The 56,262-nt window shown below is 67.1% G+C and carries 53 protein-coding genes, 1 tRNA gene and 1 pseudogene (1 of these 55 cut by a window edge); 22 read left to right on the top strand and 33 right to left on the bottom strand.

Annotation, left to right across the window (positions count from 1 at the left end; all coding sequences use genetic code 11):
• Window positions 1-34 precede the first annotated feature (34 nt).
• Entirely contained in the window at window positions 35-523 is a 489-nt protein-coding gene (ybaK, locus tag EGM46_RS01915) for a Cys-tRNA(Pro) deacylase (protein WP_125098478.1), read from the bottom strand.
• Between the two features lie 39 nt (window positions 524-562).
• Window positions 563-2,374: a DEAD/DEAH box helicase gene (locus EGM46_RS01910; protein ID WP_125098477.1), complete on the bottom strand. Its 1,812-nt coding sequence runs from the start codon at window positions 2,372-2,374 to the stop codon at window positions 563-565.
• Between the two features lie 70 nt (window positions 2,375-2,444).
• Here EGM46_RS01910 and EGM46_RS01905 point away from each other — a divergent pair, with 70 nt between their 5' ends.
• Window positions 2,445-3,272, top strand: a complete 828-nt coding sequence (locus EGM46_RS01905; RefSeq protein ID WP_125098476.1) for an SGNH/GDSL hydrolase family protein — start codon at window positions 2,445-2,447, stop codon at window positions 3,270-3,272.
• Window positions 3,273-3,281: 9 nt separating this feature from the next.
• Window positions 3,282-3,644, top strand: a complete 363-nt coding sequence (locus EGM46_RS01900) for a spore germination protein GerW family protein (protein ID WP_125098475.1) — start codon at window positions 3,282-3,284, stop codon at window positions 3,642-3,644.
• Here the strand turns inward: EGM46_RS01900 and gluQRS are convergent.
• Entirely contained in the window at window positions 3,641-4,594 is a 954-nt protein-coding gene (gene gluQRS / locus EGM46_RS01895) for a tRNA glutamyl-Q(34) synthetase GluQRS (RefSeq protein ID WP_125098474.1), read from the bottom strand. The genes EGM46_RS01900 and gluQRS overlap by 4 nt on opposite strands.
• A 130-nt stretch (window positions 4,595-4,724) precedes the next feature.
• Between gluQRS and EGM46_RS01890 the strand changes: the two genes are divergently transcribed.
• A complete protein-coding gene (locus EGM46_RS01890) occupies window positions 4,725-6,071 on the top strand; it encodes an FAD-binding oxidoreductase (protein WP_125098473.1) in 1,347 nt (448 codons plus the stop codon).
• A gap of 121 nt (window positions 6,072-6,192) precedes the next feature.
• Here the strand turns inward: EGM46_RS01890 and EGM46_RS01885 are convergent, their stop codons facing one another.
• From EGM46_RS01885 to EGM46_RS01850, 8 genes are all read right to left on the bottom strand, one after another.
• On the bottom strand, window positions 6,193-6,645 hold the full coding sequence (locus tag EGM46_RS01885) for an Ig-like domain-containing protein (protein ID WP_125098472.1): 453 nt from the start codon (window positions 6,643-6,645) through the stop codon (window positions 6,193-6,195).
• Window positions 6,642-8,543 carry a hypothetical protein gene (locus EGM46_RS01880; RefSeq protein WP_125098471.1) on the bottom strand — a complete coding sequence of 634 codons (1,902 nt, stop codon included), beginning with the start codon at window positions 8,541-8,543 and terminating at the stop codon, window positions 6,642-6,644. Before EGM46_RS01880 ends, EGM46_RS01885 begins: the two co-directional genes overlap by 4 nt.
• 39 nt (window positions 8,544-8,582) lie before the next feature.
• Complete coding sequence (locus EGM46_RS01875; RefSeq protein ID WP_125098470.1) at window positions 8,583-10,067, bottom strand: RCC1 domain-containing protein; 1,485 nt, start codon at window positions 10,065-10,067, stop codon at window positions 8,583-8,585.
• The gene (locus EGM46_RS01870) at window positions 10,060-10,776 is read right to left on the bottom strand and encodes a signal peptidase I (RefSeq protein WP_125098469.1); all 717 of its coding nucleotides are present in this window, start codon (window positions 10,774-10,776) and stop codon (window positions 10,060-10,062) included. Before EGM46_RS01870 ends, EGM46_RS01875 begins: the two co-directional genes overlap by 8 nt.
• Window positions 10,773-11,393 (bottom strand): hypothetical protein, encoded by a 621-nt coding sequence (locus EGM46_RS01865; protein WP_125098468.1) that lies wholly within the window; start codon window positions 11,391-11,393, stop codon window positions 10,773-10,775. Before EGM46_RS01865 ends, EGM46_RS01870 begins: the two co-directional genes overlap by 4 nt.
• A 50-nt stretch (window positions 11,394-11,443) precedes the next feature.
• A complete protein-coding gene (locus EGM46_RS01860; protein ID WP_125098467.1) occupies window positions 11,444-12,055 on the bottom strand; it encodes a hypothetical protein in 612 nt (203 codons plus the stop codon).
• 104 nt (window positions 12,056-12,159) lie between these two features.
• Window positions 12,160-12,831 carry a hypothetical protein gene (locus EGM46_RS01855; RefSeq protein WP_125098466.1) on the bottom strand — a complete coding sequence of 224 codons (672 nt, stop codon included), beginning with the start codon at window positions 12,829-12,831 and terminating at the stop codon, window positions 12,160-12,162.
• Window positions 12,832-12,994: 163 nt separating this feature from the next.
• Window positions 12,995-14,254, bottom strand: coding sequence for an RICIN domain-containing protein (locus tag EGM46_RS01850; protein WP_206427468.1), 1,260 nt, complete (start codon window positions 14,252-14,254; stop codon window positions 12,995-12,997).
• A gap of 591 nt (window positions 14,255-14,845) precedes the next feature.
• Here EGM46_RS01850 and pdxY point away from each other — a divergent pair.
• A complete protein-coding gene (pdxY, locus tag EGM46_RS01845) occupies window positions 14,846-15,697 on the top strand; it encodes a pyridoxal kinase PdxY (RefSeq protein WP_125098464.1) in 852 nt (283 codons plus the stop codon).
• On the opposite strand, the gene EGM46_RS01840 is transcribed toward pdxY, so the two are convergent.
• Together EGM46_RS01840 and EGM46_RS01835 are read right to left on the bottom strand one after the other, a co-directional pair.
• A complete protein-coding gene (locus tag EGM46_RS01840; protein WP_241156117.1) occupies window positions 15,694-16,092 on the bottom strand; it encodes a fluoride efflux transporter FluC in 399 nt (132 codons plus the stop codon). The two genes, pdxY and EGM46_RS01840, sit on opposite strands and share 4 nt — an antisense overlap.
• Window positions 16,089-16,517, bottom strand: a complete 429-nt coding sequence (locus tag EGM46_RS01835; protein ID WP_125098463.1) for a CrcB family protein — start codon at window positions 16,515-16,517, stop codon at window positions 16,089-16,091. Before EGM46_RS01835 ends, EGM46_RS01840 begins: the two co-directional genes overlap by 4 nt.
• 145 nt (window positions 16,518-16,662) lie before the next feature.
• Between EGM46_RS01835 and EGM46_RS01830 the strand changes: the two genes are divergently transcribed.
• From EGM46_RS01830 to EGM46_RS01805, 6 genes are all read left to right on the top strand, one after another.
• On the top strand, window positions 16,663-17,619 hold the full coding sequence (locus tag EGM46_RS01830) for a metal ABC transporter substrate-binding protein (protein ID WP_206427467.1): 957 nt from the start codon (window positions 16,663-16,665) through the stop codon (window positions 17,617-17,619).
• A complete protein-coding gene (locus EGM46_RS01825; protein ID WP_241156116.1) occupies window positions 17,616-18,419 on the top strand; it encodes a metal ABC transporter ATP-binding protein in 804 nt (267 codons plus the stop codon). Before EGM46_RS01830 ends, EGM46_RS01825 begins: the two co-directional genes overlap by 4 nt.
• Window positions 18,416-19,303 (top strand): metal ABC transporter permease, encoded by an 888-nt coding sequence (locus EGM46_RS01820; protein WP_125098461.1) that lies wholly within the window; start codon window positions 18,416-18,418, stop codon window positions 19,301-19,303. Before EGM46_RS01825 ends, EGM46_RS01820 begins: the two co-directional genes overlap by 4 nt.
• A 4-nt stretch (window positions 19,304-19,307) precedes the next feature.
• Window positions 19,308-19,712 carry a GntR family transcriptional regulator gene (locus tag EGM46_RS01815; protein WP_125098460.1) on the top strand — a complete coding sequence of 135 codons (405 nt, stop codon included), beginning with the start codon at window positions 19,308-19,310 and terminating at the stop codon, window positions 19,710-19,712.
• A gap of 93 nt (window positions 19,713-19,805) precedes the next feature.
• Window positions 19,806-20,288, top strand: a complete 483-nt coding sequence (locus EGM46_RS01810; protein WP_164512778.1) for a MarR family winged helix-turn-helix transcriptional regulator — start codon at window positions 19,806-19,808, stop codon at window positions 20,286-20,288.
• The gene (locus EGM46_RS01805; RefSeq protein ID WP_125098458.1) at window positions 20,285-21,052 is read left to right on the top strand and encodes a DNA alkylation repair protein; all 768 of its coding nucleotides are present in this window, start codon (window positions 20,285-20,287) and stop codon (window positions 21,050-21,052) included. The genes EGM46_RS01810 and EGM46_RS01805 overlap by 4 nt, the downstream gene beginning before the upstream one ends.
• A gap of 44 nt (window positions 21,053-21,096) precedes the next feature.
• Here the strand turns inward: EGM46_RS01805 and EGM46_RS01800 are convergent, their stop codons facing one another.
• From EGM46_RS01800 to EGM46_RS01790, 3 genes are read right to left on the bottom strand one after another with little or no spacing between them, the layout of a single operon-like run.
• Window positions 21,097-24,447, bottom strand: coding sequence for an ATP-binding protein (locus EGM46_RS01800; protein ID WP_125098457.1), 3,351 nt, complete (start codon window positions 24,445-24,447; stop codon window positions 21,097-21,099).
• Window positions 24,444-25,145 (bottom strand): DUF4194 domain-containing protein, encoded by a 702-nt coding sequence (locus EGM46_RS01795; RefSeq protein ID WP_125098456.1) that lies wholly within the window; start codon window positions 25,143-25,145, stop codon window positions 24,444-24,446. The genes EGM46_RS01800 and EGM46_RS01795 overlap by 4 nt, the downstream gene beginning before the upstream one ends.
• Entirely contained in the window at window positions 25,142-26,614 is a 1,473-nt protein-coding gene (locus EGM46_RS01790; protein ID WP_125098455.1) for a DUF3375 domain-containing protein, read from the bottom strand. Before EGM46_RS01790 ends, EGM46_RS01795 begins: the two co-directional genes overlap by 4 nt.
• Before the next feature lie 173 nt (window positions 26,615-26,787).
• Here EGM46_RS01790 and EGM46_RS01785 point away from each other — a divergent pair, with 173 nt between their 5' ends.
• Window positions 26,788-28,557 (top strand): amidase, encoded by a 1,770-nt coding sequence (locus EGM46_RS01785; protein ID WP_125098454.1) that lies wholly within the window; start codon window positions 26,788-26,790, stop codon window positions 28,555-28,557.
• On the opposite strand, the gene EGM46_RS01780 is transcribed toward EGM46_RS01785, so the two are convergent.
• The gene (locus EGM46_RS01780) at window positions 28,554-28,955 is read right to left on the bottom strand and encodes a thioredoxin family protein (protein WP_125098453.1); all 402 of its coding nucleotides are present in this window, start codon (window positions 28,953-28,955) and stop codon (window positions 28,554-28,556) included. The two genes, EGM46_RS01785 and EGM46_RS01780, sit on opposite strands and share 4 nt — an antisense overlap.
• 218 nt (window positions 28,956-29,173) lie before the next feature.
• Between EGM46_RS01780 and EGM46_RS01775 the strand changes: the two genes are divergently transcribed.
• Complete coding sequence (locus EGM46_RS01775) at window positions 29,174-29,854, top strand: DUF3887 domain-containing protein (protein ID WP_206427466.1); 681 nt, start codon at window positions 29,174-29,176, stop codon at window positions 29,852-29,854.
• Window positions 29,855-30,788: 934 nt separating this feature from the next.
• On the opposite strand, the gene EGM46_RS01765 is transcribed toward EGM46_RS01775, so the two are convergent.
• Window positions 30,789-31,349: a YdeI/OmpD-associated family protein gene (locus EGM46_RS01765; protein WP_125098452.1), complete on the bottom strand. Its 561-nt coding sequence runs from the start codon at window positions 31,347-31,349 to the stop codon at window positions 30,789-30,791.
• A gap of 116 nt (window positions 31,350-31,465) precedes the next feature.
• Here EGM46_RS01765 and EGM46_RS01760 point away from each other — a divergent pair, with 116 nt between their 5' ends.
• Window positions 31,466-31,894: a hypothetical protein gene (locus EGM46_RS01760; RefSeq protein WP_206427473.1), complete on the top strand. Its 429-nt coding sequence runs from the start codon at window positions 31,466-31,468 to the stop codon at window positions 31,892-31,894.
• 15 nt (window positions 31,895-31,909) lie between these two features.
• On the opposite strand, the gene EGM46_RS01755 is transcribed toward EGM46_RS01760, so the two are convergent.
• The 8 genes from EGM46_RS01755 to EGM46_RS01720 form a co-directional block, all read right to left on the bottom strand.
• A complete protein-coding gene (locus EGM46_RS01755) occupies window positions 31,910-34,522 on the bottom strand; it encodes an AAA family ATPase (protein WP_125098451.1) in 2,613 nt (870 codons plus the stop codon).
• Window positions 34,519-35,586 (bottom strand): AAA family ATPase, encoded by a 1,068-nt coding sequence (locus tag EGM46_RS01750; RefSeq protein ID WP_206427465.1) that lies wholly within the window; start codon window positions 35,584-35,586, stop codon window positions 34,519-34,521. Before EGM46_RS01750 ends, EGM46_RS01755 begins: the two co-directional genes overlap by 4 nt.
• A gap of 85 nt (window positions 35,587-35,671) precedes the next feature.
• On the bottom strand, window positions 35,672-36,445 hold the full coding sequence (locus EGM46_RS01745) for a DUF6414 family protein (RefSeq protein ID WP_125098449.1): 774 nt from the start codon (window positions 36,443-36,445) through the stop codon (window positions 35,672-35,674).
• Window positions 36,445-39,486, bottom strand: a complete 3,042-nt coding sequence (locus EGM46_RS01740; protein WP_125098498.1) for a type I restriction endonuclease subunit R — start codon at window positions 39,484-39,486, stop codon at window positions 36,445-36,447. Before EGM46_RS01740 ends, EGM46_RS01745 begins: the two co-directional genes overlap by 1 nt.
• On the bottom strand, window positions 39,483-40,520 hold the full coding sequence (locus EGM46_RS01735) for an anticodon nuclease (protein ID WP_164512777.1): 1,038 nt from the start codon (window positions 40,518-40,520) through the stop codon (window positions 39,483-39,485). The genes EGM46_RS01740 and EGM46_RS01735 overlap by 4 nt, the downstream gene beginning before the upstream one ends.
• Window positions 40,521-40,550: 30 nt before the next feature.
• On the bottom strand, window positions 40,551-41,798 hold the full coding sequence (locus EGM46_RS01730) for a restriction endonuclease subunit S (protein WP_125098447.1): 1,248 nt from the start codon (window positions 41,796-41,798) through the stop codon (window positions 40,551-40,553).
• Window positions 41,795-43,363: a type I restriction-modification system subunit M gene (locus tag EGM46_RS01725; RefSeq protein ID WP_125098446.1), complete on the bottom strand. Its 1,569-nt coding sequence runs from the start codon at window positions 43,361-43,363 to the stop codon at window positions 41,795-41,797. Before EGM46_RS01725 ends, EGM46_RS01730 begins: the two co-directional genes overlap by 4 nt.
• A 212-nt stretch (window positions 43,364-43,575) precedes the next feature.
• Entirely contained in the window at window positions 43,576-44,547 is a 972-nt protein-coding gene (locus EGM46_RS01720; RefSeq protein WP_125098445.1) for a hypothetical protein, read from the bottom strand.
• 133 nt (window positions 44,548-44,680) lie between these two features.
• Here EGM46_RS01720 and EGM46_RS01715 point away from each other — a divergent pair, with 133 nt between their 5' ends.
• The 9 genes and pseudogenes from EGM46_RS01715 to EGM46_RS15160 all read left to right on the top strand — a co-directional run.
• Window positions 44,681-44,974: a hypothetical protein gene (locus tag EGM46_RS01715; RefSeq protein WP_125098444.1), complete on the top strand. Its 294-nt coding sequence runs from the start codon at window positions 44,681-44,683 to the stop codon at window positions 44,972-44,974.
• Window positions 44,974-45,261, top strand: coding sequence for a hypothetical protein (locus EGM46_RS01710; RefSeq protein WP_125098443.1), 288 nt, complete (start codon window positions 44,974-44,976; stop codon window positions 45,259-45,261). Before EGM46_RS01715 ends, EGM46_RS01710 begins: the two co-directional genes overlap by 1 nt.
• Window positions 45,262-45,492: 231 nt before the next feature.
• A complete protein-coding gene (locus EGM46_RS01705; protein WP_164512776.1) occupies window positions 45,493-45,924 on the top strand; it encodes an MT-A70 family methyltransferase in 432 nt (143 codons plus the stop codon).
• A gap of 222 nt (window positions 45,925-46,146) precedes the next feature.
• The gene (locus tag EGM46_RS01700) at window positions 46,147-46,347 is read left to right on the top strand and encodes a hypothetical protein (RefSeq protein ID WP_125098441.1); all 201 of its coding nucleotides are present in this window, start codon (window positions 46,147-46,149) and stop codon (window positions 46,345-46,347) included.
• Between the two features lie 22 nt (window positions 46,348-46,369).
• Window positions 46,370-46,573 carry a hypothetical protein gene (locus EGM46_RS14820; protein ID WP_206427464.1) on the top strand — a complete coding sequence of 68 codons (204 nt, stop codon included), beginning with the start codon at window positions 46,370-46,372 and terminating at the stop codon, window positions 46,571-46,573.
• 94 nt (window positions 46,574-46,667) lie between these two features.
• Complete coding sequence (locus EGM46_RS01695) at window positions 46,668-48,686, top strand: type IV secretory system conjugative DNA transfer family protein (RefSeq protein WP_206427463.1); 2,019 nt, start codon at window positions 46,668-46,670, stop codon at window positions 48,684-48,686.
• Window positions 48,687-48,843: 157 nt separating this feature from the next.
• A complete protein-coding gene (locus tag EGM46_RS01690) occupies window positions 48,844-49,656 on the top strand; it encodes a replication-relaxation family protein (protein WP_125098440.1) in 813 nt (270 codons plus the stop codon).
• Window positions 49,646-50,077, top strand: a complete 432-nt coding sequence (locus EGM46_RS01685) for a hypothetical protein (protein ID WP_125098439.1) — start codon at window positions 49,646-49,648, stop codon at window positions 50,075-50,077. Before EGM46_RS01690 ends, EGM46_RS01685 begins: the two co-directional genes overlap by 11 nt.
• Window positions 50,061-51,233, top strand: a pseudogene (locus EGM46_RS15160) (recombinase family protein); the annotation flags it as partial. The gene EGM46_RS01685 and the pseudogene EGM46_RS15160, both read left to right, overlap by 17 nt.
• 688 nt (window positions 51,234-51,921) lie before the next feature.
• Here the strand turns inward: EGM46_RS15160 and EGM46_RS01670 are convergent.
• The 7 genes from EGM46_RS01670 to proB form a co-directional block, all read right to left on the bottom strand.
• Window positions 51,922-51,997 (bottom strand) — tRNA-Ala (locus EGM46_RS01670).
• A 118-nt stretch (window positions 51,998-52,115) separates the two neighbouring features.
• On the bottom strand, window positions 52,116-52,520 hold the full coding sequence (gene rsfS / locus EGM46_RS01665; protein ID WP_125098496.1) for a ribosome silencing factor: 405 nt from the start codon (window positions 52,518-52,520) through the stop codon (window positions 52,116-52,118).
• A 40-nt stretch (window positions 52,521-52,560) separates the two neighbouring features.
• Complete coding sequence (locus EGM46_RS01660) at window positions 52,561-54,000, bottom strand: hypothetical protein (RefSeq protein WP_125098438.1); 1,440 nt, start codon at window positions 53,998-54,000, stop codon at window positions 52,561-52,563.
• Entirely contained in the window at window positions 53,993-54,598 is a 606-nt protein-coding gene (gene nadD / locus EGM46_RS01655; RefSeq protein WP_125098437.1) for a nicotinate-nucleotide adenylyltransferase, read from the bottom strand. Before nadD ends, EGM46_RS01660 begins: the two co-directional genes overlap by 8 nt.
• Window positions 54,599-54,612: 14 nt before the next feature.
• Window positions 54,613-54,822 (bottom strand): hypothetical protein, encoded by a 210-nt coding sequence (locus tag EGM46_RS01650; RefSeq protein WP_125098436.1) that lies wholly within the window; start codon window positions 54,820-54,822, stop codon window positions 54,613-54,615.
• A 57-nt stretch (window positions 54,823-54,879) separates the two neighbouring features.
• Complete coding sequence (locus tag EGM46_RS01645) at window positions 54,880-56,133, bottom strand: glutamate-5-semialdehyde dehydrogenase (protein WP_125098435.1); 1,254 nt, start codon at window positions 56,131-56,133, stop codon at window positions 54,880-54,882.
• A gap of 28 nt (window positions 56,134-56,161) precedes the next feature.
• A protein-coding gene (gene proB / locus EGM46_RS01640) for a glutamate 5-kinase (RefSeq protein WP_125098434.1) crosses the window boundary here: on the bottom strand, window positions 56,162-56,262 show its end. It continues 682 nt past the right edge of the window; the window shows 101 of its 783 coding nt (coding positions 683-783); its start codon lies beyond the right edge, outside the window; the stop codon is at window positions 56,162-56,164.

The raw sequence follows: 56,262 nt of genomic DNA, 5'->3' as shown, positions 1-56,262 counted from the left end.
CTCGCGCGCGTCGCGCATGATTCCGCGGTTCTGCTCAGCGCCCAATTTCGGCGATCGTGGCGCCCGTCGCCGCCGCGAGCTCGGCGGGCGCCAGCTCGAGACTGAGCCCCCGCCGCCCGCCGGACACGAACACCGTGCCGTGCGCGAGCGCCGACGCGTCGAGCACCGTGCGCAACCGACTCCGCTGCCCGAGCGGGCTGATGCCCCCGACAACGTAGCCCGTGCGACGCTCGGCGAGCGCCGGATCCGCCATCGCGGCACGCTTGCCCCCGAGCGCTGCGGCGAGCGCCTTCAGCCCGAGCATGCCGGACACGGGCACGATCCCGACCGCGAGGGTCCCGTCGACGTCGGCGAGGAGGGTCTTGAACACGCGCTCCTCCGCGACCCCGAGGGCCGCGGCGGCCTCACCCCCGAAGTCGGTGGCAGCAGCGTCGTGCGTGTAGCTGTGCGCGGTGAACGCGATCCCGAGCTGCGTGAGTGCGGCAATCGCTGGGGTTGATCCGGATCCGGCTTTCTTGCCCATGCGCCCCACACTACCGATCGGACGCGGGGCCGCTCCCCGCTACGGGCGGAGTCGCCGACGCAGCAGGTCGATGCGTTTCTGGAGCTGCGTGACCGAGGACTGGGCGACCGGCGGCCCGCCGCAGACCCGGCGCAGCTCGTTGTGGATCTCCTTGTGCGGCTCCCCCGACACCTTGGAGTACATGCCGACGAGGCTGTTCAGCAGTTTCCGCTGCTCGCCGAGCGTGCGGTGCAGGGCCTCTGGTTGCTGCGCGCGGTCCGGGGCGTGCTCGAGGATCCCCTGCTTCTCTGCGCTGGATCGCGCCTGGCGGGCCTGCCGCTGCTGGAGCAGTGCGCGCACCTCCTGCGGTTCGAGCAGCCCGGGGAAGCCGAGGAACTCGAGCTCTTCCTCGCTCTCGACCTCGGCGTAGCCGCCGAACTCCGCGCCGTCGAACACGGCGCGGTCGAAGTGGGCGTCGGAGGAGAGCGCCTGGTAGACGAAGCCCTCGCCCTCGGCGAGCTCCTCGGACGCGCGGTCCTCCTTCTCGGCCTCCGCCATGAGCGCGGCTTCCGCGTCCCACATCTCCTCGGCGCTCTTCGGCCCTTCGAGGACGTGGCCGCGCTCCTTCTCGAGTTCGGCTGCGAGCTGCATGAGGGCCGGCACGTTCGGGATGAACACGGAGGCGACCTCGCCGCGGCGGCGGGAGCGCACGAAGCGACCGATGGCCTGCGCGAAGAACAGCGGGGTCGAGGAGCTCGTCGCGTACACGCCGACCGCGAGCCGCGGCACGTCGACGCCCTCGGACACCATGCGCACGGCGACCATCCAGCGCGAGTCCCCCTTGGAGTACTCGTCGATGCGCTCGGAGGCTCCGCTGTCGTCGGAGAGGATCAGGGCGACCTCCTCCCCCGTGATCGCCTGCAGCTGCTGCGCGTACGCCTTCGCCGCTGCGTGATCCGTCGCGATCACGAGCCCCCCGGCGTCGGGGATCTGCTGGCGCACCTCGGAGAGGCGGCGGTCGGCGGCGCGCAGCACCTTCGCGATCCAGTCGCCTGCCGGGTCGAGCGCGGTGCGCCACGCCTGCGAGGTGATGTCCTTCGTGTTGCCCTCGCCGAGTGCGGCTTCCATCTCCTCGCCGGCCGAGGTCTGCCACCGCATCTTGCCCGCGTAGACCATGAAGATCACCGGGCGGACGATGCCGTCGGCGAGGGCGCGCCCGTAGCCGTAGTCGTAGTCGGTGAGCGACACCTTCGAGCCGTCGCCCTGCGGCGCGTACTGCACGAACGGGATGGGCGCCTCGTCGGAGCGGAACGGTGTCCCGGTAAGCGAGAGTCGGCGCTTCGCCGAACCGTACGCCTCGCGGATCGCGTCGCCCCAGCTGAGCGCGTCGCCGCCGTGGTGCACCTCGTCCATGATGACGAGCGTGTCGGCGTGCTCCGTGAGCAGCCGGTGCTGCACCGGCTTCATGGCCACCTGGGCGTACGTCACCGCGACGCCGTGGTAGTGCCTCCCGTAGCCGAGACCGTCGGCGTTCGAGTAGTCGGGGTTGAGTCGGATGCCCGCGCGCGCGGCCGCGTCGGCCCACTGCTTCTTCAGGTGCTCGGTCGGCGCGACCACGATGATCTGGCTCACGGTGTGATTGGCACGCAGGATCGAGGCGAGGCGCAGCGCGAACGTCGTTTTGCCTGCGCCAGGGGTCGCCGAGGCGAGGAAGTCCCGAGGCGCCGCCTCCAGGTACTTCCTGATCGCCTCCTCCTGCCAGGCGCGCAGCGTGCCGGCGGTGCCGTGCGCCGCGCGCTCAGGATAGGCGGGCGGCAGGTGCTCGGCGGCGCTGGTCCCCGGCAGGTGGAGGCCCGGGTCCGAATCTGTCACAGCGCCCTAGACTATCGGTACTACGTGCACACCAGACCCGGTGCGCCGCGGGAGAATGAGGAGTTTCGGTATGGCACAGGATGGGACGGGTGTGGAGCTCCCCTGGTCACGCTTTGTGGCCATTGGTGATTCCTTCACCGAGGGCGTCGGCGATCCGGACGCGGACAGCCCGGGCGGGTTGCGCGGCTGGGCGGATCGCTTCGCCGAGGTACTCGCGAGCTTCGACGAGGAGTTCTCGTACGCCAATCTCGCGGTGCGCGGCAAGCTGATCCAGCAGATCACCGACGAACAGGTGGCGGCCGCCGAAGATCTCCGCCCGGACCTCATCAGTGTGTGCGCTGGCGGCAACGACGTGATCCGCCCCGGCAGCGATCCCGATGAGGTGGCAGCGAAGCTCGATCAGATCGTTGCACGCCTCTCCGAGACCGGCGCGACGATCCTGCTGTTCACGGGCGTGGACACCGCGTTCCAGCCCGTGTTCCGCAGCATCCGTGGCAAGGTCGCGATCTTCAACGAAAATGTGCGGAAGGTGGCGCAGCGCCACGACTGCGTCGTCGTGGATCAGTGGGCGCTCGCCGAGCTCCAGGACAGCCGGTTCTGGGCTGGCGACCGCCTGCACCTGAACGCGCTCGGCCACCACACGATCGCGCGCGCCGCGCTCGACGCGCTCAACGTGCCGCACGAGCTCGGCCCGCTTGACCCGCCGCCGCTGCCGGAGCGCAACTGGCGCGAGGCGCGCAAAGAGGACGTCGTGTGGGCGCGCGAGCACCTGGTGCCGTGGGTGATCCGCCGCATCAAGCACGTCTCGTCTGGCGACGGGATCGTCGCGAAGCGCCCGGAGCCGGTCGCGGTGTTCTCGCCCAGGCACGGGGCTGACGCGGCGGAGTCGAACGAGTAGGCTGGCGGCATGGCATCTCTCACGAAGCAGCTCGCAGACACCGTGACGCAGGTTGGGGTGCACTCCTCGTACGGAGCGCCCGTCGAGGTGGACGGCACCACGATCATGCCCGTCGCCTGCACCATGTACGGCTTCGGCGCTGGCGAAGGCTCCGGTGAGGGATCGGGCGACGGCGAGGGCGATCTCGCCGGTGCCGGCGAGGCCTCGGGCGGCGGGGGCGGCGGCGTGTCGGTCCCCGTTGGCGCGTACGTCACCCGCGAGGGGCGCACCCGCTTTGAGCCGAACGTGATCGCGCTGCTCGTGGTGGCCGCACCGTTCGTGTGGGTCGCGGGGCGCGCACTCGCGCGCATCATCCGCGCGCTGAAGCGCTAGCCGTTCGCGGCGGCCGGTCGCCAGGTGAGCGGCGTCCGCGGCAGCTGATCGGGATCGAAGCGCTGGATCAGCTGCGCGGCGGTGACGCCGTCGGCGTCGGACGCGGCCGCGAGGCCGAGCGACGCCGCGAGTTCGGTGCGAACGCGATCCGGCGTGACCCCCTGCTCTCGCAGCTCCGCGAGGGTCACCGCGCCGTCGCGCTTCGCGAGGCGCTTCCCGTCGGGGCCGAGCACGAGCGGCACGTGCGCGTAGGCGACCGCCGGCGGGCTCGGGAGGCCGAGCAGCCGCTGCAGCAGGATCTGGCGCGGCGTCGACGGCGCGAGGTCGTCGCCGCGCACGATCTGGTCGATGCCCATCGCCGCGTCGTCGACCACGACGGCGAGGTTGTAGGCGACGGTGCCGTCGCCGCGCCGCAGCACGAGGTCGTCGATCTCGCCGCGCGTCTGCTCCCCCAGTACGAGGTCCGTGTAGCCCGGCGCCGCGGTGCCCGCCGGCACGCGGAGGCGGAGCGCGGGGCGGCGCGGCAGGATCCGCTCGCGCGCCGCCGCCCGCTCGGCGTCGCTCAGCTCGCGGCAGGTGCCGGGGTACGCGCCCGGCGGGGCGTGCGGCGCGGTGGGCGCGGCCAGGATGTCCTTGCGCGTGCAGAAGCACTCGTAGACGAGGCCGGCGCCCGCGAGCTGCGCGATCGCCGCGTCGTGATCGGCGCCCCGCTCGGACTGCAGCACCGGCTCCCCGTCCCAGTCGAGGCCGAGCGCCGCCAGGTCGGCGAGCTGCCGCGCCGCACTCCCCGAATCTCGCGCGCGGTCGAGATCCTCGATCCGGATCAGGAAGTCCCTGCCGCTCGCACGGGCGAAGAGCCACGCGAGGAGCGCCGTGCGCAAATTGCCGAGGTGCAGGTCCCCTGAGGGGCTCGGGGCGTAGCGGCCGGCCCCCGTGACGCGTTCTGGCATGCGCCCATCCTCCCACGGCGCGGGTTGGCATCCGCGGCGCTCCGCTCCGTAGACTCGGGAGCACGCGCAGGACCGATCCGCACCGTACCGATCCGCACCGTACCGTACCGTACCGACAAGGAAGACGAACATGGCTGATGTGCACGACCTCGAACGCCGCCTCGGCGACCGCCTCGTTCGCGACCCGGAAGCGCTCGTCGCCCTCGCGCGCGACAGCTCGCGGGTGGGGCCGGAGGGCGCGCCGCTCGCCGCGGTGCTGGCGCGCAGCACCGAGGATGTGTCGCTCGCGCTCGCGTGGGCGCACGAGCACGGGGTGCCGGTGAGCGTGCGCGGCGCAGGCACCGGCCTCGCCGGCGGGGCGAACGCGTACGCGGACGGGCTGGTCGTCTCACTCGCCGGCATGACCGACATCATCGAGGTCGACGCGGCGAACCGCACGGCCACCGTGCAGGCCGGCGTGATCACGGCGCAGCTCGACACACGGGCGCGCGAGGAGGGTCTGCTCTTCCCGCCGGACCCCGCGAGCGCGCGCACCTCGACGGTCGGCGGCAACATCGCGACGAACGCCGGCGGGCTGCGCTGCGTGGCGCACGGGGTGACGAGCGACGCGGTGGCCGCGCTGACCGTGGTGCTCGCCGACGGCCGCGTCATGCGCACCGGCGCGCGCACGCGCAAGAACGTGGTCGGCTACGACCTCACCAGCCTGTTCGTTGGCTCGGAGGGCACGCTCGGCGTGATCACCGAGGCGACGGTGCGGCTGAAGCCCATCCCGCCCGGCGCTCCGCGCACGTTCCGTGCGAGCTTCGACACGCTCGAGGCCGCCGGCGACGCCGTCACCGCGATCGTGAACGGCGACGCGCAGCCCGAGGTGCTCGAGCTGATGGACGCGCTGAGCGTTGAGATCATCGAGTCGTTCCAGCCGAGCGGGCTGACGGTGCCGGCCGGGGCGATGCTTGTTGGCCAGACGGTGGGCCTCGACGCCGCGGCGAAGGCTGAAGCGATCACGGCGACGTGCCGTGCGCTCGGCGCGAGCGACACCGAAATCTCGGAGACCGACGCCCTGCTGGAGGCGCGGCGGCTCTCGAACCCGGCGCTCAACGCGCGTGGCCTCAAGATCGGTTGCGACGTCGGCGTCCCGGTTGCGGCGCTCGCCGAGGTGTTCCACGGCATCGCGGAGATTTCCGCCAGCCACGGGAAGCGCGTCTCAACGGTCGCGCACGCCGGCGACGGGAACCTGCACTGCACGGTCGAGGCCCCGGACGACGCGGCGGGGATCGCGGCGGCCGACGCGGTGATCGACGACATCACGCGGCTCGCGCTCGCGCTCGGCGGCACGATCTCGGGCGAGCACGGCATCGGCTCGGTGAAGCGGCACGAGCTCCCCTGGCAGCTGGACTCCGCGGCGCTCGACGTGCAGCGCGCGATCAAGCAGGCCCTCGACCCTGTCGGAATCCTCACCCCGGGCCGCGCGATCTAACCCGGGCCCCGGGCGCCCCTGGCACCCCCGCGGGGCGCCCCCCCATCGAAACGTGGCAAACCGACCCTTCCCGCGGCTGAAGGGTCGGTTTGCCACGTTTCGATTGGACAAGCGGGGGCAACTAGTATGCGAGATCCACCATCTGCTTCTTCTCGCTCGCGTGGTGGTTCTTGTCCCCGGCGTAAGATACCGTGCACTCGATCTCGCCGGCGGTCCACTCCGAGCGCTCCTCGAAGGTGAACGTGTACAGTCCGGCCGCGAGCTGGGTCGTCCCCAGCTCCACCGTGCCGCAGCGGAGCGACACGGTGCCCGTTGGGATTGTCCCGTGCACGCCGTCGATGCGGCCGCTCACGGTGATGGATCGCGGATCAGCAACCTTGATCGACATGCCGAGGTAGGAGCGATCGTTCAGACCGCCCGCCGCAATCGATGCGGAGACCCCGGCCCAGGAGAGGCCGCCGACGAGGCCGACCGCGAGCAGCGTCGACCCGATGATCCGCCCCCGTCGCCGCGGGCGTCGCGGGGTGTGTGTCTCTGCCGTGTACTCCGAGCGATGCGCGTGCTCCGCGTTCATTCGTCCTCCTCCTGCGTGCTCCCCGCGGCGGCCACGACTGGCGCGCTCGGCGTGATCTTGGTGGGGGCTTTCGCAACCGTGTGCGTCCCGGTCGCGTCCGCGAATTGCCCGTTGACCGAGGATTGGTAGTGCATCGACACCGGGTAGTCTCCGACGTCGCGCGCGGCGGCCGGTGTGGTGAATGCTCCCCACCGGTTCGTGAGGTCGAAGTCCGTCTCCGATTCGACTCCCTCGAGTGTGAGCGTGACTTTCCCGTCCGTCGAGGCGCTCGGCACCAGCATCCGAATGGCGCCCTCCTGCCCGTACTCGATGGGCGAGGCCTGCACCTCTGCCGGGAGCTCCACGATGTTCGGGGCCACCGTACCGAACAGGTACGCAGACGAGAGGTTCCAGACGGGCTCGCCACCGTCCGGATTGGGCAGGCTGCCGTAGTAGCCGAAGTTAGACACCGCAGCGCGCGAACCGCTGACGTACACGCCACCACCGCCCCACTCGACGCCGAGGTAGCCCTCGCGTTGCGGCACCTTGGGTTTGAGGAGCTGCACCGGTTCGACCTCTCGCCGGTTGGCGACCACCTCCGGTCCCGCTGGTGCCGTGATCTGGCGCGTGTCAAACACGTGCACCTCACCCTCGGCGACGTGCGGGGTCCCCTCATCGTCGAAGAGGTAGGAGTAGCTACTCACGAGCAGCGCATTCCCCTGGAGCGCGAACCCGGACCCGAAGTTCTGCGTGTGCCGAGGCGGGAGAAGCTTCGGTGCGATTTGCTCGCCCGTCTGCAGACTGTAGGTGTACACGGCCCCGCGGGTCGTGGTGCCGTAGGCGACGCTGTTGTCGTTCACGCCCTCGTTCGGGTCGTCCACGCTGTCGCCGAAGTAGTTGTACTCCATCGGGCTGGCGACGTAGAGCGTGTCGCCGTCGATCTTCATGCGATAGCCGAACGCCGGGAGCGCACCAATCTTGCCGAAGTCGGTGCCGTCGGCCCAGGGCTGCTTGACGACCATGGGCGAGCCAAAGAGGTTGTCGCGTTTCCAGATGAAGAGCAGCTGGTCGCTCATCCACACGTTGTCAACGAGGGTGCGTCGACGCGTAGTGGCCGCAACGACGTAGTCCTCGCTCATCGCGAAGCTGGAACCGATCCCGTAGAGCGAGCCAAACAGCTGAACGCCGTTCTCGTCCTTCGGCACCACCGCTTTCATCTCACCGGTGGTCACGTCGACGGTGAACATCGATCCCGCACCGTTGCCGAGCACCTCATCGCCAGGCTCCGGTCGCCGCTCCGAAAGGTTGTCTCCGAGCACCAGCGTGTCGCCTTCCCACGCAATGTGGTCGCCGAAGGTGGGGGCGAACTTGTAGTAGGGCCCGAACTCGAGGCCCTCGGGCCGCGCAACCGCGCGCGACAACGCCCACTCCCCGGTCCCGTCGAGCTCGTAAATGAGCAGCGCGACGTCGCGCTCCTCTCCCTTGATCTCGAGCTTGCCCTTCCGCACGTTGGTGATGAGCATGCCGCGATCCATGTTGATCAGGAGCTGATCGCCGAGCTCCATCCCGCTCTTGGGCGCGGTGACGTGCTTCTCCTCGATCACCTCGTTCGCGTCGTTGAAGCGGATCACCTCGATGTCACCGGTGGCCCCGGTGTCGTCGATGACCGTGTTGGTGCGGCGCACCACCGCCATGTACTCCTTGTCGATCGCCAAACCGCGCGCCGTACCGCGGACCGAGTCGTCCCGAAACTCGTAGAGCTCGTGGACTTCCGGAAACACCGGGTCGTCTGCCCGCGCGGGGCTGGTCCCCGGAAGCAGACCGAGCGGGACGAGCACGATCGCGATCAGGCCTGCGGCGAGGAGCCCGCGGGACGCGCGGCGCGTCCGACGTCGGCTCGGTGCGTAACTCAAACTCACGTGAGGGTTCCTCTCCTTGCAGCAGCCCCGGCGGGGTGCCTAGTTCGGTGCCTTGCAGGTGCCGCTGAACGTCTGATCCTGCGGCTTCTGCGGCAGCAGCTGGTCGCACGCCTGCGTGAGCCGGTTCCCCAGCTGCGACGAGTTCAGTCCGGTGAGCGCCAGATTGGTGCCGGTGTTCGTGCCCCAGGTGTAGAGCACGCCATTGGCGTCGAGCGCCATGCTCCCGGCGTACAGGGCCAGCACACCGGTGATCGTTGCCGCGCCGGCCGGCGTGGTGGTGCGCACCGGTCCGCTCGGCCCGTTGCCGCCGAGCGACCGCGTGTTGTTGCCGTGGTGGCCGTTCTCGTTCGTGCCAAACGTCCACATCTCCCCCGTTTTCGACAGCATCACGGTGTGCTCGAAGCCGGAGCTGATCTGCGCGATCGCGGGCAGACCACCGACCTTGACCGGGCACGAGGAGATCCCGTCGACGAAGCCACACGTTGCCGTCGTCCCGACCGCGTTGTGGTTGTTCTTGCCCCAGGAATACACTGCACCGTTCGCATCAAGCGCGTGGCTCGTGTAGTGCCCGAAACTCAGGTCAACGACGTTCGTTACGGACGAGAGCATCTGCGGCGTCGATCGGGTCGCGAGCAGATCACTCGTATTGCCGAGGCCACCCCAGGTGTTCTTCCCCCAGGTCCACAGGCGCTTGTTCACGTCGATCGCGCCGCCGGCCTCCGCGCCGAGCACCACGCGCGTGAAGTTGTACCCGGTGAGCACCTTCTTGGGCTGCGATCGTGCGCCGCCGCCGTCGGCAAGCATGAAGTTGTTGACGTTTCGGCTGTCGGTGGGCTTGCCCCAGGTCCACAGATCGCCGTTCGAATCCACCGCAGCGGCGACCGCCGTGTGAGACGTCGCGGCGTTGTTGACCAGGCCACCCAGACTGATGCTCTTAAATGTCGTGCCCCCGAGACCGGGGACGAGGGTGGGCGCCTGCGTTGAGCTGGGCGTCACGCCGAGCACCGCGCTCGGACTCCCCCAGCTCCACAGGCGACCGCTCCCGTCGAGGCCGAGGCCATTCGATCCAGCGATGGACACCTCGACGATGCCAGCCTGATTCAGCGCGGCGACCGTGACGGGGTTCGACACGGGGTTCGTCCCGTGCCCCTGCTGGGACCCCAGGTTCATGCCGTAGCCGTACCAGCTGCCGCCGGAGCGGTAGAGCCCGAAGCGGTTCTCAAAGTTCGATACCGGAACGCCTCCGCCACTCGCCACCGGCGGCGTGGTCGTTGGGGGCGTGGTGGTTGGCGGTGTGGTGGTTGGCGGTGTCGTCGTCGGCGGCGCTGTGTCGCCGGTCGTCGGTCGCTCATAGTCGGAGCCGACCGGCCAGTTCACGTACGCGCTGTCATCCGGTGCTGCGGAGGTGAGCGCGACGGGGAGCGCCGCACCGAGCGCGACCATCGATGCGACGGCAAGCCCGGCCGCAGCGCGGCCGGAGAGCCTGCGCCGTGGCGCGCGGGTTCGGACGAGCTTCTCACGCATGTTCGGTCTCCGCTCCGCGCGCTGCGCGCTTCTCCGCACGGCTCGCCCGCTGCTCGGCGCGCTCCTCGAGGCGCTCGATCGCCTGACCGCGGGTCTCGCCGATCCGATTCGGGTCGAGCAGCATCAGGCTGATCACGGTACAGAGGAAGAACGCGAGTGTGGCGATTCCTGCCGGCCCCTGCATCGCGACGGCCGCGTACCCGGCAAGCGGGAGCGTCCCAACGATCACCCGCGCCTCGGCAACCGAGTACGGGTACGGGTCGTTCGACGAGTTCGCGTCGCCACGCAGGATCAGTCCGGTGGTGTCGGGGAGGTCTCCCTCAATGATCTCGACAATGCGGTGGGTCACGAGCCCCTTGTTGTCCGGTCGCTCGACCGTGACCGCGTCACCAACTCGCAGTTCAGTCTGATCGCGCATGTGACCGAACACGACCGACCCAACGGGCATATCCGGTTCCATCGACCCGGAGAGCACCACGGTCGGTTGGATGTTCGTGAGCAGTGCCGCACCAAAGACGAGCAGCACGAGGACCCCGAGCACTGATCCGGCGGTGAGCACAGTGTTGCGCACACCACGATAGATCCGCCAGCCACGAGTGAGCTCGTCCGGGTCGAACGCGCCATCGTCAGGAGTTTCATGGGCGGGATCCGCTGCCGGTGCTGCGGCGTGCCGGCGGCCAGCTGCGGGGCGGTCGGTGAGGCGGGTCATGCGGTGCGGTTCTTTCGTCGGGCCCGGGCGGTGAGCAGGAGGCCGGCGACCACGCTGCCCGCGGCAAGCACGGCGGCGAGCGGCCAGGCGGCGCCGGTCTGAGCAAGCTCCGAGATGATGTTGGTGGGCGGTGGGGTGGTCCGTTCGCCGTCAGTGGTGCTAAACCGCACCACTGCCTCGGCGTCCTTCGCCTGGTAGGCGTTGTCCGCGGCGAGCGGAAGGGACGCCTCGATCGTCACCGTCGCTCGTTTGCCCGCGGCGAGATCGCCCAGCGCAGCGGGCGAGCCGCTCGCGGAGCGCTGCGGCGAGAGCAGTTCCGCACCGGAGGCGTCGAGCACCCGGATACTCACGGGGGTGGCCCCCGTAGCCGCAACCCCGCTGATCTCGGGGATCGAGACGACGAGCGGCACCGCACGCGGGCTGACGTTTGCGACGCTAAGCTCCGTGTCAACGGACTCTCCGGGGGCTGGCATCTCTATGGTGACGCGCTGCTCCGGCAGATCAAGCGGGCCGTGCGTCGCGCTGGCTGGCGCAATCGCCGCGAGCGCGACGGGGCTGACGAGACTGCCCAGGGAGAGGGAGAGGGCGACGGCGAACAGGGGCGGCACTACGTTCATCGGGATCCTCCTGGGGACGCGGCGTGGGGTGGTGGCGGGCTGGGCGGTGGCTAGCGGGGAACGCTCACGCCATCGAATCGCACGGACACCCCGCTGTGCGCTGGGCGATGCGGGTCAGTGCGGGCGGGGTCGAGAGTGACGGTGACCGTGAGGAAACGGGTGTCCTGCGCCTGCAGCGGCTGCGCCCAGGTGTGGTGCAGCTGCGCGACCGTGGTTCCCGGAACGTTGTCGAGCAGCACGGCTCCGTCCTCTTCGACGGTGAAAAGAAAGTCCTTAAACAGCTCGGCGCTCTCGCCGTTCTGCCCGGGAATCCCCGTCAGATCGTCGGGGTCGTCAATGTGCATCGTCACCTGAGCCGGGTTCCGCGGGCTCGCGTTCCCAACGGCGACATAGATTGTGCGGCTTTCCCCCGGGAGCATCGTGCCGAGATCCTCATCGTGCACGGAGATCGGCTCGGCGCTCATGTCGGCCAGGCTGTCCGGGTGCCAATCGGGATCAAACGACGCCTGCGCCCGAACGTCCAGCGTGTTGCGGGAGCCGTCGAAGATGGCCGCGGTCTCAACGGAGGAGCTCACGGCGGCCCAGGTCACGGCGGCGCCGACCGCGAGCACGGCACCAACGCTGAGGAGCGCGCGTTTCTTGCCGGTGGGGAGGTGCGTCACGGGGTGGTCCTTTCGCGGAAGCCGCGGGGCGTACTGCGGAGCGGAGAGACAGAGATGCTGGGGGCGCGGGGCGGCTCAGACGAGCCGCCCCGCGAGCGGGTCAGTTACTGCCAGACCTGCGAATCGAACGCGACCTGGAGGAACACGTTCTGGTTGCGGATCTGATCCGCAGCGGTACCGTCCTGGACCTTGACGTTGATCAGCAGATCGCCGCCCTCGGCCGGGAGCCACTTGTTGCCAGCGGCCCCGTTCGTGACCTCACCGCTGAACGCGGCCCAGGTCTTCCAGGTGCCACCAGGAACCTGGAAGCGGAGAGCGTTCAGGAGCTCAGCGTTCGCGGCGTTCGAGGTGCTCTTACCCGGGGTCTCGATGATGCTCCAGGTGATGGCCGACGGGCCGTGGGTGGTCGTCGGGTTCGGCGCCTGACGGAACGGAATCTTCATGTTGATCACGTTGCCGGGAACCATGCTCTGCAGACCATCGAAGTTGATGGGCGCTGCGGTGGCCGAGTCGGGCGACTCCTGCCAGTCGCTATCGCTCGTCGCGAGCGCGAAGCTGGACTTCGCCGGCACGCCCTGCGCGTTGGTGTTGATCACCTGGATGTCGACCTCCTTGGCGGTCGAGATGCCCTTGTCACCGTTGCCGAAGTTGAGCCATGCAGCATCCTGGAACGCCGCGAAGGTTGCTGCGGAAGCAACGGTGAGGGCGATGGCGCCCGTCGCGAGTGCACGCTTCCGGCCGGATGCGCGCTTCTTGGTGGGGGTGGTGTCCGTCATGAAGATGAACCTTTCGGTGTTGGGTGGAGTTTCCGGTTTCCCGGGAGGCGGCACCGAGGATTCGGGGCTGCACGTGGCCGGTCTCGGAAGATCGGCCGTCGTTCCGCCGGAGCGGGAACGAAGTCTGTTGAGTTGTGCGCGGCGCGCGGTAAACGCTCCCCCGCTACTTCGCGGTGGCGCGCGCTTGGAGCTGCGTGATGAGTGAGGAACCGTTCAGGCCGAGACCGGTGATTCCATCGGGTTCTCGCAGGGTGAGCGGGAGGCTACTCGTCGTGCTCTGGACCGCGAGCACCGCACCTGCCGAGCTCAGAGTCAGGAGATCCGGCAGCAAGAACTTCTGAGACGGGGAGTTATTGCAGGCCCAGGACACGAGCGCGGTTCCCGCGACGTGCCCGGCAGCGTCCCAGGCCATGCACCGGCCCGTCGCCTCGTTCTTCAGCGCGCCCGTCGACGCGGTGTAGCTCCAGCGCTGGTTCGCCCCGCCGTGACAGGAGTACGCGACGAGCCTGGTCCCGGCACCGCTCGACGCGCTCGGGTCGTCAACGCAGTTTCCGTTGGCCGAGCGGACGGTGCCGTCGGGCCACAACCGCCAGGACTGCAGCTTGCTCGGACCCGCGGAGACGATGTCTTTTTGCAGCGTGGCGCCGGAGTTGCTGTTGCCGCCGGTCACGACGAGCTCCTCCCCGGCCGCATTCTTCATGCGCAGCCCAGGCAGTTCGAATTGCTGCGAGAGTGTGCCGTCGCAGGTCCACACCACCATCGGACTGTTCACCACGTGTCCGACGAAGCCCCACGCGAGGCACTTACCGCTGCTCACGTTCTTGATGCTCTTCGTGGCGCTGTCGTAGGTCCACTGTTGATTCGCGTACCCGTGGCACTGATAGCTCAGTACCTGCACGCCATTCGCGCCGCCGCTCGGGTCGTCCAGGCAGTTTCCATTCCCGGTGCGCAGGGTTTTGTCCGCGAGCAGCGTCCAGTCCTGCACCGGGCTCCGCTCGATGATGGGGATCCGCACACGCACATTCGCAGCAAGGGTCTCCCAGGGCGCGAGGGTATCGGCCCCCTGGATCGAGCGGAACGTCTGCATTTGCTCCCAGGTCTGATTCGTGACCGAGTAGCCGCCACCGACGAGGGCAAAGTCGAAGCGCAGCGCATTGAGAAGCTCGGGAGAGGGGGTACTTCCCGGCTGCGCGCGCAGCGCGAACTCGAACGCCGCGCGGGATCCTCCCGACGCGTTGATGTAGCGCACTTCGAACTCGCACGCCGGCCCGCCGGGGCGGAGTGGCTCAACGCACTGTTCCTGCGCGGTCTGGCCGCTCTCGTCTTCGGCCTGCATCCACTGGTTGCCGTTCTGCAGGAACTTGCCGTCAACAATCTTGGCCACCTGGATGTCAAAGATGTCAGCCCTGAACGAGGCGTTCAAGAAAGCCTGATCCCGAAACGCCGCCGCAGTTTGCGCTGCGGAGCTCATACCGCTCGCACCGAGGAGACCGGCCATGCAGATCGCGATCACGCCGCGGATTCGGCCGGTTCGGCGTGGCCCGCGAAGCTGGTGGCGGCCCAGGCGGCGGACGCTGCGTCGAGCAGGCATACGCGTCGTCTGGCTTCGGCGAAGTGGCACGGGAACCTGTGTCTTTCTCGGTTGAGTGAACGGCGGGGCTGTTCCAATCCTCTGCACCGACTGTGAAGCGATCGTCCGCTTGTGGGCTTTCCCGTGCGCCGGAGTATCCGATGCAGTGCTCGAGCGCCTGCCGCTGCGCGTGCGGCCTGCTCCACCCCGTGCGCGCAGGGTGCCCGCTGCGCCCGCGGGGCGCCCCGCCCGCGACGCGCCCCTGCGGGGCGCCCCCCATCGAAACGTGGGAAACCGACCCTTCCCGCGGCCGAAGGGTCGGTTTGCCACGTTTCGATTGGATGAGGGTGGGCCCCTGGGTCCGCGGGCGGGCACCCGGGCCCTGTGGTCCAGCTGGAGGCGGGCAGACTGGTCCATTCGGTGAGCCAGTGGGAGGATCGGCGCATGCGTATCCTCTCCATCCAGTCCGCCGTCTCCTACGGGCACGTCGGGAACTCGGCTGCCGTCTTCCCGCTGCAGCGCCTCGGCGTCGAGGTGATGCCCGTGCACACGGTGTTGTTCTCCAACCACACGGGCTACGGCGCCTGGCGCGGCCCCATGCTCTCCGGCGACGACGTGCGCGAGGTGGTCGCAGGCATCGAGGAGCGCGGCGGGCTCGCGGGGGTGGACGCGGTGCTCTCGGGCTATCAGGGCGGCGACAGCATCGGCGACGCGATCCTCGACGCGGTCGCCCGCGTGAAGCAGCACAGCCCGGACGCGATCTACGCGTGCGACCCCGTGCTCGGCAACGCGGTCTCCGGCTGCCACGTCGCCCCCGAGGTGCAGAACCTCATCCGGGATCGCGTGGTGCCGCAGGCCGACCTCATCACGCCGAACCAGTTTGAGCTCGGCTTCCTCACCGACACCTCCCCCGACACGCTCGAGTCAACGCTCGCGTCCGCCGACCTCGCACGCGCGCAGGGTCCCAGCACGGTGCTCGTGACGAGCGTCGCGCGGCCCGACGCCCCAGCGGACACGATCGAGATGCTCGCCGTCACCCCCGAGGGCGCGTGGCTCACGCAGACCCCCCGGCTGCCGATCAAGGCGAACGGCTCGGGCGACGTCACCGCGGCTCTCTTCACCGCGCACCTGCGCCGCACCGGCGACCCGGCGGCCGCGCTCACGCAGACCGCCGCGAGCGTCTACGAGCTCCTCGAACAGACGCTCGCCTCGGGCCAGCGCGAGCTGCAGCTCATCGCCGCGCAGGAGTCCTACGTCACCCCGCAGGTCAGCTTCGCTGCGGAGCGCGTGCGCTAAGCGGCAGCGCCCGGCGCGAGCACGGCACCGATCCCGATCCCGAGCAGTGCGAGGAGGACGGATCCCACGAGCGTCCCGAGCCCGTGCAGCACGGCACCGATCGGCCGCCTGGCGAGGATCATGCGCGCGGTGTCGAGGCTCGCGGTGCTGAACGTCGTGTAGCCACCGAGGAAACCACTCGCCAGCACCGCGGTGATCGGCGCGGCGAGCGCGAGGCCGGTGACGACGCCGAGGGCGAACGAGCCGCTGAGGTTGACGAGCAGGATCCCCACCGGGAATCGCGCGCGGACGCGTGCCGGGATGCCCTGGTCGACCGCGAAGCGTGCGGCGGCTCCGAGGCCGCCCGCCACGGCGATCCCGAGCACGGTGAGGAGCGTCGGCGCGGCGGTGATCACGCTGCGCTCCCCCGCGAGGAACCAGCCCGCAGCGCCCGCCCGCCCGCGATGCCGGCGAGGCTTGCCGCGAGCCCGCCACCGACCGTCACCGCGGCGTAGCCGAGCGCGACGCCCAGCTCGCCGGCGAGCAGCCGCTCGGCGAGCTGCGCCGCGAGCAGGCTGTACGTCGTGAATCCGCCGAGCACTCCGGTGCCGAGGAGGAGCTGCGCGCGGCGCCAGCGCGGGCTCCCGCCGGCGAGTTCGACGAGGAGGCCGAGGAGCAGCGCGCCGAGCAGGTTGACCGCGAGCGTGCCGATCGGCCAGCCGCCGCGCTCCCCGAGCCACTCGCCGGCGCCGAAGCGCGCGATCGAGCCGAGCGCGCCGCCGAGCGCCACGAGCCCGAACGCCGCGAGGCCCGGCCTCGCCCCGTGTGTCACCGCAGTCATGCCTCGTCCGTTCCGTCAGCGCGTGCCCTCATCCTCCCACCGGGCGCGCCGCGCTGCCCGGCGCGGCGCGCCTCAGATTCGCTTTTTCGCTCATTCGATGTTTAAAGTTAGACATGCCGAACATTTTGATTCGAAGGAGCGAAAGATGCGAATGAGTGCACGCACCAGCGCCGCGCTGCTCGCGGCCGGCGGCCTGCTGCTCGCGGGCTGCGCCAGCGGGGCGCCGAGCGAACGGCCCGCCGCGCAGGCAGAGACCCGCGCCGAGAAGCCCGCCGACGACCGCCCCGTCGTGCTCACCACCTTCACCGTGCTCGCCGACATCGCGCAGAACGTCGCGGGCGAGGACCTCGCCGTCGCCTCGATCACGAAGGTCGGCGCGGAGATCCACGGCTACGAGCCGACCCCGCGCGACATCGCGCGCGCGGCGGAGGCCGAGCTGATTCTCGACAACGGGCTCGGCCTCGAGGCCTGGTTCGCGCAGTTCGTCGCACAGCTCGACGTTCCGCACGTCGTCGTGTCCGACGGCATCGAGCCGCTCGAGATCACCGCGGACGCCGACGCCGGCAAGCCCAATCCCCACGCGTGGATGAGCCCGCGCGTGGTGCAGCAGTACGTCGACGTGATCGCGGAGGCGTTCGGGGAGCTGGATCCCGCGCACGCCGACGACTACCGCGCGCGGGCGACCGCGTACCAGGCGGAGCTGCAGGGCGTCGCCGACGAGCTCACCGCCGCCCTCGCACCGCTCCCCGAATCGCAGCGCGCGCTCGTGAGCTGCGAGGGCGCGTTCTCCTACCTCGCGCGCGACGCGGGGCTCACCGAGCAGTACATCTGGCCGGTCAACGCCGAGCAGCAGGCCACCCCGCGGCAGATCGCCGAGACCATCGAGTTCGTGCGCGACAACGACGTGCCGGCGGTGTTCTGCGAGTCGACCGTGTCGGACGCTCCCATGCAGCAGGTCGTGCGCGCGACCGACGCGGTGTACGGAGGCACCCTCTACGTTGACTCGCTCTCCGAGCCGGACGGGCCGGTGCCCACCTACCTCGATCTCATCCGCCACGACGCCGACACGATCGCGGCAGCGCTCACGGGGGCACGGCGGTGAACGAGCAGCGTGGGATCGCGGAGCCCCATCCAGCCGCGCCGGATCCCGGGGAGCCGGCGATCACCGTGCGCGAGGTGAGCGTGCGCTACGGCGAGGTGCAGGCGCTCGACGGTGCGAGCCTGAGCGTCGCGCCCGGGCGCGTGACGGGCCTGATCGGCATGAACGGCTCGGGCAAGTCGACCCTCTTCAAGTCCATCATGGGCGCGGTGCGGCCCGACCGCGGCGAGGTGCTGGTCGCGGGCGGCACGCCAGCCGCCGCGCGCTCGCGCGGCCTGCTCGGGTACGTTCCACAGAGCGAGGCGGTGGACTGGGCGTTTCCGGTGTCGGTGCGCGACGTGGTGATGATGGGCCGCTACGGGCACCTCGGCCCGACGAGGCGCCCGCGGGCCGCCGACCACGCCGCGGTGGCCGACGCGCTCGCCCGCGTCGAGCTCACCGAGTTCGCCGAGCGCCAGATCGGCCAGCTCTCCGGCGGGCAGAAGAAGCGGGCGTTCGTGGCGCGCGGCATCGCGCAGGGCGCGCAGATCCTGCTGCTCGACGAGCCGTTCGCCGGGGTCGACAAGCGCTCCGAGGCGATGATCGTGCGCCTGCTCAGGGAGTTGGCCGCCGGTGGCAGCACCGTGCTCGTCTCCACGCACGACCTGCACGCGCTGCCGTCGCTCGCCGACGAGGCAGCGCTCCTGCAGCGGCGCGTGCTGTTTCACGGGCCCGTCCGGGAGGCGCTCGCGCCCGAGCGCCTCGCGCTCGCCTTCGGGCTCGGGCCGGGCACCACGGATCTCGAGGATCGGAGTCACGCATGAGCCCGCTCGATTTCCTGCGTGAGCCGCTGCAGTACGAGTTCATGACCCTGGCGATCCTCACCACGGTGATCGCGGCGGTCGTGTGCGCGCTGCTCTCGTGCTGGCTCGTGCTCATCGGCTGGTCGCTCATGGGCGACGCGGTGTCGCACGCGGTGCTCCCCGGCGTGGTGCTCGCCTACGTGGTGGGCGCCCCGTTCGCGATCGGCGCGCTCATCTTCGGCTTCCTCGCGGTGGCGCTCATCGGCGGCATTCGCAGCACGAGCCGCGTGAAGGAGGACGCCGCGATCGGGATCGTGTTCACGACGCTGTTCGCGCTCGGCCTCGTCCTGATCTCGGTGACGCCGAGCGAGACCGACCTGAACCACATCATCTTCGGCAACATTCTCGGCGTCGCGTCGGCTGAGCTCGCGCAGATCGCGGTCCTCGCCGCGGTGGCGTTCACGGTGCTCGTGGTGAAGCGGCGCGACCTCACGCTCTACGCGTTCGACCCAACGCACGCACAGGCCATCGGCCTGAACCCGCGGCTGCTCGGCGCGCTGCTGCTCGGACTGCTCGCGCTCACGGCCGTCGTCGCACTGCAGGTGGTGGGCGTGATCCTCGTCGTCGCGATGCTCATCATCCCGGGCGCGACCGCCTACCTACTCACGGATCGCTTCGGGCACATGCTCGTGATCGCGCCGATCCTGTCGGCGAGCTGCGCCGTGCTGGGGATCTACCTGAGCTACTGGCTCGACGCGGCGTCCGGCGGCCTCGTGGTGCTCGTGCAGGGCGCGGCGTTTGGGCTCGTGTACCTGCTCAGCCCGCGCCACGGCCTGCTCGGGAAGCGGCTCGCGCGTGCGCGTGCGCGGCGGGAGTCGGCGCCGGCCGCCGCGGGGCTAAGCTGAGCGCATGACCTCCCCAGCCGAGCGCGACGCCGCGCCCCTCGCGCAGCTGCTCGCCTTCCGCGCCGATCCGCGGCTGCCCGAGCCGCCGGCGCATCAGCTGCGCGAGCGGGTGTTCCGCGCGATTCAGAGCGGCGAGCTCCCGCCGGGCACCCGGCTCCCCACCGTCCGCGCGCTGGCGGAGGCCACCGGGCTCGCCCCGAACACCGTGGCGAGCGCCTACCGCGCGCTCGACGAGGCCGGTGCCGTCGAGGGGCGCGGGCGGGCGGGCACCTTCGTGTCGCTCGCCGCGCGGGGCGACGCTGAGGCGCGCCGTGCCGCGAGCGAGTTCGCGGAGCGCGCGGCCGAGCTCGGGCTCTCCCCCGAGCGGGCGATCGAGCTCGTTGGCGAGGCGTTTCGGGCGCTGCGCTGAGGCCGCGACCCTGAGAGCGGTGTGCTGGGGGCGCGGCGCAGCCCCCAGCGTCCTCGCGTCACACTTGGTTAAGGGGTTGATAGTATGTGCCCTATGGATCCACGCATCGACATGAAACACGAGCTGCTGCTGGAGCACGCCGGCCAGCGCTCCCCCGCGGCGCGCACCATCATGGCGGTGCTCCAGACCGCCACGCTGATCGACCGCGCCTGCGCCGCGCAGCTGGCCGCGCACGAGCTCTCCGAGGGACGGCTCGCCGTGCTCCTCGCCGTCGCGCGCCGCGGCACCGCCTCCCCGGCCGAGCTCGCCGCCGACCTCAGCGTCTCCCGCGCCGCGATCACGGGGCTCTGCGATGGGCTCGCGCGGCAGGAGCTCATCTCACGCGGCACGCACCCGAACGATCGCCGCTCGCTCACCATCACGCTCACCCCGGCCGGCGAGCGCGCCCTCGACGCGCTGAGCCCCGAGTACGGCGCGTGGATCGGCGAGCTCGCTGCCGGCTTCGACCCGGCCGCGCTCGACGGCGCGCTCGCGACGCTCGGGGCGCTGCAGGCGCGGCTCGGGGGCGGCGCATGAGCCCCGGCGCACGCAGCACAACGATCATCGCCCCCGAGCACCTCGCGGCGCTCGAGGCCGGCACCGCCGAGGCGCGCACGCTGAGCGAAGCGCTCGCGATCGATCACGGCGCGCTCCTGCGCGCCGCGCTGCCCGCGGCAACCCCCGAGCTCCTCGCCGCGGCCAACGCGGCGCAGCAGCTCGGCATCCTCCGCCGCATGGGCGCGATCGGCGCGGCGCTCCAGCAGCACGTGCCACCCGGCGAGCTCGCGCCGCTCGCCGAGCACCCCTCGGACACCGTGCGCGGCTGGTGGTGCTTCGCCCTCGCGGCGCGCACGGAGCTCGACCTGGCCGAGCTGCTCGCCGCGGCCGAGCCGCGCGCCGACGACCCGTGCTTCACGGTGCGCGAGTGGGTGTGGATGGCGCTGCGGCCGCGGCTCACCGCTGAGCTGCCGCGCGCCATCTCGCTCCTGACACCGTGGACGCACGCCCCGTCCGCGCACGTGCGCCGGTTCGCGAGCGAGTCGCTCCGACCCCGCGGCGTGTGGGCGAAACACATCGCCGACTTCGCCACCGCGCCAGCGCTCGGCGAGCCGCTCTTGGAGCCGCTGCGCGCCGATCCCGAACGATACGTGCAGGACTCCGTGGCGAACTGGATCAACGACGCCGCGAAGACGCAGCCGGACTGGGCGCGTGCGCTCACCGCGCGCTGGCTGCGCGAAAGCCCGGGGGCCGCGACCGAGCGGATCGTGCGGCGCGCGCTGCGCTCGCTGCCCGCCGCGTAGTCGGCGGCCCCGGCAGGCTGCGGCCCTCGCCCCGACCGGCCGCCCTACACGACCGGCAGCGCCACCTTCGGCTTCGCCCAGGATCGGCCCTGCGTGTCCTTCAGAATGTCGTACTCGACGTCGACGTGCGGCTCGATCGCGCTGTACTTGTCGTTGGGGGCGCCGATGATGAGCTGGAAGCCGAGCCCGCGCCACGCGCCGATCGCGCGCTTCGTGAAGTGCGCGTCCGCCTTGATGAGCGCCTCGTCGAGGAACACGGGGGCGTAGCGCGGCCGCTCGGCGTCGGCATCGCCCAGCTGATACCGCAGGGCCGCGCCGACGATGAACGCGATGAGCTCCTGCGACTCGCCGCCCGACTTCTCGCCGATGTGGTCGTAGAGCGCCGCGTGCGCGCGCGTGTCGGCGTGGACCTTCTCGGCGCTCACGCGCACGTGGTTGCGCACGTCGATGAGGTCGGCGAAGTCGGGGGCCGTGCGGCGAATGCGCGCGATCAGGCGGGCCATCCGCTCGTACACGTGCGCACGCTCGGCGTCCGTCCCCGCCGCGTCGATGAGCGCGCGCACCTCGCGCAGCTCCGCGCGGAAGCGTCGGCGCGGCTCCGTCTGGTGCTCCCGCGGCGTGATCTGCAGTCGGTGCTCGTCGTCGTAGAACGGCAGGTCGCGCATGATCCGGTTGACCGGTTCGATGCGTTCGCGGATCTCGCGCAGCGCGCGCCCGAGTGCCGAGTCGAGGTTCGCGAGGTCGTTGCCGGAGAGCCGGAGGAGGCTCGCCTTCCACTCGGCCTCCAGCTCGTGCAGTCCACTCGCCTCGAGCTCGGTGAGGATGCGCTCGAAGTCGGCGAGCGACGCGTCGGGGTCGGCGCGCAGCGTGGGGTTCGGCCACGCCTCGAGGAACGATTCGAGGGTGCGGCGCAGCGCGTCGCGCTGCTCCTCGAGCGTCGCCTGCGCGACCGCCTGATCCTCGAGCATGCGGCGCCCAGCGGAGTCGAGCGCCGCGTCGAAGCGCGCGAGCTCCGCGGCGCTGCCGGTCGCCGCGCCGTCCGCGAGCTCGAAGCGCGAGCGCAGGTAGTGCAGCTGCTCGGGCGCGATCACACGCTCGGCGTCCTCGGCCGCGTCGACGAGCTGCTGCGCGTCGTCCACCTCGTCGGTGATGCGCGCCCACTGCTCGGCGATGCGCTCCTGCTCGCCCTTGGCTCGGCCGATCTGCTCCTGCAGCGCAGCCACCTTCTGGCGCAGCGCCGCGAGCTGCTGCTGCACGGCGGCGATCTCGGGGTTACCCTCGGTCACCTCGGCGATGATGCCAGCCCAGCGCTGCTGCTCGCGTTCCACCGCCGCGACGTCGAGCTCCTCCCAGCTCGCCTCGCGGACCGCCGCGTATGCCGCGAGCCGCGCCTCCAGGGCGTCGAGCGCGCCGTCGGCCTCCGACTCGGCGCGGGCGGCGCCGGCGAGCTCGGCCGCGATGGCCGCGAGCTCCTCGTCGAGCTCGGCGATGCGGCGCTGGTTCGAGAATCCGAGCACGTTGCGCCGCCCCTGGCCGCCGTGCGCGCCGCGGCTGCCCTGCGAGAGCTGGCCCGCGATGGTGAGCGCCTGCGCGTGACCGGCGAGCTCGGCCGCGCGATCCACGCAGACAAAGTCGTACTGCCGTACCAGCCGCTCCTGCAGCCAGCCGGTGAACGGGGTGTCCCGGTAGTCGAGCCGCCCGGGCAGGCGCCCCGACTCGAGGCGGTCGGCGCGCGGCAGCCCGGTCGGCACGCCCTCGTACCGCAGCCGCACGGGGGTGCGCACGGTGTCGATCGCTGCGCGGAACGCCGGCAGCTGCGCCTCGTCGATCAGCAGGGTCGTCGCGAAGCCCCCGAGGGCGAGGTTGAACGCGTCGCGCCACGGCTCGAACTCCGTACGCACCTCGACGAGCTCGCCGACGAACGGCAGCTCAGCGATCGGGATCCCGGCCGCCTCGGCGAGCAGCTCGCGGCTCTCGTGCAGGATCGGGGAGATCGCGTCGCTGCGCTCGAGCGTCTGCTCGCGTTCGCGCACGAGCGCGTCGCTGCGGCGGCGCAGCACGTCAGCGGCGCCGCGCGCTTCGGCGTAGGCGGCCCGCGCCGCACCCTTCGCCGAGGCGTCGGCGAGCGCCTCACGAGCGCGCGCGGTGAGCGCGGTGAACGCCCGCTCGGAGGTGATCTCCTCGCCGAGCGCTGCGGTCGCGTCCTCGAAGCGCTCGCGCTGCAGCCGCACCGTCACGAGTCGGCGCTCGACGCGCGCGAGCTCGCGCTCGGCCGTGTCGAGCCGGTCCCCGCCTGAGGCGCGCAGCACCTCAGCGAGCGCGCCGCGCTCGGCCTCGGCGGCGTCGGCGAGCACGTGCTGGGCCCGCACCTCCGCGTCGGCGTCGCGCTTGCGCTGCTGCAGCTCGTCCTCGACGCCGCGCAGCAGTTCGAGTCGGCGGGTGGTGCGCCAGAGGGCCGCGATCGACGAGGGCTCGGTGAACCGGCCCACCTCGTCGATGAGGCGCAGGCGCTCGGCCGCGGCCTCGATCCTGCCACGCATATCGCGAACGGGGCGGAGCGCGCGCACCTGCTTCTGCGCTGTGACCATGCGCGTGCGCGTGCTCTCCAGCTCGTCGAAGTGGCTCACCACCGCGTCGGCGATCGCGAGCGTCTCCGGCTCCTCGAGCACCATGCGCTTGTAGAGCTCGTCGACGGTGGTGATCTGCTGCCCGGCCTGGATGCGCGCGAGCAGGCTCATAGCTTTCGCTCCGGCGCCGGCCGCGCCGATCCCGAGCACCGAGTGGATGCGCGCGGAGAACTCGCGGTCGGTCGCGATCGACTCGAGGCCGGCGGCGCGCACCGCGGCGTCGGAGAGCCGCTGCTCGGCCGCACGCTCCAGCGCGGCGAGGTCGAATGGGCCGTCGACGACCGCGCGCACCTTCACGGTGTCGTCGAGCAGGCGCGCGGCCGCCGGGATGTACCACGCGCGCACGGCGGTGAAGCGCGAGCCGTCGTGGTCGAGCCACGTCATCGCGATCGCCGTCCACGTGTCGCTGCCGTCGCCGCGCAGCACGCGCACCTGCGTGCCCTCCTCGGTACGCGACTCGTCGATCTTCCCGCGGCCGTACGAGAGCACGTTGCGCTGCTCCTCACCGCGCGGGCGCCCGGCGACGCCGCCGTTCGATGCGCCGTTGAACGGGGTGGTGTGCGGCATCATGAGCGCAATGTACGCGTCCATGAGGGTCGACTTCCCCGATCCCGATCCGCCGCAGAGCAGCGTCGCGGTCGGCGAGAAGCGCACGCGGTGCGCGCCGTCGTAGCCGCCCCAGTTCACGAGCTGCAGTTCGTCGGCCGCCCACTGCTGCCCGCGCGACTCGGCGGGGATGAGGCCGAAGAGGGTGTCGAGCATGGTCACAGCGCTGGGTCTCCTTGTTCGGGTGCGGTGGTCGCGGCGTGGTCGGCGTTCTGCGCGCGCAGCCACTCGGCGAGCTCGCGCAGGCGCGGCGCGCTCAGCACGATCTCGATGAGCGGGCTGATGCGGAACCGGCCCTCGGATTCCTCGTCGATGATGCCCTCGTGCCGCAGCCGGCCGAGCGCGGTGCGGATCGCCTTCTGGCGGCGCGCCACATCGCCGTCTGCCGCCGTGAAGTAGCTGAGCACGGTCTGCTCCACCTCCTCGACGTCGACGCGCACGGCGGGCTCCCCCGCCGTTGACTCGCGCTGGTACACGGTGCGGAGGTACACGAGCACGAGCGTCTCGGCCCGCGTGTACGCCTCGTCGCGCAGCAGAATGGGCGCTTCGAGCTCATCGGATCGGATCTGCTGCTTGTACGCGACCCCGCGCGCGGGATCGACGACGAGCCGCACGAACAGATCGTGCAGCCGCGACTCGATGATGTGCTGGTGTTCGAGGAGCACCTTCCACTCGTCAGGGTTGCGCTCGGCGAGCAGGAAGCGGCGCTGCAGCAGTCGGACGAGCACGCGACGCACCTCAAGGTCGAGCACGCCGCGGTCGCCGGGGAAGCTCTCGTCGGGATCCCGCTCCATCGAGACAGCGGCGATGAACGCGTCGTCCGGATTCTGCGTGGCGTCCAGTCCTGGGGTGTCGCTCATGCGGTCTGGTCTTTCTGGGTACTGGCGGTCACGGCGCCGAACGCGAACGAGCGAACGGTGCCGTCCGGGCGGAGGGCTTCGGCGATCGAGACGTCCTCCGTCTCGACCATGCCGTTGCGGTGCGCGATCTCGAGCAGCCCGAGCAGGTCGACGGGGCGGCGCGTATCGGGATCCGTGCCGGCGAAGGCCGTGGCGAGGTCGAAGCGTTCGGCGCCGAGCCCGGCGACGTACGCCTCGAGCTCGGGGTAGCGCGGGCCGCCCCACGCGCGCGTGTCGGCGTCAACGAACTCGACGTCGGCCTCGTCGGCGCGCAGCGGCTCGGGCCCGCGCGGGGGCCGGGGATCGCTGAGCGACTGCCTGAGGTGCCCGATCTGCGCCGCTGGCAGGCTGCGCAGCGGCTCAGCGCGGTCGGACTGGCGCGAGTGCTGCATCCAGGTCTGCAGGCCCGACATCACGCTGCGCAGCAGTTCGTCCACCTCGCGATCGCGCGCGGGGTCGTGGGTGCGCACCTGCGCGGTGATCACGTGCGAGGCGCGCCGCTGCGCGGTGAGCACCTCCTGCACGCCCTGCTCGACCCGGCTCGCGATGGCGCGCAGCTCGCTCCGCTGCTCCTGCGCCATGAGCCCGGCGAACGGCTGGGCGAGGACGCCGGAGAGCTGCTCGGTGAGCTGGTCGATGTGCTCGGCGTCACCGATGAGCGCGAGCGCGCCGGAGAAGGCCCGCCCCTCGGGCGTCGCCTGCATGACGTGCTGGCCGCGCTGCAGATACTCGCGGAGCACCTCGCCTGCCGGTCGCACGTCGCGCCGGAGCTCGGCGACCACGTCGCGCTGCATCGCGTTGATCGACTCGGCGACGCGCGCAAAGTCCGCCGGGAGCTCGCGCGACAGGTGCAGCACGTTCTCCGCCTCCTCGAGCAGCAGCTCGTCGTCGACGGAGTCGATCTCACCGGCACGCAGCCGCGCCATCTCGGCGTCGATCGCCGCGCGCTCCGCCTGCAGCGCGGCCAGGCGCTGCTCGGGATCCGTCTCGGCGCTCTGCACCAGCTGGTCGACCGAGTCGAGCAGCGTGCGCACGCGCGAGCGAGAGACGCGGGCACGGCCGGCGCCGGCGCGGCTCACGATCTCGAGCGCGCCAACGGCCTGCGCGGAGAGGCGGTACACCTCGACCTCGTCCTCGATCTGGGGCACGAGCCAGCCGACGCGCACCCAGTAACGGCAGATCTCGCGGCCGGAGCCGGCCGGCAGCCGCCGCTCCCCCTCGTCGAGCCCCGCGGCGCGCAGCTCCTCCACCGCGTCGCCCACCTCGACGTGCGCGTCGGAGATCGCGACGGTGGGCCGCTCAGCGGTGAAGATCTGCGAGAGCGCCGCCACAACAAAGGGGGCGTAGCGGCCGTGCAGCAGCTCGAGCATCGGGTTCTGGAACGCCGCTGCCGCCTGGCGGTAGCTCGCCGTAGCCCGTGAGTGTGACATATCCCTCCAGAATACCGCGCGTCAGGGGGTGGCGTGCGCCAGTGCAGACGCACTGTTTCGAGTCGAAAAGCTGTGCCGCTTGCCCCGCGCCCGCTGGCGCCGCGGCTGCAAGACTGGCGGGAGCCCTGCGCGCGGCATCCCGCTCGCCAGCATGAGCACGTGAAAGGCGCCGCATGATCCCGCACCCAGCTCCCGAGCCAGGCACCGCAGCGCAGCCCAGCGCCGGCTATTCGTTCGCGGAGGCGAGCATCGCGGACACGCTCGCCGCGCTCGCCCGCCGCGAGATCACGAGCGCCTGGCTCGTCGAGCGGTCGCTCGCGCGCATCGCCCGGTTCGACCGCGGGCCCGCGGGGCTCACCTCCGTCGTCGTGCTCGACCCGGCCGCGCCAGCTGCGGCACGTGAGTCCGACGCACGGTGGCGCGCCGGCACCCAGCGCCCGCTCGAGGGGATCCCGTTCACCGTGAAGGACTCCTATCTCGCCCGCGGCCTCACGGCTGCCGCCGGCTCGCCGGCGTTCGCCTCCCTCATCGCGCAGCGGGACGCGCGCACCGTCGAGCTGCTGCGCGGCGCCGGCGCGATCCTGATCGGCAAGACCAACATGCCCCCGATGGCCGACGGCGGCATGCAGCGCGGGCTGTACGGCCGCGCCGAGAGCCCGTACAACCGCGACTACCTCGCCGCGGCGTACGCCTCGGGCTCGTCGAACGGCTCCGGCGTGGCCACCGCGGCGAGCTTCGCCCTGTTCGGGATGGGCGAGGAGACCGTGTCCTCCGGCCGCAGCCCCGCCTCGAACAACGGCCTGTGCGCGTACACGCCGAGCTGGGGCGTGCTCTCGATCCGCGGCAACTGGCCGCTCTTCCCCGCGCGCGACGTCGTGGTGCCGCACACCCGCACGATGCCGGACATGCTCCGCCTGCTCGACGTGCTCGTTCAGGATGATCCCGACACGCGCGGCGACTTCTGGCGGCGGCAGTTGGTGGTGCCGATCCCACGCGCGAGCGCGCACCGGCCGGCGTCCTACCCGGCGCTCGCGCGCCCCGACGCGCTGCGCGGCAGGCGCTTCGCCGTGCCGGCGATGTACCTCGGCGCGGATCCCGCGTATCCGATGGCGGTGCGCCCGTCGATCCTGCGGCTCTGGCACGCCGCAGCGGATCGCCTGGCGGCGCTCGGCGCCGAACTCGTCGTCACCGACTTCCCGCTCATCGCGGCCTACGAGCGGGATCGGCCAGGCCAGAAGTACCTCGGCGCGCTCGGCGACCTCCCGGCCAACTGGGGCGAGCTCGAGTTCCATGGCTTTCTCGGCTTCGGCTGGGACGATTTCCTGCGCGCCAACGGGGATCCAGCGCTGCCCGATTTGTCCGCGGTCGACTCGCGGCGCATCTACCCCACCCCGCCGGGGCAGCTGCCCGATCGCTACGAGCGCGTCGGCGACCACGCTGACCGGTTCGCGGGCGTCGTCGCGGCGGCGCGATCCGGCATCCCCGATCCGCGTGAGCACCCCGACTTTGCGCGCGGGCTCCGGGCACTCATCGCACTGCGGGAGGAGCTCGTGGAGCGGTGGCTCACCGAGCACGGCTTCGACGGGATCGTGTTCCCCGCGAACGCCGACGTGGGCCCGGCCACGGCCGACCGAGATCCGGCGGCCGCGGACCTCGCGTGGACCAACGGCACGCAGTTCTCGCACGGCAACTACGCGCTGCGTCACGTCGGCATCCCGACGGTGACCGTGCCGATGGGCACGATGCACGACATCGGCATGCCCGTCGGGATCACGTTCGCCGGTGCGGCGTACTCGGATCCCGATCTGCTGGGATACGCCGCGGCGTTCGAGGCCGGTGGTCCGGCGCTCCGGACGCCGCCGCCCGCCGCGCCGGCCCTGCCAGAGGACGCGGCGCCGACGGGCGGCGTGGGTGCTGCGGCCGCGCAGCCGGGTGGCGCTTAGGCCGGCTCGCCGCTCGCGGCGTCGGCGTCGGCCTGCTCCGCGGCCTGCTTGGCGACCTGCGCGCGCACGTCGTCCATGTCGAGGCCGCGCACGCCGTCGATCAGCTGCTCAAGCGCGGGGGCAGGCAACGCTCCGGCCTGCGAGAACACGCCGATGCCGTCGCGGAACGCGGCGATCGTGGGGATCGACGTGATCTGGAACATCGCGGCGATCTCCTGCTGCGCCTCGGTGTCGATCTTGCCGAACACGATGTCCTCGTGCTGCTGGGACGCCGCCTCGTACACGGGCGAGAACGATCGGCAGGGGCCGCACCAGTCGGCCCAGAAGTCGAGCAGGACGATGCCGCCCGCGGTGAGGGTCTCCTCGAGGTTGTCCTTGGTGATCTCAATTGTGCTCATCGTGTGTCGCGCGAAGTGCGCTCCCCTTCCTCGTGCGTGCTCGGGTGTCTCGCGCTCGGCGCCCGGCCCCCGCTCAGCCGCTCCCACCCAGTGAAACGGCCCTGGCGGGGCTGGTCAACCGTTTCGCGCGGTGTGCCCGAAACGCACGGGCCGCTCTCAGGCGCGTGCGTGTCAACCTTAGGTTGACAATCACAGAATGCCTGACCTACGCTCGGGGCATGCCCGACACACCAACCGTCCAGCCGCCGCGATCGCTCTCCGCGCTCGCCACTGAGGTCGAGGATGCCCTGCGCGGCGGGACCGATGCCGCCATGAGCGAGGCCGAGGCCCGCGCGGCGATTCGGAGCACCGATGCGCTCAGTCACGAGGCTCACGACGCGCTCACGGCGCTTGTGGTGACCGTTCGGCGCGGTGGCCTCTCATGGCAGACAATCGGCGACGCGCTCGGCGTCAGTCGACAGGCCGCGTTCAAGCGTTTCGGAGCGGCAGCACACCCACCAACGGAAGGAACGGACACGGCATCACCGACCATCGACCTGACGGAACGCACGCGCGCGGTATTCGAACGGCTGAGCGCCGGCGACTACGAGGCGGTGCGCGCCGACATGACGTACAGCTGTGCGCGGGCGCTCACCAAACGCAAAGTCATGGGTGTCTGGAACGAGGTCGTGCGCGAGACGGGACAGCTCGAGTCGTGCGATGAGCTCACCGTGCGCACGCCGGATGGGGACAGCGCGCTCGGAAAGCTCGCCAACCGGCACCTGATCTCCGGGGCAGTCGTCCAAACGACACTCCGCCACGAGGCTGGCGACTGGCTCGGTCGAGTCGCCTACAACGGCGCGGGCAAGATCACCGGCCTGCTGATCGCCCCGCTCGGCTCGGAGGATCTGCCGTTCTGACCGGGAGCCCAGAGGGGCCCTCGGACCCGGCGCTGTCGGCCGCTCCCCGCCGGTACAAACTGCAATTTGGTGAGGGTGTGAGCCGGTTTGGATCCTCATACCGGATCACACTCGCAGCAATCGCGAGCGGCGGGAGCGCGGGCGGCAGGAGCAGGAGCAGGAGCAGGAGCAGGAGCAGGAGCAGGAGCAGGAGCAGGAGCAGGAGCAGGAGCAGGAGCAGGAGCAGGAGCAGGAGCAGGAGCAGGAGCAGGAGCAGGAGCAGGAGCAGGAGCAGGAGCAGGAGCAGGAGCAGGAGCAGGAGCAGGAGCAGGAGCAGGAGCAGGAGCAGGAGCAGGAGCAGGAGCAGGAGCAGGAGCAGGAGCAGGAGCAGGAGCAGGAGCAGGAGCAGGAGCAGGAGCAGGAGCAGGAGCAGGAGCAGGAGCAGGAGCAGGAGCAGGAGCAGGAGCAGGAGCAGGAGCAGGAGCAGGAGCAGGAGCAGGAGCAGGAGCAGGAGCAGGAGCAGGAGCAGGAGCAGGAGCAGGAGCAGGAGCAGGAGCAGGAGCAGGAGCAGGAGCAGGAGCAGGAGCAGGAGCAGGAGCAGGAGCAGGAGCAGGAGCAGGAGCAGGAGCAGGAGCAGGAGCAGGAGCAGGAGCAGGAGCAGGAGCAGGAGCAGGAGCAGGAGCAGGAGCAGGAGCAGGAGCAGGAGCAGGAGCAGGAGCAGGAGCAGGAGCAGGAGCAGGAGCAGGAGCAGGAGCAGGAGCAGGAGCAGGAGCAGGAGCAGGAGCAGGAGCAGGAGCAGGAGCAGGAGCAGGAGCAGGAGCAGGAGCAGGAGCAGGAGCAGGAGCAGGAGCAGGAGCAGGAGCAGGAGCAGGAGCAGGAGCAGGAGCAGGAGCAGGAGCAGGAGCAGGAGCAGGAGCAGGAGACCCTGCGCCTCGAACTTCCCGTCGCGCCCCCCCTACTCCCCTCGGGTCAGCTGTTCGACGATTCGCGCCACCCTTGCGGGGCGCTGCGCGTCGGACGCCGTCATCAGCCGGAAGAGCATCGGATACCGCTCCCCCGAGGTCAGCGCCGCGAAGCGCTCGGCGGCGCCTGGCGCGGCCGCAAGCGCCGCCGCGAGATCCGCCGGCACCTCTGCGGTCGCCGAGCCCGCGTAGGCACGATCCCAGCGCCCGTCCGCCTGCGCACGCGCGACCTCCGCAGCGCCGCGCGGCCGCATGCGGCCCGCCTCGACGAGCTCGGCGACGATGCCGACGTTCCGCTTCGACCAGATCGATCGAGTCCGCCGCGGCGTAAAGCGCTGCAGGAACATCGCCGCGTCGTGCGACTTCTTCTGGCCGTCGATCCACCCGCTACACAACGCTTCCTCGAGCGCCTGCGCGTAGCTCAGCGAGGTGGGCTGCTCCGTGCCCTTCTTCGCGAGCAGCAGCCACAACCCGTCAGACGAGTCCTCATGCGCGTCGAGCCAAGCGCGCCACGCGTGCACGTCGACCATGAGCACCGGCTCGATTGCGCCCATCCCTGACTCCTCACGCCGTACTCGTGCTCTCGACTGCCGAGTTTCCATCACGTCAGCGCGGAGTGCGGCGGCACGAGATAAGAAACGCCCCGTCCCGAAGGACGAGGCGTTCACTGGTGGGACTGTTCTCCTCGCATGCAAACGAACTACGAAAGGCCCACCGTCACCTCTCGACTGAGCCAGTCCGCGAGCTTCCGCAGGCGAACGTTGGTCGTAAGCGCACGACGCAGCCGCGACTCTCGGACGAGAAGGTCAGCCAGATCGTCGCCGCCTATAAGGCGGGGAAGACGGTCTACGAACTTGCCGTCGTGTACGACTGCCATCGTGTCACGATCAGCGCTGTCTTGAAACGGCAAGGCGTCGCCCTGCGACGTGCCTCGCCGACACCTGAGCAAATCGACAAAATGGTTCACCTCTACGAGACTGGCTACTCCCTTGCAAAGGTGGGAGACCGCCTCGGGTTCAACGCGACTACGGTGCTCTATCAGCTGAAGGTGCGAGGGATCTCCACGCGCGACGCTCACGGGCATGATCAGGCGTCGTAGCGTGACCGCTCCATGTCACGACTTGCTGTCGTTGACCTTCTTGAGTTCCTGTAGCTCCGCCCAGTGCTGCTCCAAGCCGGTGAGCGTGGGGCTGACCCCTAATGTCACAAGCGGCTGGGAGTGACCATCGATGTACCGACAGGCAACCTCGAAGATTTCGGCTACCTTGGGGCCGATATCGTCGAGCTTGCTCCCGTCGATGCTCGGCAGTGTCGTCATCTGAACATTTGCGCGGTAGCGCTTGGTGACGCCCTTTAGCAGCTCTTCTTCGGTGAATACCTCACACCACGCTCGGACATGACTGTAGGCCATCCGCACGAGGGCATCTCGCACTTCGCCCTCCTGCGCCTTCGCGTTCTGGATCGCTGCGTTGATTCGTCCCTTGATCGCGCTCAGCGAGTCCGTACGCAACCCTGTCGCACGACTGACCTGCCCTTTGCCGTTCTCATCCGTGATTTGAAACAGCGAACAACGTTTCGACTTTTCCGAGAGAGTCATGAGAGTTGTGGCGAAAAGAATATCGTGCGTAAAGACAATGACCTGGACATTGTCAGATAGCCGCACAATACGCTCAGCGACCTCGTTGACCCGACGGTGATCGAGACTGGAAACCGGGTCATCGAAGATCACCGGTGCTGTAATGCCTGCAAGCCGCGCTTCGGCCAAGAAGTCGGCGAGTGCCAGCACTTTTTGCTCGCCTTCGGAGAGCACCTTCGACGGTTTGTGTTTGCCGGTCATGACCTTGCGACGCTGGGCCTTACCGTCCCGTCCGACGAACTGCAGCTTCATCGGCGGTGTCCGGAGCGCCTCGCACTCTTCGAGGAACAGCGCGTCAAAGTTTAGGTTGATTAGTTGGTTGCTGGCGGTCTTGGAGAGTTCCGTGACCGCTCTGGACATTTGCGGCATCGGCTTCTTGAGCGTTCGCAGACGGTCCGCTTCCTTGGCGCTCTTGACCTGAGATTCAATCAGCGGCCATGACCTTCCGAGTTCGACGGCATCCTTGAGTTCCAGCAGTTCCGCCTGCTTCTCGTCGAGCACCTTTACGCGATTCTGTTGCTGGTTCTGTAGCTCGGTGATGTCAGCGTCAGTAGCTTTCAATACACTCGCGACGGTGCTTTTCGTAGAGGCAATCCTATCTGCGATCTTGATGTCGACCGGCAGGTTTTCGGTAAGAGCAGCAGTCACGACGATCCGCGTGTTCTCGATCGTCTCGACCTGTGCGAAGAATGTTGGCCGGTTGGCTTCGTCGGAGTCTTTGTACTCGTCGATGAACGCGGCCATCTCGTTGCCCTGGATGTTGGCGATCTGACGCTTGAAAGCAGCCACCGCGGTGTCGGTCGTGCGGATGTCCTCTGAGATCTTGTCTTCGAGGTAGGTCGAGTAGCGCGTAAGAAGATCTCGAGCGGGGTCAAGTAAAGGCTGACGACAGTAGAGGCACCGATCCGCATCGTGTACTTCGAGGTCGACGAGATGCTGGCGATAGGTTTCGCCTCGCTCAATGAATTCGTTCCATGTGTCGTCGGGGTCAGCGGGCAGATCTGCAACGGCGAAGAGTTCGCTGCGAAAGGTCTCGTAGTCGGTCGCGAGTTGTGTCCGTTTGGCCAGAGCCGCGTTGTAGGCGATCTGGTCGAAGGTAGACAGGGCTTCAGTCGCAGCTACGGCCTGGGTCAAGACGCGCTGCTGGCTTTTGAGCGCCGTGATCTGTGTGCCCATCGTGTTGGCGCGTAGAGCCGCTACCGCTTGGGTCAGCGAATCGAGTTCCGCGCTGTCAGCTTCGCAGACCTTGGCCTTCGATTTGAGATCAACCAGATCAGAGGACGCACCGAGCGTTTCGATAAGCGGATAGATGGTGGAACCGCGCTGGAATCGCGAGAGCAACCCTGTGCTCCCGGAGCTAAGCTCAGCAATAGCGGAGTCGACCCGACCTGTGACCGCCTGGATCGCCGCAGTAACGTGCTTGAAAAGGGCCAGCGCGGCCGGAACGTAAACGTAGTCGAGGTCTTCATCGACATGTGTCGTGACAGCGGGACTATCGAAGATCGACATTCTCGTAAACGGTGAAACACCTCGCGCACCAGTCCAAGCAAGGGTCTGTGCCTCGTCACCAAGGGTGAACTCGAGCTTTGCGCCCTGCTCTTCGACGGCGTCCGCTTCGATATCGCCGAGGATCGTATCGGCAGTACGGCTGTTCGCGAGCGCCTTAAAGATACGAGAGTAACCGGTCTTCCCAGTGCCGTTCTCGCCGTACAAGATCGTCAACCCCTCGTGAGGCTCGATCACCGATCCAGACACCAGCGCATTGATGCCGTGAACATCAGAGAGCCGAGTCAGAGTCAGCGACGGTGCTGACTCGTCCTGACGGGCTTCGACGTTGAGCTGCGGGACGACCGGCAGCTCACGCTTGTCAAGGGCCTTCTCCTGGCGAAACAGCTGGTACGCCTTCTCGATCGTTGACTCGCCAACAGGGCGCGCGCTCGCAATGACCTCAGCAACGAGAAGGCGCACCCATTCATCATTGGCGTTCGCCCAGTCGGCGAGCAGTGCCCTTGGGTCGAGAAGCTCGGTTGACTCCACCGATTCGGCATCCTCGTCGGGGTTGACGCTGATCGAAGTTACTTCGTCGCTCATGCTGCGTCCTTCGTGTCTGATTGTTCGCTGCTCCCTGGAAATTCACCCAGGACTGCCCGCACGAGTACCAAGGAAATGACTTCATCGACCAGCTTGCCGAGCTTGCGCACGTTGCCGGTGCCGCTCGCACGCGTATGCAGCATCGCCTTGATATCGTCCGCATCGAGCCTCGCCAACTCATCGGGCGAGAGCTTGGCGAGTCGACTGTCAACGAGACGATCGATAACTTGTTTGACCTCGTCGCTCGAGAGTGGCTCGAAGGAGATGAGCGCGTCGAATCGCGAGTAGAGTGCGTCACCGAGGACGTGGCGAATTTCATCCTCCGAGCCGTAGTTCGAAGTGCAGATGATCAACGCCGGGCCGAGTTGTACGCGGTAGTTCTTGTCCTCAAAGACTCCTTCATCAAAGACTTCGTAGAAAGCACTGTGGAAGACCGCATTTGCCTTGTCGAACTCGTCGATCAGGATCACGCCGGAAGACCGATCGAGCAAATCGCGCGCGAACGAGGCCTCGGCGTGCGTCCCGCCGAAGAGGTAGGAGGCGAACTTGTCACTGTGGAACATGGAGAACTGCTTGCGTAACAGTTCACCCCCGAGTAGCCCATTGACGAACTGGGCGGTTTCCGTCTTGCCAACGCCAGATGGGCCGTAGAACATCAGAACAACTGGTTTGGTGCGCCGCGTAGTGGTCAGCGGATACAGGGCAGCAAGCATTCGCTCCCGCACCGATCGTTGCCCGACAAGCCGGTCGGTGAAACCGTCTCTGAACTTAACGAGCGTTTTACGGGTCACAACAGGATAATCAAAGCGCTTGACATCAGTCTTGAACACGCGGTCGAGCTGCGCCTGGATCAGCGCGGGTGGGTTATGTAGCAGTAGACGTTCAGGGTTGATCTCTCTGATGAGCCTGACGAAGTTCGTAATCGCGTGTTCTTGGACGCTCGCGTAGTCGGTCGACACCGCTACGAGGCGCGTCGGTCGCGGTACAGACGCTCCCGCAACCTCTGCCTCTTGGCCATCGACAGTGTGCCGGATGCGCCGTTTCGCCTCGTCGCGTTCATCCACCGCGTCCAGTAGGTATCTTCGAGGCCCACTGCCCAACTGTTCCTCGAACCACGAGAGAGGCCCGTAGTAGAGAGTGACCTTCGTGTTAGTCGCCATACTCGACTCCCGCAAGAATGACGTCGTACACGTCGAGAAGCGTGCTTGGCTCCGTTAAGCCACCGTCGACTACGTCTAGCCCAGTCAGCGGTGCAGGCTCTGCAGCGGGCGCCATCTCGGCTTGCATCGTCAGGCTGGACTCTGCAGCCCTGCCAACGCGGATACCGTGAAACACAAGTCGCATGCGGCCGAGATCAACCAGACCATAGTTGTTTCGGAACGCCTGGATGTTGAAGCGCAGGATGCGCTTTGCACCGTCCGCACTCTGCGCGAGTAGCTCGTAGTAGCCCTTCGCCGACGTCAGCGCACTATCCAGTTCGGCAAGATTGACGGGTAGCTCATCGAGCTTGAGCATCGCCAAGTACGGCGTGTACATCTTCATATAAGCCGCGGAGTCGTTGCGAGCAGTGACAGTCAGGCCCTCGAGCCGCTCGATGCCTTTCAGCTCACCGAGCTTGCTGAGGTAGTCGGTCAGGATGGTGTTCGAGAGCGTTTTGTTGAGGATGCTGCGTCCGACCGCCGACACACTCGCAGCGGCCCCAGCCTCGGCTGATCCCCCGAAGAAGGGTAGCCAGTTGAACTTTGCGGCGGCTCGCGCGCGCGCCTCGGCCTCCACCTCAGCTGCCCGCTCCTTGGTCAGCTCCTTCGAAGAAGTCTCTTTGCCGCCTGCCACGATATCCAGCAAGTCTGATGCCGACTCCTCGTCGAAGTAGACGATCTTGATCAAGGGAGCGCTCGTAGTGCCCGTGTCCGCATCGGTCATCAGTCAGCCCCTCCCGCGCTCAGCCCGAAGAACCGCTCGAAGAACGCGCCGAGTTTCTGGATCACGCGTTGCTTCTTCTCGCCGTGGCCGCCGTCGGCAGAGAAGCGCGACACCGGCGGCAGGACCTTTGTAATCGCTGTGCCGCTGGTGCGGATCTGGCCGTCGCGAAAGGCAGTCTCGACGAAGATGCGGGTTTCGTCTGCGCGGAGATTCTCGTCGGCGATGATCGTGTCGAGTTCGGCCTCGCGCTTGGCGGCGATGAATGCACGCCATTCCTGGTCGATCTCACCATCCACAGAGAGCGAGTCGACGAAGTCCTCGATGAGGTCCTTCTTGTTGCGCAGGGTCGGGCTGGCATCCACGGCGCGGGCGATCTCTGCGCGTATCTCCTTGTCGTCACCGTCTCCGCGTTCGTCGCGATACTTCTGGACGAGCATGAGGATGTAGTCAACGTTGATCTCGACCTGCTTGATCAGCTCGATCTCGAAGACCACGTCGTCGTTGATCTGCTCCTTGTCGGCGTCCTTGTCCTTACGGAACTCGGCATACAGGTCGAGGTAGACGCTGCGGTAGTCCTGGCCTTGACGGTCGGTCAGCAGGGCGGAGCCGTCGAACTCGTCAAAAGAGGTCAGGATGTTCTGCAGGCGCAGGATCGCACCGAACAGCTGGATGAACTCCTTCTGCGCAGCCTCACCGATGATCTGCTCCCCGAGCGGGAAGGCGTTCAGTAACTCGGCGACTTTCTCGGCGTAGTCGTTGTAGTACTCGCCGTACGGCTTGAGAAGTACCACGCCGCGGGCGTCCTTGTTTCCGAACAGCGCGATCGCGTCGTTCGTCTCGTCTTCAAGGTCGCGGAAGCTGACGATGTTGCCGTAAGTCTTGACGGAGTTCAGGATGCGGTTCGTGCGCGAGTACGCCTGGATCAGCCCGTGTGCGCGCAGGTTCTTGTCGACGAACAGCGTGTTCATCGTGGTGGCGTCGAAACCAGTGAGGAACATGTTCACGATGATGACGAGGTCGATCTCGCGGGTCTTGAGTTTGAGCGAGAGGTCCTTGTAGTAGTTCTGGAATCTGTCGGCCGAGGTGTCGAACGACGTGCCGTAGATGTCGTTGTAGTCCTGAATCGCGTCTTCGAGGAACGACCGGGCATCCATGCTGAGCGCGCCGGTGTCGAAGCCCTCTTCGTCGAGCGCGCCGTCCTCAACAGCGTCGTTCGCACCGTAGGAGTAGATCAGGCCAATCTTCAGGCGCTGGTCGGACGGCAGGCCGTCCTGTTGCATCTGGAAGTGGTTGTAGTACGTGCGCGCCGCCTCGATCGATGCCGTCGCGAAGAGAGCGTTGAACCCACGCATACGACGCTCCCCGAGCGTGTAGTGCTCGGCACGCTTCGTCTTCTGGTCAAAGTGCTCTCGCGTGTACTTCACGATGTCAGAGATGCGGCGTGGGTCAAGCAGCACGCTCTCTTTGTCGATCGCAGAGACCTGACTGTCGTCAGGATTACCGACCTTGATCGTGTTGACGTAGTCGATTCGGAACGGCAGCACGTTCTTGTCGGTGATCGCATCCACGATCGTGTACGTGTGCAGCTTCTCACCGAACGCCTGCTCGGTCGTCTTCAATTGCGGGTTGCCTCCGCTGCCAGAGTTGGCGGCAAAGATTGGCGTGCCAGTGAAGCCGAACAGGTTGTAGCGCTTGAACGCCTTCGTGATCGCGGTGTGCATGTCGCCGAACTGCGACCGGTGGCACTCATCGAAGATGATCACGACATGGCCGTCGTAGATCGCGTGGCCCTTGTTCGCGGCGATGAAGGTCGAGAGCTTCTGGATCGTCGTGATGATGATCCGCGCGTTCGGGTCTTCGAGCTGCTTCTTCAGCACAGCGGTTGAAGTGTTCGAGTTCGCCGCGCCTTTCTCGAAACGGTCGTACTCGCGCATCGTCTGGTAGTCGAGATCCTTGCGGTCCACGACGAAGAGCACCTTGTCGACGCTCGGCAGCTTCGACGCGAGCTGCGCCGCCTTGAACGAGGTCAGGGTCTTGCCAGACCCGGTCGTGTGCCACACATACCCGCCCGCGGCGACGCTGCCGAGGGTCCTGTAGTTGGTCGAGATGTCGATGCGCTGCAGAATCCGCTCGGTCGCGACGATCTGGTACGGGCGCATGACGAGCAACATCCGGTCGGCCGTCAACACGCAGTACTTCGTCAGGATGTTGAGCAGCGAGTGTTTCGCGAAGAACGTCTTCGCAAACGCCGAAAGGTCGGTGATCGGCTTGTTCTGCGCGTCCGCCCACCACGAGGTGAACTCGAACGAGTTGGATGTCTTGCGCACCCGCTTCGAACCCGCCGCTTCGCTCAGATGCTGACGACGAGTAGTGTTCGAGTAGTACTTCGTCAACGTCCCATTGCTGATCACGAACAACTGCACGTACTCGAACAGACCCGAGCCTGCCCAGAAGCTGTCGCGCTGATAGCGATCGATCTGATTGAACGCTTCACGAATATCGACGCCGCGACGCTTCAACTCGATGTGCACCATCGGCAGGCCGTTCACGAGCACGGTCACGTCGTATCGGTTCGAGCGAGCAGAACCGCCGTCGCCCTGACCGATCTCGTACTGGTTGATGACCTGCAGCCTATTGTTGTGAATGTTCTGCTTATCGATCAGCGTGACGTTCTTGACCGAACCGTCATCCCGCTTCAGCAGCTGGACATGGTCTTCCTGGATGCGCACGGTCTTCTCGACGATGCCGTCGTTCGCACCAGCAATCCGCTCAGAGAAGAACTGCTCCCACTCCGTGTCGGAGAACCTCATCGCATTCAATGCCTCAAGCTGGGTGCGCAGATTCGCGATCAGCTGCGCCTCCGACGTGATCGGCAGATACTCGTACGCCTGCGACTGCAACAACCGGATCAGCTCACGCTCAAGATCCGCTTCAGACTGATACGACGAAGCACCCGCTACGTCGGGGATGTACTCGGCAACAACCGTGCTCTCAGACGAGATTGCGATCGGATCATACTTACGAGGACTCAAATCACTCATGCCGCTGCCGCCCATCTGTACGTCTTCAGGAACTCGTGAAACTCGTTCGTGAAGGCTTCCTTGTGCTCTGCTGCCACCTCGGAAGTGTCGATATCACCGAATCGGTCATGGCTGTATAGATTGAGGACTTTCGTCAGCAGGGCTGCATCAGGCCCTCGCAGCAGAGACCCCCAACCGCCTGTGTAGCCCAGGAAATTTGCCGTCTTCTCAAGCAGTGCACGGAATTGATTGAAATGGGCACGCTCGACCGCATTCACGGAGATCGCCCTTTGAATATCGTGGATAATTCCCAGGTGGTAACTGAAAGGTGAGTCGTGCGATTGCTTTCTCAGTAACCATCCCTCAGCTGGATCATGTTGAAGAACGTAGGCTCGACTCTTCTTCCGATGGAGCGAGTTGAACAGAACGTTAAAGAAGAGAGCGTGATGGGTTGTGATGATAAATTTCAGACCCAGCCCCGATGCTCGCTTGATGAGCTCCGCCAGAGCGAGCGCCACTGACACGATGCGCACATCGTCCATGGATGACACCGGGTCGTCTATGACCGCAAGCTTTAGCTGGTCGTAGTCAGCCGTAGAACGCAACTCGGGGCTATCGCTGAGCGCTTCAATCGCTTCGCTCAACACAGAGTAATAAACGCTCCAAACAAATATGCTCTCCTCGGCTCTAGATATCTTAATGCCGTCCGTCGAGCTGTCGTTACCCTTGTGTATACCAAAGCTAATCTCGCCACTCTCGAAATCAAGCCTTGGTTCAATTCTGCCGTTCGTGAAGGCTTGGAAGCTATCGATGATCGCAGTGTCAAGACCTTGCGTCACGATAGTTTCTAGTAGGTCTGACGCCGGGTTCATCTTGAGCACGACTCGCTCGTTGTCCCAGGTAAATACGTCCTCAACGAAGGAGTTGTAGAGGACTACGCCCTCCGGATCACCCTCCTTGAGGTGCTGAGCCAGCCGAGTCTTACCGATTGTGTTCGGGGCGTAAATCAGGGCGCTGCGCGAATCGTCAAGGCCCTGTAATACCTCGTCGCCCAAGCTAGCGATTGTTTCATGGTGGCTCGTCATTTAGGCGGCCTCCGTGAAAGTCAGCAGCTTGTCGCGGTAGTACTCATACTGCTTGCGACGCGCGGCAAGCTCAGCGGGAAGACCAATACTCAGATCGTTCACGAGCGCATCGAACTTGTCGAGGAGAGATACGATACGGCGCTGCTCTTCGAGGGAAGGAACTGGGATCGGGAAATCCTTCACCTTACGCGCGTTCAGATTCGACTGAGATCCCTCGCCCAGATTCTTCAACCGCTCATACTGGCTAGCGATCCAGTAAAAGACATAGCGATACTCTGCCTGGGCCGGATCTATTTGAAGATTGCAACATGCCTGATTAGTGGTGAGTGGAATTTCGTTGATCGCCACCTTCGCAGCGGTAGCACCGTACATCGCCACGATCACGCAATGCTCCGGGATCCACTTGGCCGACGAACTCCGCAAGCCCTCTTCGGTGATGCTCATGCCGGTTCGGTAGACAGGCCCGAAATCAACCTCTTGAGTCCGCAACCATGGGATGTCTCCGCCGTAGTATGCGTCACGGCCCGAGGACGGAGTTCCGCCTGACGACACCTTGGCACTGACTCCGCCCAAGGTCGACCATCGAACATCATCACCGGCCGAAAAGCCGAAGACTCCGGCTCGGTAATACTCGTATTGGCGGCGGCGGGCTTCCAGCTCCGCTTCCAGCTCCGCTTCCAGCTCCGCTTCCAGCTGAGTGAACTCATCCAATACTCGCACGATCTCCCGCTGCACCTCGAGAGGCGGCACGGGGATTCGGATCTTCATGAAACGAGGTTTCGAGATATTGATGCGAGTCACGCCACTCGCAGTGCCGCGGATCTGTTTTCTAATCGACTCGCTCCTGAACAAGTGTTTCGAGAAGCCGGGCAACAACTGCCGCGGATCATTCAGTCGCAAGATAAAGCAGAAACTATTGAGGTAGATCGGTTCACCTGGTTCTGCCGCAACTACCGACGACATACCGACTTCGTCAAGTGATTCGGAGGAGCCGGTGATGAGGATATCGCCCTTGCGAATCGAGTTCTGACGCTCATCCGGTCCAACTTTGACGAAGTCGGGTGATTCGAGATCCAAACTCGGATTCGCAAAGATGTTCCGGTAAGACGCAAACCGTGCATTTCCGTCACTGAAATCGGCTTTGGTCTTCCCGGTGAGACCGGTAACTGTAGTGGCGGCGTCGGCGAGGTGCACAAAAACCACGCCTTCCGGGCATAGCTCGTGAATCAGTTCGTCGATGCGACTCACTTAGAGCCCTCCAGATCGGCAACGATCTCGTCGATCGAGGTGCGCAGCTCCTGCTGTCGGGAGACGATGCGTGCGATCTCGGCGTTCAGCTCGGTGATGTCGATGACCTCGCGGGTGTCTTCTTGCTCAACATAGGAGGACACGGCGATGTTGTAGTCGTTCGCGGCGATGTCCTCGTTCGACACGAGTGCGGCGACATGGTTGACGCTCTCGCGGGTGGTGAAGGTGTCGAGGATGTGCTGCTGATTGGCTTCGGTGAGCTTGTTTTTGTTCCCGGTGCGTTTGAACTCGGCGGAAGCGTCAATGAAGAGCACTGCGTTGTCGGTCTTGGATTTCTTGAGCACGATGATGCAGGTTGCGATCGTGGTGCCGAAGAACAGGTCCGGCGGGAGCTGGATGACGGCGTCGACGTAGTTGTTGTCGATGAGGTATTTGCGGATCTTCCGTTCCGCGCCGCCGCGGTAGAGCACGCCGGGGAACTCGACGATCGCCGCGGTGCCGTTGACGGCGAGCCACGACAGGATGTGCATGGTGAACGCGAGGTCGGCCTTCGACTTCGGTGCAAGCACCCCAGCTGGTGCGAACCGCGGGTCGTTGATCAGCAGCGGGTTGGCGTCACCGTCCCATTTGATCGAGTAGGGCGGGTTAGAGACGATCGCCTCGAACGGCTCGTCGTCCCAGTGCGCGGGGTCGATGAGGGTGTCCCCGTGAGCGAGGTTGAACTTCTCGTAATTCACGTCGTGGAGGAACATATTGATCCTGGCGAGGTTGTAGGTGGTCAGGTTGATCTCCTGACCGTAGAAACCCTGACGGACGTTGTCTTTGCCGAGCACCTTCGCGAACTTCAACAGCAGCGACCCTGAACCAACAGCGGGGTCGTAGACCTTGTTCACGCTCATCTTGCCGACCACGGTGATGCGGGCGAGGAGTTCAGAGACCTCCTGCGGCGTGTAGTACTCGCCACCGGACTTCCCGGCGCTGGAGGCATACATCTGCATGAGGTACTCGTAGGCGTCACCGAAGAGGTCGATCGAGTTGTCTTCGAAGTTCCCGAGCGGCAGATCACCGATCGCGTCCAGCAGCTTCACGAGTTTCTCGTTGCGCTTGGCCACGGTGCCACCGAGCTTGGAGCTGTTGACATCGAGATCGTCGAACAGGCCTTTGAGGTCGTCTTCGGCGTCGGTGCCGACGGCAGATCCTTCGATGTCCTTGAACACGCGAGCAAGAGTCTCGTTGAGGTTCGCGTCGTTCGCGGCACGCTTACGGACGTTCTGGAACAGCTCAGACGGGAGGATGTAGAAGCCCTTCTCCTCCACGGTCTCCTTGCGGCCGAACTCCGCTTGTGCGTCTCCGAGCTGGGCGTAGTCGAAGCTCGGGTCGCCTGCTTCGCGTTCGCTCTTGTTGATGTAGGCGGTGAGGTTCTCGGAGATGAACCGGTAGAACAGCATGCCGAGCACGTAGGACTTGAAGTCCCAGCCGTCGACAGAGCCGCGCAGATCGTTCGCGATGCGCCAGATCGTCTTGTGCAGTTCGGCGCGCTGTCCTTCTTTGGTGGTCGGTGCCATGTGGTTCATCTCCTGCGCCTCGGGCGCGTCTTAAGTTATGGTTGCGGGTCATCTCTTACCGTAGCGCCGGGCACTGACATCGGTCGGTTGCCATGCGTGGCATGAGCGTGAGCTTGATGCAGCCGGGAGCAGGTGTCGCGTCGACCGGGCGCTGCCATCTACCTGTGATTATCTCATGACGTGGCCTTTTCGAGAAGACCCTGCGGCCTCGGTCAGGCGTCCCAGCTCCAGGCGAAGCCGTTGAAGAGGCCACCGTGGACGTCGCGCAGGGTGAGGGTCGCGGTGCCGCGGGCGTCGAGCTGGACGCGGTTGTACTCGTTGGCTGCATGCGGGCGGGCGAACGGGCTTGCTCCCTCGAACTTCCAGATACTGGCGGGCCGTTCCCCGATGAACCCGATGCGGAGCGTGAACAGCAGTGAGCGGTGGTGGAGCGCCCGGCTGGAGAGAGTCATCGGTTCTGGTTCGCTGCCGTCTTCGGGCGGTGTGATGCGGAAGCGCAGGTCGTAGCGTGTCCGGTCTTGCATCGGCTCGGTCGCCGTGCGGGCGGTGTTGAGGTGCCAGAAGTGGTCGTTCCAGCCCGCGCCGTCGACCGGGCGTGTGTTGACTTTGAAGTCGCCCTTGTTGCTCGGAGTCACAATGCCGGGATAGGAGCGGCCGATCGTGACGTAGTCGAGTTCGCCTGCCATGTTCGCGAACCGGTAATGCTCGTAGGTGGCCTGCCAGCGTCGGTTCTTGACCACGACAAGGGTGCTGGTCTCTTCGTAGATGATCCCACCGTGCATCTCGGGCACGTCGAGCACGAGTGGTGCCTGCGCGTAGCGGCCGGTGACGAGACGGGAGTGCAACGCCTTGAGCGCCGCGGTCTCTCGTGTGCGAACGGTGTCGACTTTCCGACCGATCTTGTCGCCGTGGATCTGTCGCCGTTGCATCAGCTCGGGCACCTGGTGTGTGTCGGGGCTGAGCGCGAACACGTCGAGCAGCAGGTCTGCTTGCTCGCCGGGCAGGGTGTGGATCGCGGAGATGAAGCGGTGCCGGAGGCGTTCGAAGCTGTCCTCGAGGGAGCCGCGGAGGAGTTCGTCGACGATCCCGGCCTGGGCGAGGCGACGTTGGACGAAGCCCTCGCGTTTGGTCAGCCAGGCGAGCTGCTGGTGAAGGGTGGCGACATCGTCTTCATCGAGTCTCACGCCATCACCTCCGCCTCGCGCCCGTGTTCGCTTCCAACTTTATTCCGAGTTTCAGAGTGCCCTCGGGTGAGTTTCTACGGTCGAAGTGTCCCGGAAATCCGGGCTGTTCTCTTCAACTGGAAGGACTTACAACATGTCGAGCAATCAGGTGGTGCCGATGTTGACCCAGCAGGGGCAGAAGATCACCGGGAGCCTCGTGCGCCAGACCAAGCGTGAGGTCGAGCAGGTTGCTGCGTCCACGGAGATCGCGGCGGTGCGGGAGCAGGGGCACGCGTTCCTGGCGTCGCAGGCGATGACGAATGTCGCGACGCTGGTGGCGCAGGCGGAGGCGCAGATGAAGATTGCTCCGGCAGGGGCGCAGTTCTACGAGGCGATCATCGCCGGATACGCCATCGGCGCGGGCCAGCGCATCGCTCGGGGGCTGTGATGGAGGCCGTCGCCGCGATCGCGACGGTCGCGGGCGTCGCTCTCCTTGTCACGATTACGGCCTTCGTCGCATTGTGTGTGGTCGAAGTGTTGTGGGACGAGTACGAGGCGTGGCAGGAGCGTCGTCGTGCACGGATTGAGGCGGAGCTGGACGCGAAGTCCGAGCAGCTCCGGCAGACGATCCTCTCCCTCGCCGACGACCTTGCGAACGACCGTGATGAGGCGTCCAAGGCGTTGACGCGAGCGATGTTCCTGACGACCGGGCGCACCGATCTTCCTCGTTCGTAGCCCCTCAGCGAGAGCGCATCGTTGCCTATTTCACAACGACGGCTTTCACCGCACCGCCCGCCGTGGGTTACCTCGGTCACCGCCGTGTCGGATCGAGCCGCGGAGCGGCGCGGTGTGGTCTTCACGGTTCGGTCATTGAGGTGCGTAATGGGCGCTGACGCCGCCCAGAGCTGGCCTCTGCTGGCGGGCCGATCCATCAACTTCTTACCTCTTGAAAGGAGGAGTCTGCGTATGAGCATTCACATCAATCACAACCTGCCGGACAAGACGCCGCTGCCGGGGACATTCCGTGCGGCGCTGTGCGATCCACCGTGGTCGCTGCAGCAGAAGGGCGACCTCGGCGCGGTCAATCACTATGACCTCATGACCGATGAGCGCATCCTCGGGATGAGCGAGGCCATGCAGGAGATCATGGCGGAGAACTCGTTCTGCTTCCTGTGGGTCACCACCGCGGCCGTTCCCCTGGGCATCAAGGTCCTCGAAGCATGGGGCTACCGGTACACGAGCTTCTACTTCTGGGCCAAGCCCCGACTCATGCTCGGCAACACGTTCCGCAACTCCGGGGAACTGCTGCTCCTCGGCGTACGTGGGAAGGGCACGAAAGTCGCGTTCAAAGGTCAGCCGAACTGGGGCATGCATGCCCTGCAAGCCCACAGCCGGTAGCCCGAGGAAATCCACCTCATCGTCGAGAGGCTCGTTGGCGGGGACGGACCATTCCTCGAGCTGTTCGCCCGCAGACCCGCTCCCTCGAGCAAGCACTGGGATATCTGGGGAAACGAGTGCGACGCGACAATCTCGCTCGCGAAATGGGGATACCCCGTGCCTGCCGATGACCAACCCAACCACGCCCCGGCAGCGGAGATTTGGACGTGAGGGGCGTGAAACATGCCGGACGATACCGGGCCGCGCTCGATCGCGGAGAAGTTCTTTCAGATGTGCCTGCTCATCTTCGGCGGCGTGATCCTGCTCGTACTGGCGATCGAGCTGATCAAGAGCATCTGGTGGATCCTCGCCCTGATCGCGCTCACCGTCGTCATCGTCGGCGGGCTGCTGTGGTGGTGGCGACGCCGAAACACCTGGCCCTGAACTCTCGGACAGGAGGTCAACGATGAACCGAAAGCGAAACAAGGCCGGTGGGCACCACCGTCTCACCCCGATCTGGAAGGACAAGGTCGACCGGGAAGGCCTGGCCAGGGTTCTGCTGCTGCTCGCGATGCATCTTGACGAAACCCGTCGAGCGGCTCATACACGGAAGCAGAAATCGGCACCAACGGCCGAGCAGAAAGGGGGCGGGCATGACGAGAAAAACTAAACACGAGGAGTGGGAGTGGCAAGAACTCGCATGGCCCGACACGCTCACCCCCGACGCTGTCCACGCCACACTGGAACACCTGGCCGCCTCGTCCATGCTCGGCCCGATCGTGCTCGAGGCCCGCGCAACGAAGACGGGTCTGCGCTGGCTGATCGCGGCCAAGCCGACCCGCATCGACACGGTACTTGACGGGCTCCGCGCACACCTCACGGTCCGTGCGCACACTCCCCGCCGACGCCGACACGAGGTGCAGCATGCGGTCGACCTGCGCATCACCGGCACCGACCTCAGCCTCGAGGCCGCCAAGGTCACCGCGAGTATCCGCGGCCTCTACGGGGCACTGTCGCGCCTCCACGGGGAGGAAGAAGTCGTCCTACAGCTCCTGCTCGGTCGCCGCCACACGCCGCCCGTACGCCCGCGAGAATCGCTCGGCGCTTGGCTCCGTGTGCTTGCGGTCCCGCCACGAACCGGCATGACGTTGAAACGGCGAGACGGTCAGCACGGCTTCTCTCTCAGCCTGCGCATCGGCATCACCGGCGCAGCCGCCCCGCGAGCGAAGCAGCTTGTCGGTGACGTGATCGGTGCGTTTCGCGTCCTCGAATCCGCCACCAGCCGCATCAGCGCCGTGACCGGTTCAGCAGTGCACCTCAACCGGGCCGCACGGCCGTGGCGATGGCCACTCACGTTGACCAGCGGGGAAGTCATTGGCTTGACCGGCTGGCCGATCGGTGAACCGCCGTTGCCGTTGCTCGGCAGACTCCACCCACGCCAGCTCCCACCGCCCGAAATGCTTGTGCGAACGGACCGCATCATCGGCAAGACCAGCGCCCCCGGCTATAGCGAGAAGATCGGCATCCCGATCCGGGACGCCGCGTTCCATACTCATCTGCTCGGGCCGACCGGCTCGGCAAAGTCGACCGTGATGCTGGGCCTCATCGCCGCAGACATCACGGCCGGTCGCGGCGTGCTGGTCCTTGATCCGAAGGGAGACCTTGCTGATCGCGTCCTCGCACACGTTCCGAAGAACCGAGAACACGACGTCGTTGTCATCGACCCGACGAACGCCGCTCCGGTCGGGTTCAACCCGCTCGCCGGTCACCGACGTCAGGCCCAGGTTACGGCCGACACACTGCTGGCAACCTTCGAAGCGGTCTTCGCGAAGCACTGGGGCATCCGCTCCGCGGACATCTTCACGGCGGTGTTCAACACGCTCGCGCAGATCGACGGGGCCAACCTGCTCTGGGTAGCCCCGCTGCTCACGAACACCGCGTTCCGCCGCAAGGTGCTGAAGAACATCGACGATCCGATTGGGCTCGGAGGGTTCTGGGAGCAGTACGAGGCGAAGTCACCTGCGCAGCAGGCCGAAGAGATCGGGCCGGTGCTGAACAAGCTCCGCCAACTGATCCTACGACCTGGGATGCGGGCGATGCTCGGTCAGAGTGATCCGCGCTTCGATCTCACCGACCTGTTCAGCAAGCGGCGCATCGTCGTCGTGAACCTCAACAAGGGCCTGCTCGGCGCTGACGCCGCAAGACTGCTCGGCACGCTCCTCATTGGGCAACTATGGGCAAAGATCCTCGCCAGGCAACGTGACAGTCTCCAACACCGGCACATCGTCAGCATCTACATCGACGAGATCCATGACTTCCTCGCAGGCATCCCCGGTGACCTCTCCGACGCCCTCGCCCAGGCCCGCTCCCTCGGCGCGGCGTTCACCGTCGCGAACCAATACCTGAAGCAGTTCACCTCGGCCATGCAAGCCTCGGTGGAGACCAACACGCGCAGCAAAATCTACTTCGGCCTCGGCGGCACCGACGCGCCCACCATCGCCAAGCACTCGACCGGTCTGGACGCCCAGGATCTTCTGCTGCTTCCGAAATACCACGCGTACGCGAACGTCATGCAGCACGGTCAAGCCACCGGCTGGATCAGCATCGCAACCGCACCACCACCGGCAGGTATCAGCGACCCAGCGGCCATCTACGCCGCCGCACACGAACGCTACGGCGTCGCCGCCACGATCACCGAGCAACAAATCCGCGATCTCATCGCCCCGACCACACCCGACTTCACAGACGCCGACGACGGCCCAGTAGGAAGGAGCCGACGATGACTGGCCGTCCTCGATCGAGACGCATCGGGAGACGTATCGCTGCACCCAACAAACACGCGCTTGCCGGACGTCGCGGGGGAGAACCACGGCGGCAGGACGTGACTGACCCGGTCATCCCAGGTCACCCGGCCGTCCCAATCGGCGGAGGACTCCAGTCATGACCGCTTTACTTGACCATCCGATCTATCAGGAGCTTCTCGCGCATCTGCTCGAGCTGCGCTTCGCGACGACGGGGCAACTTGCCAGGCTCACGAGGGAACACTACGGAAGCGCCCAGTCTGCGCGACGGCAGACGATGCGGCACCTGTCCAAGCTCGAGCAGCACGGCCAGCTGTTGCGCTTGGAGCGTCGTGTCGGTGGATGGCAGCGCGGCTCTGCACAATCCATCTGGGCGCTCACCACCACCGGCTATCGTCAGGTCGCCGGGCAGGCCCGCACGAGACAGCGACCGAACCTCATCTCAACGACGTTCCTGGAACATCTGCTCGCGATCGCCGAGACCCGGATCATCGCGTACGAAACCGTCCAGCGGATCCCGAGCGCAGAGCTACGGGTCAAGACCGAGCCCGTCCGCTGGAGGAACTACCTCGGGCCGCACGGCGAACGCCTCACACTGCGACCCGACCTCTTGATGAGCGTGACCACTCCCGAGTATCTGGATCGCTACTTCATCGAGGTCGACCGTGCCACGGAGAACCCCGCCCGGGTGATCGCGAAGTGCTGGCAGTACGTGCGCTACCGCCGCAGCGGAGCAGAGCAACAGGCCAGCGGCGCGTTCCCCGCAGTGCTGTGGATCGTGCCGACGACGAAACGTCGAACACAACTGCGTGCACACCTCGTTGCCGCCGAGCTACCGCAGAGCATGTTCGCCGTACTCACTCTCGACGAACTGTCCGGCATCATCCGAGACGGGCCGCCTCTCACGAAACAGAACAACACCAGGAAGGAGAACACCCCCTATGAAACCTGAACACAATTTTTACCCAGGCGCTGACGCCGAAAACAGAACAACCTCACCAACGACCCCCGAGCGACGCGCATCGCCCGTACCGACCACACGGCAGGAAGCCCGCGAGCTGGAACGGCTACGCCGTGGATACGGCACTGCGTTCGACGTCTACCTCGACTCGGTTTGGAACGGCATCGAGACCATCACCGACATGGAGGCGGACTTCAACAACCTGCACTGGGCGTCGTATGAACGCATCGAGCAGTTCGTCAACGACTTCATCGAAAGCCTGGGATGGGCCGACGCCCGCGACCACGCCATCCGCGAATGGGCCATCCCAAACAACATCCTCATCTTCGACCGCGCCGCGATGCTCGAGCATCTGCGCGGCGATTTCGAGTTCCACGAGCGAGGAGGTGAAGTGCATGTCTTCATCCGATAGCCCTGACCCCGGTGCACATCAGCGTCCTGTGGAAAACCCTGACCAGGCGGATGATTTCGCACTGGACTCACACGGGCAAGAGAGCGTCAATGGAAACATGACCACAACTCCATACACCACCAGCCCGCTCACCGCCGCAGACCCCTTCGCTGCGCTCACTCAGAGCTTCACCCCGAAGCGAGCCGTCTCATACCTGCGCGTCTCGACGCGCGAGCAAGCGGAACGCGGCGGCAGGGAAGAAGGATTCTCGATCCCGGCGCAGCGCGACGCGAACAAGAAGAAGGCTCAAGCCGTCGGTGCGATGGTCGTCAAAGAGTTCGTCGAGCGTGGCGTCTCCGGCACCTCCACCAACCGCCCCGCGCTCCAAGAGATGCTGCGCTACCTCGAAGCCGAGCAAGGCAACATCGATTACGTCATCGTGCACAAGCTGGACCGTCTCGCACGCAACCGCGCCGACGACGTCACCCTTAACCAGCGGTTCAGCGAACTCGGCATCCGGCTCATCTCCACCAGCGAGAACATCGACCAGACTCCCGGCGGCATCCTCCTCCACGGCATCATGAGCTCGATCGCCGAGTTCTACTCCCGCAACCTCGCCAACGAAGTCATCAAAGGCATGAGCGAGAAGGTCAAGAACGGCGGCTCCGTCAGCCGCGCACCGATCGGCTACCTCAACACCCGCACCATCGAAAACGGCCGCGAGAACCGCACCGTCACCGTCGACGACAGGCGCGCGCCACTGGTCACCTGGGCGTTCAACGCCTACGCCACCGGTGAACACTCCGTACGCACCCTCACCAAAGAACTCGTCCGGCGAGGACTCACAACAGTACCCACCGCGCGGCTCGTGGAGAAGCCGGTCGAGATCCGCCACGTCCACTCGATGCTCACCAACATCTACTACACCGGCATCACCACATTCAAAGGCGTTGAGTACCCCGGCAACCACACCCCGCTCATCAACCGCGAAACCTTCGAAAAAGTCCAGACCATCCTGAAAGAGAAGATCAACGGAGAACGCTCCATCAAGCACGACCACTACCTCAAGTCCACGATGCACTGCGGGCACTGCGGATTCCGCATGGTCGTCCAAGTCGTCAAGAACCGTCACGGCGAAACCTACCCGTACTACTCCTGCCTCGGACGACACTCCAAGCGCACCGGCTGCACCCTCCGCTCCATCCAGATCGAACACGCCGAAGACCTGATCCAAGATCTCTACGACCGCATCAGTCTCGCGCCCGAGTTTCGCCGCGACCTCGAAACACTCCTCCGGCACGGACTGAAGCAGCATCGCACCGACACCGACCTTGAACGGGAACAACTCGAGGCCACGAAGCAGACTATCGAGCGTCGCCAACGCAAGCTCCTCGAAGCCCACTACAACGACGCGATCCCCATCGATATGCTCCGCACCGAGCAGAAACGCCTCGACACCGAACTGGCCGCCACCAACCGCAGCCTCAGCAACCTCACCGCCGATATCGCCGAAGCCGACGAACTCATCGCGATCGCGCTCGACATCGCCCAGCACGCCGGAAACACCTACCTGCAAGCACCCGAACACATCCGCCGCATGCTCAACCAGCTCCTCTTCGACAAGCTCCTCGTCACCACCGACAACAACGGCCAGCACCAGCTAGAAGCAACCTGCGCAACGCCATTCGACATCATCTACAGCCCAGCCAGCCAAGCACTCGTCCACGACGCACGACGCACGCAGTCAACCACCATCCCCGACATCACGGCGCAAACAAAAGAGCCCGCCGAAACCGGCGGGCTCTCCCTGGACGCAATGTCCGATAATCTCATTGCTCTTGTCGAGGGTTCGAGTAAGAGCATCATGGTGGATCTGAGGGGATTCGAACCCCTGACCCCCTGCATGCCATGCAGGTGCGCTACCAACTGCGCCACAGACCCGTGGAAGTCGGAGAAATGCTCCCCCGACAACTCCTCTACTCTACCGCACACGCCCCCGGGTGACGCAAATCATGCGATCCCGGGCGTGCCACTCGCGCGGACGAGCGGCGCGAGCTGACTAGGCCTCGGCTGCGGCGTCGGCCGGCGCGGGGAGCATGTCCGCCACGTCGATGACGGGGCAGTCCTGCCAGAGACGCTCGAGCTGGTAGAAGTCGCGCTCCTCCTGGTGGAAGACGTGCACGATGAGGTCGCCGAAGTCGAGCAGCACCCATCGGCCGCTCTCGCGGCCCTCGCGGCGGATCGTGCGGACGCCAGCGTCGTTCAGCGCGTCCTCGATCGCGTCGGAGATCGCCTGCACGTTGCGCTCCACCGAGCCGGTGAGCACGAGGAAGGCATCGGCGAGCCCGAAGTGCTCGCTCACCTCGAGCGCGACGGGAGCGATCGCGCCCTTGCTGTCCGCAGCGCGGACGGCAAGGGCAAGGTCTGCGCGAAAATCGGTGCGCGTGGGGGTCTGCGTGTTCAGTTCAGTTCCTTTGATTGTGTGCGCGGCGCGGGGAATGCCCCTAGCCGAACATACCGTTGCTTGCACCCCAGATGCCCAGCGCAACCACGGCGAGCAGCAGCCCGCCGCCGGTGAGCGAGAGCACGAGCGGCAGCTTGCTGCGTTCCTTCGCGGGCTTCGCAACGACGGGGATGGTGGAGTCGACGCGCGCGCTCACCGCGTGGCGCGCCGAGACGGGTGCGGGGCCCTGGCCGGTGACCTGCGGGTCGCCCGACTCTGCGCCCGTGATCGGGTCGATCTCGATCGAGTCGTGCAGGCTGGAGTGGCCGCCGGTCTCGCCGAGCGACTTCGGAAGCTGCAGCGAACCCGTCACGTACAGGTCGCCGGTGCCGCCGAGCGGGCCGGTGAGGCCGCCGGTGGTCTCCTCCGGCATCGACGGGAGAATCAGCGCCGAGGTGTTCGAGGTCCCGCCGGCGCCCTCCTGCGACACGGCGCGCGAGATGAGGTCGTCAAACCCGCCCTGCGCGTCGCCGCCCTGCGCGGGCATGCTCCGCGTCGCGGGATCGTCGAACACCGATCGCCACTCCTCCGGCGGTGCGATATCCGGGAAGGAGTAGCTGGGCTTCTCCTCGGCGGGCTCCGCTGGGGCGTCCTCGGCCGGAGCCTCATCCGTTGGGGCGGCGGGCAGATCCTCGGCGGCCTCACTCGGCGCGGGATCGGCGAGCACGGCGTCGACGGGAACGGCAACCGTGGGGGCCGCGTCATCGACCATCTGCTCGGGATCGGCGACGGGCGCGTCCGGGGCGGCGTCTGCCTCGTCCGCTGCCTGCTCGGGCTCTGCCTGCTCGGCCTCAGCCTGCTCAGTCTCAGCGTCGGCCGGCGCAGCGGACTCGTCCGCGCCGCGGCGCTGCCACGGGAACCGCCGCTTCGCCTTCGGAGCCGCGTCGTCGGCGTCCTCCGCCGCTGCGGGATCGGCGTCGACGACCGAGTCTGCCTCGGGCTCAGCCTCGGGCTCGGCCGCGGGGGCCTCCTCCTCCGCCTCGGCCGCGCGCTCCGCCTCGCGGAGTTCCTCGACCGTGAATGGCTCGGTGGGCGGCGAGATCAGCGAGTCGAAGTCCATCTCGCCGGTGAGGGGCGCCGCGGGGGCATCCTCGACGGGCGCGTCCTCGACGGGGGCTTCATCGGCCGGTGCGTCCTCGGCCGGGGTCTCCTCGGCGGCCGGCTCGGGCTCAGGCTCAGCCGCCGCCTCGCGGGCCGCGAGCGCCTCCTCGCGCAGCTGCCGCATTTCGCGTCGGCTGCGGGGCGTGCCGTCTTCGTTGAACGGGGAGATCTCTATCTCCTCGCTCACCGGAGCGGGCGCGGGCGTCTCCACGGGCGCGGAGTCCCCCGACTCCGCCTGCGGTTCAGCGACCTCGGTGAGGTCAAGCGCACCGGTCTCGCCCATCTCCCGGAGACGCAGCTCGCGCCGCGTCAACGGTCGTTGTTCGTCGTGTTCACTCATCCTCTGTCGCTTCCTCGGTGTACAACTCGTGCTTCGCAATGTACTGCACGACACCGTCCGGCACGAGATACCACACCGGATACCCCCTGGCTACCCGCGCACGGCAGTCCGTCGAAGAGATGGCCAGCGCGGGAACTTCCAACAAGCTTACGTGTTCGCCGGACAATCCTGAAAGCGAGAGCTCATGCCCCGGCCGTGACACGGCAATGAAGTGGGCGAGCTCCCAGAGCTTGTCCACGTCCTTCCAGCTCAGGATCTGTTCGACCGCGTCGGCGCCCGAGATGAAGAAGAGCTCGGCCTCCGGCCACTGCTCACGCAGATCGCGGAGCGTGTCGACCGTGTAGGTGGGGCCCTCGCGGTCGACGTCCACGCGGCTGACCGTGAAGCGCGGGTTCGACGCCGTCGCGATCACCGTCATCAGGTAGCGGTGCTCGCTCGGCGAGACGTTGCTCTTCTGCCACGGATTGCCCGTTGGCACGAAAACGACCTCGTCGAGGTCGAAGCTCTGGGCGACTTCGCTCGCCGCGACGAGGTGTCCGTGATGAATCGGATCGAACGTTCCGCCCATCACCCCGATTCGGCGCCGTGGCGTCACCATCCGGGTGTGTCCCCTTAGTGCTGGGCCGCGCCGTGCTCGCGCGCGTATGCCTCAGCCTTCGCCGCGTGACGGTTCGCCACATCGCGGAACGAGAACGTGACCAGGCCAAGCACCACGAAGAGTGACAGGGTGATCAGCCCAAAGACGGGGGCAGGGAACGGCAGCTCGTTGACAACGTGCGAGCCCGCCTCCGAAGCTGCGGTGATCGTGGCGAGAAGTGACATGGAAAACCCCTGCATTCTAGACAGATTGGATACTCGGTCCCAGTGTACCGGTTTCGGTTAGCGAATCTGGCCGTTGCCACGCACCAGCCACTTTGTGCTGGTGAGCTCGGGCAGGCCCATCGGTCCGCGCGCGTGCAGCTTCTGCGTCGAGATGCCCACCTCAGCGCCGAAGCCGAACTCGCCGCCGTCGGTGAACCGGGTGGACGCGTTGACCATCACGACCGCCGAGTCAACCTCGGCGAGGAATCGCTCAGCATTGGCGTAATCCTGCGTGACGATCGACTCGGTGTGGTGGCTGGAGTACTGGCCGATGTGCGCGATCGCCTCGTCCATGGAGTCGACGATCCGCACGCCCATCTCGAGCGCGAGGTGCTCCGTGGACCAGGTCTCCTCGTCGGCGGCGGCGATCTCGGGGACGAGCGCCCGGCTCTCGGCGTCACCGGCGAGGGCGACCCCCGAGTCGGTGAGCGCGCGGGCGAGTCGCGGCAGCATCCGCTCCGCGGCGGCGCGGTGCACGAGCAGCGTCTCGGCCGCGTTGCACACGCTCGGCCGGTGCGTTTTCGCGTTGTGCACGATCGCGGCGGCCATCTCCTCGTCGGCGGTCTCGTCGACGTAGACGTGCACAATGCCGGATCCGGTCTCGATCACGGGCACCGTCGACTCCTGCACCACCGTGGCGATGAGGCCGGCGCTCCCGCGCGGGATCAGCACGTCGACGTAGCCGCGGGCGCGCATCAGCCGGCCGGCCCCCTCGCGCCCGAACTCGTCGATCGTCTGCACGGCGTCGCCGTCGAGGCCGACGCTCGTGAGTGCGCGCTGGATCAGCGCGACGAGCACGCGGTTGCTGTGCTCCGCTGCGGTGCCGCCGCGCAGCACCGCGCCGTTGCCGCTCTTGAGCGCGAGCGCCGCGATGTCGATCGTGACGTTCGGCCGCGCCTCGTAGATGGCGCCGACCACGCCGAAGGGCACGCGTACCTGGTTGATGCGGATGCCGTTCGCGAGCGTCGAGCCGCGCAGCACCTCCCCGACCGGATCCGGCAGCGCGATCACGGAGCGCACCGCGGCGGCAAGCGCGCGGAGCCGATCCTCATCGAGTCGCAGCCGGTCGAGCAGCCCCTCCCCGATGCCGTTGCGCTCGCCGGCCTCGAGATCCTTCGCGTTCTCCACAACGACCTCTGGGACGCTGCGCTCCAGTTCCACCGCGATCGCCTCGAGCGCGGCATTCTTCTGCGCGGTCGTGACGGTGGCGAGCGACTTGGCCGCGCTGCGCGCGCGCTCGAGCTTCTGGAGGAAGAGATCAGCCTGGGACATGGCCCAAGCTTAGCCGGTTCGGCTCCGACTACGCTGCGTCCGGGTTGCCGTCGAAGCGCGTCCCGTGATCCGCACCGTCGAGCACGCCGGCGAACAGCCGCGTCTCGGTGAGCAGCACCTGGGTGCCAG

It is taken from the genome of Leucobacter chromiireducens, from assembly GCF_003917135.1.
GTDB lineage: Bacteria > Actinomycetota > Actinomycetes > Actinomycetales > Microbacteriaceae > Leucobacter > Leucobacter chromiireducens_A.
The sequence above is the reverse complement of the archived record's forward strand: the minus strand, read 5'-3'. Positions and strand labels throughout refer to the sequence as shown.

Excerpts from the sequence above, each read along its gene's own strand:
- ybaK (WP_125098478.1), bottom strand. The coding sequence starts at position 523 with ATGGGCAAGAAAGCCGGATCCGGATCAACCCCAGCGATTGCCGCACTC.
- EGM46_RS01905 (WP_125098476.1), top strand. The coding sequence starts at position 2,445 with ATGGCACAGGATGGGACGGGTGTGGAGCTCCCCTGGTCACGCTTTGTG.
- EGM46_RS01900 (WP_125098475.1), top strand. The coding sequence starts at position 3,282 with ATGGCATCTCTCACGAAGCAGCTCGCAGACACCGTGACGCAGGTTGGG.
- gluQRS (WP_125098474.1), bottom strand. The coding sequence starts at position 4,594 with ATGCCAGAACGCGTCACGGGGGCCGGCCGCTACGCCCCGAGCCCCTCA.
- EGM46_RS01890 (WP_125098473.1), top strand. The coding sequence starts at position 4,725 with ATGGCTGATGTGCACGACCTCGAACGCCGCCTCGGCGACCGCCTCGTT.
- EGM46_RS01885 (WP_125098472.1), bottom strand. The coding sequence starts at position 6,645 with ATGAACGCGGAGCACGCGCATCGCTCGGAGTACACGGCAGAGACACAC.
- EGM46_RS01875 (WP_125098470.1), bottom strand. The coding sequence starts at position 10,067 with ATGCGTGAGAAGCTCGTCCGAACCCGCGCGCCACGGCGCAGGCTCTCC.
- EGM46_RS01870 (WP_125098469.1), bottom strand. The coding sequence starts at position 10,776 with ATGACCCGCCTCACCGACCGCCCCGCAGCTGGCCGCCGGCACGCCGCA.
- EGM46_RS01865 (WP_125098468.1), bottom strand. The coding sequence starts at position 11,393 with ATGAACGTAGTGCCGCCCCTGTTCGCCGTCGCCCTCTCCCTCTCCCTG.
- EGM46_RS01855 (WP_125098466.1), bottom strand. The coding sequence starts at position 12,831 with ATGACGGACACCACCCCCACCAAGAAGCGCGCATCCGGCCGGAAGCGT.
- pdxY (WP_125098464.1), top strand. The coding sequence starts at position 14,846 with ATGCGTATCCTCTCCATCCAGTCCGCCGTCTCCTACGGGCACGTCGGG.
- EGM46_RS01835 (WP_125098463.1), bottom strand. The coding sequence starts at position 16,517 with ATGACTGCGGTGACACACGGGGCGAGGCCGGGCCTCGCGGCGTTCGGG.
- EGM46_RS01830 (WP_206427467.1), top strand. The coding sequence starts at position 16,663 with ATGCGAATGAGTGCACGCACCAGCGCCGCGCTGCTCGCGGCCGGCGGC.
- EGM46_RS01820 (WP_125098461.1), top strand. The coding sequence starts at position 18,416 with ATGAGCCCGCTCGATTTCCTGCGTGAGCCGCTGCAGTACGAGTTCATG.
- EGM46_RS01815 (WP_125098460.1), top strand. The coding sequence starts at position 19,308 with ATGACCTCCCCAGCCGAGCGCGACGCCGCGCCCCTCGCGCAGCTGCTC.
- EGM46_RS01810 (WP_164512778.1), top strand. The coding sequence starts at position 19,806 with ATGGATCCACGCATCGACATGAAACACGAGCTGCTGCTGGAGCACGCC.
- EGM46_RS01805 (WP_125098458.1), top strand. The coding sequence starts at position 20,285 with ATGAGCCCCGGCGCACGCAGCACAACGATCATCGCCCCCGAGCACCTC.
- EGM46_RS01795 (WP_125098456.1), bottom strand. The coding sequence starts at position 25,145 with ATGAGCGACACCCCAGGACTGGACGCCACGCAGAATCCGGACGACGCG.
- EGM46_RS01790 (WP_125098455.1), bottom strand. The coding sequence starts at position 26,614 with ATGTCACACTCACGGGCTACGGCGAGCTACCGCCAGGCGGCAGCGGCG.
- EGM46_RS01785 (WP_125098454.1), top strand. The coding sequence starts at position 26,788 with ATGATCCCGCACCCAGCTCCCGAGCCAGGCACCGCAGCGCAGCCCAGC.
- EGM46_RS01780 (WP_125098453.1), bottom strand. The coding sequence starts at position 28,955 with ATGAGCACAATTGAGATCACCAAGGACAACCTCGAGGAGACCCTCACC.
- EGM46_RS01775 (WP_206427466.1), top strand. The coding sequence starts at position 29,174 with ATGCCCGACACACCAACCGTCCAGCCGCCGCGATCGCTCTCCGCGCTC.
- EGM46_RS01765 (WP_125098452.1), bottom strand. The coding sequence starts at position 31,349 with ATGGGCGCAATCGAGCCGGTGCTCATGGTCGACGTGCACGCGTGGCGC.
- EGM46_RS01755 (WP_125098451.1), bottom strand. The coding sequence starts at position 34,522 with ATGAGCGACGAAGTAACTTCGATCAGCGTCAACCCCGACGAGGATGCC.
- EGM46_RS01745 (WP_125098449.1), bottom strand. The coding sequence starts at position 36,445 with ATGACCGATGCGGACACGGGCACTACGAGCGCTCCCTTGATCAAGATC.
- EGM46_RS01740 (WP_125098498.1), bottom strand. The coding sequence starts at position 39,486 with ATGAGTGATTTGAGTCCTCGTAAGTATGATCCGATCGCAATCTCGTCT.
- EGM46_RS01725 (WP_125098446.1), bottom strand. The coding sequence starts at position 43,363 with ATGGCACCGACCACCAAAGAAGGACAGCGCGCCGAACTGCACAAGACG.
- EGM46_RS01715 (WP_125098444.1), top strand. The coding sequence starts at position 44,681 with ATGTCGAGCAATCAGGTGGTGCCGATGTTGACCCAGCAGGGGCAGAAG.
- EGM46_RS01710 (WP_125098443.1), top strand. The coding sequence starts at position 44,974 with ATGGAGGCCGTCGCCGCGATCGCGACGGTCGCGGGCGTCGCTCTCCTT.
- EGM46_RS01705 (WP_164512776.1), top strand. The coding sequence starts at position 45,493 with ATGAGCATTCACATCAATCACAACCTGCCGGACAAGACGCCGCTGCCG.
- EGM46_RS01700 (WP_125098441.1), top strand. The coding sequence starts at position 46,147 with ATGCCGGACGATACCGGGCCGCGCTCGATCGCGGAGAAGTTCTTTCAG.
- EGM46_RS14820 (WP_206427464.1), top strand. The coding sequence starts at position 46,370 with ATGAACCGAAAGCGAAACAAGGCCGGTGGGCACCACCGTCTCACCCCG.
- EGM46_RS01695 (WP_206427463.1), top strand. The coding sequence starts at position 46,668 with ATGCTCGGCCCGATCGTGCTCGAGGCCCGCGCAACGAAGACGGGTCTG.
- EGM46_RS01690 (WP_125098440.1), top strand. The coding sequence starts at position 48,844 with ATGACCGCTTTACTTGACCATCCGATCTATCAGGAGCTTCTCGCGCAT.
- EGM46_RS01685 (WP_125098439.1), top strand. The coding sequence starts at position 49,646 with ATGAAACCTGAACACAATTTTTACCCAGGCGCTGACGCCGAAAACAGA.
- EGM46_RS01660 (WP_125098438.1), bottom strand. The coding sequence starts at position 54,000 with ATGAGTGAACACGACGAACAACGACCGTTGACGCGGCGCGAGCTGCGT.
- nadD (WP_125098437.1), bottom strand. The coding sequence starts at position 54,598 with ATGGTGACGCCACGGCGCCGAATCGGGGTGATGGGCGGAACGTTCGAT.
- EGM46_RS01650 (WP_125098436.1), bottom strand. The coding sequence starts at position 54,822 with ATGTCACTTCTCGCCACGATCACCGCAGCTTCGGAGGCGGGCTCGCAC.
- EGM46_RS01645 (WP_125098435.1), bottom strand. The coding sequence starts at position 56,133 with ATGTCCCAGGCTGATCTCTTCCTCCAGAAGCTCGAGCGCGCGCGCAGC.